The sequence below is a fragment of the Bacteroidota bacterium genome (genome assembly GCA_040388375.1).
Taxonomy (GTDB): Bacteria; Bacteroidota; Bacteroidia; order UKL13-3; family UKL13-3; genus JAAFJM01.
The window spans coordinates 173,014-230,684 of the sequence record JAZKBU010000004.1 but is presented as its reverse complement, the minus strand read 5'-3'; the positions used below and the strand labels follow the sequence as shown (position 1 = coordinate 230,684).

At 35.5% G+C, this 57,671-nt stretch carries 54 protein-coding genes (2 of these 54 only partly in view); 28 read left to right on the top strand and 26 right to left on the bottom strand.

All coding sequences use genetic code 11. The annotated features are described in order from the left end of the window. The 12 genes from mnmG to V4538_06675 form a co-directional block, all read left to right on the top strand. Positions 1 to 634, top strand: partial view of a tRNA uridine-5-carboxymethylaminomethyl(34) synthesis enzyme MnmG gene (gene mnmG, locus V4538_06730; GenBank protein ID MES2380716.1) — the final stretch only. The gene continues 1,232 nt to the left of window position 1, outside the view; the window shows 634 of its 1,866 coding nt (coding positions 1,233-1,866); its start codon lies beyond the left edge, outside the window; its stop codon occupies positions 632 to 634. A gap of 4 nt (positions 635 to 638) precedes the next feature. Continuing rightward, positions 639 to 1,529 (top strand): class I SAM-dependent methyltransferase, encoded by an 891-nt coding sequence (locus tag V4538_06725; GenBank protein ID MES2380715.1) that lies wholly within the window; start codon positions 639 to 641, stop codon positions 1,527 to 1,529. A gap of 57 nt (positions 1,530 to 1,586) precedes the next feature. Beyond that, complete coding sequence (locus tag V4538_06720; GenBank protein MES2380714.1) at positions 1,587 to 3,191, top strand: Ig-like domain-containing domain; 1,605 nt, start codon at positions 1,587 to 1,589, stop codon at positions 3,189 to 3,191. A gap of 401 nt (positions 3,192 to 3,592) precedes the next feature. Continuing rightward, the gene (locus tag V4538_06715) at positions 3,593 to 4,609 is read left to right on the top strand and encodes a phenylalanine--tRNA ligase subunit alpha (GenBank protein ID MES2380713.1); all 1,017 of its coding nucleotides are present in this window, start codon (positions 3,593 to 3,595) and stop codon (positions 4,607 to 4,609) included. A gap of 78 nt (positions 4,610 to 4,687) precedes the next feature. After that, a complete protein-coding gene (locus V4538_06710) occupies positions 4,688 to 5,407 on the top strand; it encodes an FAD-binding oxidoreductase (protein ID MES2380712.1) in 720 nt (239 codons plus the stop codon). A gap of 82 nt (positions 5,408 to 5,489) precedes the next feature. Beyond that, positions 5,490 to 6,929: a leucyl aminopeptidase gene (locus V4538_06705; protein ID MES2380711.1), complete on the top strand. Its 1,440-nt coding sequence runs from the start codon at positions 5,490 to 5,492 to the stop codon at positions 6,927 to 6,929. A 116-nt stretch (positions 6,930 to 7,045) separates the two neighbouring features. After that, the gene (locus V4538_06700; GenBank protein ID MES2380710.1) at positions 7,046 to 7,891 is read left to right on the top strand and encodes a transketolase; all 846 of its coding nucleotides are present in this window, start codon (positions 7,046 to 7,048) and stop codon (positions 7,889 to 7,891) included. A 14-nt stretch (positions 7,892 to 7,905) separates the two neighbouring features. After that, positions 7,906 to 9,321, top strand: coding sequence for a VWA domain-containing protein (locus V4538_06695; GenBank protein ID MES2380709.1), 1,416 nt, complete (start codon positions 7,906 to 7,908; stop codon positions 9,319 to 9,321). Positions 9,322 to 9,429: 108 nt separating this feature from the next. Then, positions 9,430 to 10,380: a hypothetical protein gene (locus V4538_06690; protein ID MES2380708.1), complete on the top strand. Its 951-nt coding sequence runs from the start codon at positions 9,430 to 9,432 to the stop codon at positions 10,378 to 10,380. A 159-nt stretch (positions 10,381 to 10,539) separates the two neighbouring features. Then, on the top strand, positions 10,540 to 11,496 hold the full coding sequence (locus V4538_06685) for a transketolase C-terminal domain-containing protein (protein MES2380707.1): 957 nt from the start codon (positions 10,540 to 10,542) through the stop codon (positions 11,494 to 11,496). A gap of 6 nt (positions 11,497 to 11,502) precedes the next feature. Next, a complete protein-coding gene (locus V4538_06680; GenBank protein MES2380706.1) occupies positions 11,503 to 12,744 on the top strand; it encodes an FIST N-terminal domain-containing protein in 1,242 nt (413 codons plus the stop codon). 3 nt (positions 12,745 to 12,747) lie between these two features. Further along, complete coding sequence (locus V4538_06675) at positions 12,748 to 15,054, top strand: response regulator (protein MES2380705.1); 2,307 nt, start codon at positions 12,748 to 12,750, stop codon at positions 15,052 to 15,054. On the opposite strand, the gene rsmA is transcribed toward V4538_06675, so the two are convergent. Continuing rightward, a complete protein-coding gene (gene rsmA / locus V4538_06670) occupies positions 15,051 to 15,851 on the bottom strand; it encodes a 16S rRNA (adenine(1518)-N(6)/adenine(1519)-N(6))-dimethyltransferase RsmA (GenBank protein ID MES2380704.1) in 801 nt (266 codons plus the stop codon). The genes V4538_06675 and rsmA overlap by 4 nt on opposite strands. A gap of 79 nt (positions 15,852 to 15,930) precedes the next feature. Between rsmA and V4538_06665 the strand changes: the two genes are divergently transcribed. From V4538_06665 to arfB, 3 genes are all read left to right on the top strand, one after another. Beyond that, positions 15,931 to 16,182 carry a hypothetical protein gene (locus tag V4538_06665; protein MES2380703.1) on the top strand — a complete coding sequence of 84 codons (252 nt, stop codon included), beginning with the start codon at positions 15,931 to 15,933 and terminating at the stop codon, positions 16,180 to 16,182. Between the two features lie 114 nt (positions 16,183 to 16,296). Continuing rightward, entirely contained in the window at positions 16,297 to 17,529 is a 1,233-nt protein-coding gene (gene clpX, locus V4538_06660; GenBank protein MES2380702.1) for an ATP-dependent Clp protease ATP-binding subunit ClpX, read from the top strand. 27 nt (positions 17,530 to 17,556) lie between these two features. Further along, positions 17,557 to 17,979, top strand: a complete 423-nt coding sequence (arfB, locus tag V4538_06655) for an alternative ribosome rescue aminoacyl-tRNA hydrolase ArfB (GenBank protein MES2380701.1) — start codon at positions 17,557 to 17,559, stop codon at positions 17,977 to 17,979. A gap of 79 nt (positions 17,980 to 18,058) precedes the next feature. Here arfB and V4538_06650 read toward each other — a convergent pair whose 3' ends face one another. After that, positions 18,059 to 18,847 (bottom strand): 2OG-Fe(II) oxygenase, encoded by a 789-nt coding sequence (locus V4538_06650; GenBank protein ID MES2380700.1) that lies wholly within the window; start codon positions 18,845 to 18,847, stop codon positions 18,059 to 18,061. A gap of 217 nt (positions 18,848 to 19,064) precedes the next feature. Between V4538_06650 and V4538_06645 the strand changes: the two genes are divergently transcribed. The 4 genes from V4538_06645 to V4538_06630 all read left to right on the top strand — a co-directional run bounded on the left by V4538_06645 (position 19,065) and on the right by V4538_06630 (position 23,497). Then, positions 19,065 to 20,399, top strand: a complete 1,335-nt coding sequence (locus V4538_06645; protein ID MES2380699.1) for an NAD(P)/FAD-dependent oxidoreductase — start codon at positions 19,065 to 19,067, stop codon at positions 20,397 to 20,399. Between the two features lie 106 nt (positions 20,400 to 20,505). Further along, positions 20,506 to 20,946: a DUF4440 domain-containing protein gene (locus V4538_06640; GenBank protein MES2380698.1), complete on the top strand. Its 441-nt coding sequence runs from the start codon at positions 20,506 to 20,508 to the stop codon at positions 20,944 to 20,946. 335 nt (positions 20,947 to 21,281) lie between these two features. Continuing rightward, positions 21,282 to 22,901 (top strand): carboxyl transferase domain-containing protein, encoded by a 1,620-nt coding sequence (locus V4538_06635; GenBank protein MES2380697.1) that lies wholly within the window; start codon positions 21,282 to 21,284, stop codon positions 22,899 to 22,901. Positions 22,902 to 23,140: 239 nt separating this feature from the next. Further along, on the top strand, positions 23,141 to 23,497 hold the full coding sequence (locus V4538_06630) for a hypothetical protein (GenBank protein ID MES2380696.1): 357 nt from the start codon (positions 23,141 to 23,143) through the stop codon (positions 23,495 to 23,497). 472 nt (positions 23,498 to 23,969) lie between these two features. Here the strand turns inward: V4538_06630 and V4538_06625 are convergent, their stop codons facing one another. After that, positions 23,970 to 24,716, bottom strand: a complete 747-nt coding sequence (locus V4538_06625; GenBank protein MES2380695.1) for a class I SAM-dependent methyltransferase — start codon at positions 24,714 to 24,716, stop codon at positions 23,970 to 23,972. A 1,009-nt stretch (positions 24,717 to 25,725) separates the two neighbouring features. Between V4538_06625 and V4538_06620 the strand changes: the two genes are divergently transcribed. Genes V4538_06620 through V4538_06610 form a run of 3 tightly spaced genes read left to right on the top strand, consistent with a single transcriptional unit; the run spans position 25,726 to position 28,766 of the window. Beyond that, positions 25,726 to 26,757 carry a hypothetical protein gene (locus tag V4538_06620; GenBank protein ID MES2380694.1) on the top strand — a complete coding sequence of 344 codons (1,032 nt, stop codon included), beginning with the start codon at positions 25,726 to 25,728 and terminating at the stop codon, positions 26,755 to 26,757. A 3-nt stretch (positions 26,758 to 26,760) separates the two neighbouring features. Then, complete coding sequence (locus tag V4538_06615; GenBank protein MES2380693.1) at positions 26,761 to 27,702, top strand: Gfo/Idh/MocA family oxidoreductase; 942 nt, start codon at positions 26,761 to 26,763, stop codon at positions 27,700 to 27,702. After that, positions 27,699 to 28,766, top strand: coding sequence for an NAD(P)-dependent oxidoreductase (locus V4538_06610; protein MES2380692.1), 1,068 nt, complete (start codon positions 27,699 to 27,701; stop codon positions 28,764 to 28,766). Before V4538_06615 ends, V4538_06610 begins: the two co-directional genes overlap by 4 nt. On the opposite strand, the gene V4538_06605 is transcribed toward V4538_06610, so the two are convergent. After that, a complete protein-coding gene (locus V4538_06605; GenBank protein MES2380691.1) occupies positions 28,744 to 30,222 on the bottom strand; it encodes an oligosaccharide flippase family protein in 1,479 nt (492 codons plus the stop codon). The two genes, V4538_06610 and V4538_06605, sit on opposite strands and share 23 nt — an antisense overlap. A 131-nt stretch (positions 30,223 to 30,353) precedes the next feature. On the opposite strand from V4538_06605, the gene V4538_06600 reads away from it, so the two are divergent. Beyond that, complete coding sequence (locus V4538_06600; protein ID MES2380690.1) at positions 30,354 to 31,142, top strand: galactosyltransferase-related protein; 789 nt, start codon at positions 30,354 to 30,356, stop codon at positions 31,140 to 31,142. Between the two features lie 77 nt (positions 31,143 to 31,219). Here V4538_06600 and V4538_06595 read toward each other — a convergent pair whose 3' ends face one another. Then, positions 31,220 to 33,088: a CHRD domain-containing protein gene (locus V4538_06595; GenBank protein MES2380689.1), complete on the bottom strand. Its 1,869-nt coding sequence runs from the start codon at positions 33,086 to 33,088 to the stop codon at positions 31,220 to 31,222. A 135-nt stretch (positions 33,089 to 33,223) separates the two neighbouring features. Between V4538_06595 and V4538_06590 the strand changes: the two genes are divergently transcribed. Next, positions 33,224 to 33,613, top strand: coding sequence for a hypothetical protein (locus tag V4538_06590; protein ID MES2380688.1), 390 nt, complete (start codon positions 33,224 to 33,226; stop codon positions 33,611 to 33,613). A 72-nt stretch (positions 33,614 to 33,685) separates the two neighbouring features. Here the strand turns inward: V4538_06590 and V4538_06585 are convergent, their stop codons facing one another. The 3 genes from V4538_06585 to V4538_06575 all read right to left on the bottom strand — a co-directional run bounded on the left by V4538_06585 (position 33,686) and on the right by V4538_06575 (position 37,945). Further along, the gene (locus V4538_06585; protein MES2380687.1) at positions 33,686 to 34,195 is read right to left on the bottom strand and encodes a peptidylprolyl isomerase; all 510 of its coding nucleotides are present in this window, start codon (positions 34,193 to 34,195) and stop codon (positions 33,686 to 33,688) included. Between the two features lie 86 nt (positions 34,196 to 34,281). Then, on the bottom strand, positions 34,282 to 34,926 hold the full coding sequence (locus tag V4538_06580; GenBank protein ID MES2380686.1) for a response regulator transcription factor: 645 nt from the start codon (positions 34,924 to 34,926) through the stop codon (positions 34,282 to 34,284). A 64-nt stretch (positions 34,927 to 34,990) separates the two neighbouring features. Then, positions 34,991 to 37,945: a triple tyrosine motif-containing protein gene (locus V4538_06575; protein MES2380685.1), complete on the bottom strand. Its 2,955-nt coding sequence runs from the start codon at positions 37,943 to 37,945 to the stop codon at positions 34,991 to 34,993. A gap of 88 nt (positions 37,946 to 38,033) precedes the next feature. On the opposite strand from V4538_06575, the gene V4538_06570 reads away from it, so the two are divergent. Genes V4538_06570 through V4538_06560 form a run of 3 tightly spaced genes read left to right on the top strand, consistent with a single transcriptional unit; the run spans position 38,034 to position 40,687 of the window. Further along, positions 38,034 to 39,551: a T9SS type A sorting domain-containing protein gene (locus V4538_06570; protein MES2380684.1), complete on the top strand. Its 1,518-nt coding sequence runs from the start codon at positions 38,034 to 38,036 to the stop codon at positions 39,549 to 39,551. Positions 39,552 to 39,572: 21 nt separating this feature from the next. Beyond that, positions 39,573 to 40,169, top strand: coding sequence for an outer membrane beta-barrel protein (locus V4538_06565; protein ID MES2380683.1), 597 nt, complete (start codon positions 39,573 to 39,575; stop codon positions 40,167 to 40,169). A 5-nt stretch (positions 40,170 to 40,174) separates the two neighbouring features. Beyond that, on the top strand, positions 40,175 to 40,687 hold the full coding sequence (locus V4538_06560; GenBank protein ID MES2380682.1) for a hypothetical protein: 513 nt from the start codon (positions 40,175 to 40,177) through the stop codon (positions 40,685 to 40,687). Positions 40,688 to 40,806: 119 nt separating this feature from the next. Here V4538_06560 and V4538_06555 read toward each other — a convergent pair whose 3' ends face one another. From V4538_06555 to V4538_06485, 15 genes are all read right to left on the bottom strand, one after another. Then, positions 40,807 to 42,162: a YHYH protein gene (locus V4538_06555; GenBank protein ID MES2380681.1), complete on the bottom strand. Its 1,356-nt coding sequence runs from the start codon at positions 42,160 to 42,162 to the stop codon at positions 40,807 to 40,809. Positions 42,163 to 42,252: 90 nt separating this feature from the next. After that, positions 42,253 to 43,275, bottom strand: coding sequence for a cytochrome c peroxidase (locus V4538_06550; GenBank protein ID MES2380680.1), 1,023 nt, complete (start codon positions 43,273 to 43,275; stop codon positions 42,253 to 42,255). Further along, entirely contained in the window at positions 43,272 to 44,003 is a 732-nt protein-coding gene (locus V4538_06545) for an MbnP family protein (GenBank protein MES2380679.1), read from the bottom strand. Before V4538_06545 ends, V4538_06550 begins: the two co-directional genes overlap by 4 nt. Then, positions 43,987 to 44,844, bottom strand: coding sequence for a S1/P1 nuclease (locus V4538_06540; protein MES2380678.1), 858 nt, complete (start codon positions 44,842 to 44,844; stop codon positions 43,987 to 43,989). Before V4538_06540 ends, V4538_06545 begins: the two co-directional genes overlap by 17 nt. Before the next feature lie 123 nt (positions 44,845 to 44,967). Beyond that, positions 44,968 to 45,678: an MlaD family protein gene (locus V4538_06535; GenBank protein MES2380677.1), complete on the bottom strand. Its 711-nt coding sequence runs from the start codon at positions 45,676 to 45,678 to the stop codon at positions 44,968 to 44,970. Positions 45,679 to 45,719: 41 nt separating this feature from the next. Further along, a complete protein-coding gene (locus V4538_06530) occupies positions 45,720 to 46,475 on the bottom strand; it encodes an ATP-binding cassette domain-containing protein (GenBank protein MES2380676.1) in 756 nt (251 codons plus the stop codon). 2 nt (positions 46,476 to 46,477) lie between these two features. Continuing rightward, positions 46,478 to 47,206, bottom strand: coding sequence for an ABC transporter permease (locus tag V4538_06525; GenBank protein ID MES2380675.1), 729 nt, complete (start codon positions 47,204 to 47,206; stop codon positions 46,478 to 46,480). A gap of 127 nt (positions 47,207 to 47,333) precedes the next feature. Next, positions 47,334 to 47,801, bottom strand: coding sequence for a DNA starvation/stationary phase protection protein (locus V4538_06520; GenBank protein ID MES2380674.1), 468 nt, complete (start codon positions 47,799 to 47,801; stop codon positions 47,334 to 47,336). Positions 47,802 to 47,939: 138 nt separating this feature from the next. Next, positions 47,940 to 48,689 (bottom strand): PPK2 family polyphosphate kinase, encoded by a 750-nt coding sequence (locus V4538_06515; GenBank protein MES2380673.1) that lies wholly within the window; start codon positions 48,687 to 48,689, stop codon positions 47,940 to 47,942. A gap of 24 nt (positions 48,690 to 48,713) precedes the next feature. Continuing rightward, the gene (locus tag V4538_06510; GenBank protein ID MES2380672.1) at positions 48,714 to 50,387 is read right to left on the bottom strand and encodes a hypothetical protein; all 1,674 of its coding nucleotides are present in this window, start codon (positions 50,385 to 50,387) and stop codon (positions 48,714 to 48,716) included. A gap of 199 nt (positions 50,388 to 50,586) precedes the next feature. Beyond that, entirely contained in the window at positions 50,587 to 50,976 is a 390-nt protein-coding gene (locus V4538_06505) for a hypothetical protein (GenBank protein ID MES2380671.1), read from the bottom strand. Between the two features lie 4 nt (positions 50,977 to 50,980). Beyond that, on the bottom strand, positions 50,981 to 51,325 hold the full coding sequence (locus V4538_06500; protein ID MES2380670.1) for a hypothetical protein: 345 nt from the start codon (positions 51,323 to 51,325) through the stop codon (positions 50,981 to 50,983). A gap of 69 nt (positions 51,326 to 51,394) precedes the next feature. Next, on the bottom strand, positions 51,395 to 51,622 hold the full coding sequence (locus V4538_06495; GenBank protein ID MES2380669.1) for a YtxH domain-containing protein: 228 nt from the start codon (positions 51,620 to 51,622) through the stop codon (positions 51,395 to 51,397). Between the two features lie 91 nt (positions 51,623 to 51,713). Beyond that, positions 51,714 to 52,280: a hypothetical protein gene (locus V4538_06490; protein MES2380668.1), complete on the bottom strand. Its 567-nt coding sequence runs from the start codon at positions 52,278 to 52,280 to the stop codon at positions 51,714 to 51,716. 143 nt (positions 52,281 to 52,423) lie between these two features. Further along, positions 52,424 to 53,524, bottom strand: a complete 1,101-nt coding sequence (locus V4538_06485) for an AI-2E family transporter (protein MES2380667.1) — start codon at positions 53,522 to 53,524, stop codon at positions 52,424 to 52,426. 347 nt (positions 53,525 to 53,871) lie between these two features. Between V4538_06485 and V4538_06480 the strand changes: the two genes are divergently transcribed. Continuing rightward, complete coding sequence (locus V4538_06480) at positions 53,872 to 55,521, top strand: OmpA family protein (GenBank protein MES2380666.1); 1,650 nt, start codon at positions 53,872 to 53,874, stop codon at positions 55,519 to 55,521. Between the two features lie 376 nt (positions 55,522 to 55,897). On the opposite strand, the gene V4538_06475 is transcribed toward V4538_06480, so the two are convergent. The 3 genes from V4538_06475 to V4538_06465 form a co-directional block, all read right to left on the bottom strand. Next, positions 55,898 to 56,266: a hypothetical protein gene (locus V4538_06475; GenBank protein ID MES2380665.1), complete on the bottom strand. Its 369-nt coding sequence runs from the start codon at positions 56,264 to 56,266 to the stop codon at positions 55,898 to 55,900. A gap of 223 nt (positions 56,267 to 56,489) precedes the next feature. After that, positions 56,490 to 57,032: a DUF4199 domain-containing protein gene (locus V4538_06470; protein ID MES2380664.1), complete on the bottom strand. Its 543-nt coding sequence runs from the start codon at positions 57,030 to 57,032 to the stop codon at positions 56,490 to 56,492. A 24-nt stretch (positions 57,033 to 57,056) separates the two neighbouring features. Then, on the bottom strand, positions 57,057 to 57,671 hold the 3' portion of the coding sequence (locus V4538_06465; GenBank protein MES2380663.1) for an NAD(P)H-dependent oxidoreductase. It continues 66 nt past the right edge of the window; 615 of the gene's 681 nt are visible here — the last part of the coding sequence; the start codon falls outside the window, past its right edge; it ends in the stop codon at positions 57,057 to 57,059.

The following is a 57,671-nucleotide window of genomic DNA, read 5'->3' as shown; positions in this document are numbered from 1 at the left end:
AATAGATGATTTGGTTAACAAAGGAACTGATGAACCATACAGAATGTTTACTTCCAGAGCAGAATACAGAATTATGTTACGTCAGGATAATGCTGATGTAAGATTAACTAAACTGGGCCATTCAATAGGTTTGGCCAGCGATGAAAGATTGAAAAATGTAGAATCGAAAATTGCTGAATCAAATAAAATTATAGACTTCTTTAAGAAAACATCCATTACGCCAAGCGAAGCAAATCCAATGCTTACAGCATTAAATACAGCTGAAATTCCACAAAATTATAAGCTAATACAGTTACTAAGTCGCCCACAAATTGATTTAGACACTATGATTAATTCATTACCTATTGTACAAAATTTCATGCAGGGTTTTAATCAGGAAGCTATGATACAAGCTGAAATATTAATGAAGTATGAAGGCTACCTGGAAAAAGAACAGTTGATGGTTGAAAAAATGAATAAGCTGGAAAATGTTTCTATTAACTCAGACTTTGATTTTAAAGCTATACACAACCTAAGTAGCGAGGCAAAAGAAAAACTAACAAAACAAAAACCTATGACTTTAGGACAGGCAGCACGCATAAGTGGTATTTCTCCTTCTGATATTTCCGTTTTAATGGTACATTTGGGCCGATAAATTTATGGAAAATATTACAACCTGTTTAATTTGTGGCAATAACAGCTTTACGAACCTTCATACTTGTAAAGACTTTGTGGCTACAGGTCAAAATTTTACTATACAACAATGCAGCAATTGCAGCTTTGTATTTACTAATCCACGACCTTCCGTTGATGAAATAGCTCCCTATTACCAATCAGATAAATATGTTTCCCATGCAGGAAAAAAAGAAGGCTTGGGTATCATGTACAAAATATACGATATAGTTAGAAATTTTAGTATCCAATCCAAACTAAACCTTATTAAAACATATAATTCCAACGGTAAACTAATGGATTTAGGATGTGGCTTAGGTTATTTTTTACATGGTGTTATCCAGGACAAAACTTTTGATGCCGTTGGTGTTGATGTAAGCGATGAAGCCATCAGTTATGTAAAAGAAAAATTTGGTTACAACGTAGTCAACGAAAATAAGTTAGATACATTTCCTAAGGAATCATTCGATGTAATTACACAATGGCATGTATTGGAACATGTTCATTTCTTAAATGAAAGAATGGTTGAATTGCATCATTTACTAAAACAAAACGGAACTATGTTTATTGCAGTACCAAACTCCAATAGTTGGGATAGCAAACATTACAAAGAATACTGGGATGGCTTTGATGTACCACGTCATTTATACCACTTCAATACAAAAAGTTTTAACCTGTTAATGCAAAAACACGGGTTTAAAATAGTAGCTAAAAAACCGTTGTGGTTTGATGCGCCATACATTTCCATGAGAAGTGAAATTCATAAAGGAAATAATATGTCAATGTTGAGAGGCTCAATTAGTGGATTAATCTCTAATACACGAGCTATTTTTAACAAAGAGTATTCAAGTATACTTTTTGTAGTAAAAAAGGTTTAAAACTAATTTAAACCCTAAAATATTGTTTTATAAACAAAAGCTTCAACCAAACTTTACATGAAATTATATTTAAAGATTACTCCCTTTCTATTACTTTTTATTTTTTCCTGTGCACAAATAGTAGCACCAACAGGTGGACCCAAAGACGAAATAGGGCCAAAAGTACTAGCCATAGAGCCTAAAAATAAAACAGTTAATTTTCCTACAAATCAACAAATTATTAAAATAAAATTTGATGAGTTTATACAACTGAAAGAGTCTGCACGTCAAATTGTTATGAGCCCACCACCCAATATTTCCCCGGCTTATGAAATATCAGGCAAAGAAATTACCGTTAAATTTAAAGAACCACTAAAGCCATTTACTACCTATACAATCAATTTCGGCAATGCAGTAACTGATAACCATGAAAGTAGCATATCGCAAAATTTAACCTATACATTTTCTACAGGGAACTATATTGATAGTAACTATGTGAGCGGTATAGTTAAAAATGCTTTTACAAATACCGTACAGGCAGATGTAATTGTAGCCCTTTACCAGGCTACAACATTTACCGATACTACCATCTATAAAACGAATCCGGTGTATTTTACCAAAACAAAAGCAGATGGTACTTTTAAAATTGAAAATATGCCTGCAGATGAATATAAGATTTATGCTTATAAAAAAGAAGGCACCGATATAAAGTACGCTTTAAACGATAGTGTCGCTATTGCGAAATCAACAATAGTATCAAGTACTAAACCTGTGAATACTGATTTATATCTGTTCAAACCTAATTTATATAAAATAAATAAACTGTTAGATACCTTATCAACTTCAAAAGGCGTATATAGTTTTGTGGTATATAAACCCACTAATTTTAATATAAGTAGTTCATTATCAAAATATTTATATAAAAAGGTAATTATTGGAAGCAATAATGTTGATACCATTAAAGTATTTACTAACCAATTAGATAGCTGTATATTTACAATAAATACACCTGATACCAACTATACGGTAAAACTAAAGAACAAAGCAAAATCGCCCATACCTGAATTTACTGTTTCAACAAAAACAGAATTAACCCCTAGCGATACCTTTAAAATAAAGCTAAGTAACCCTTACCAAAAAATAAATATTGATAGCATTGAATTTAAAGAAGATACAATAAAAATAAAACCATTATGGCTAAATATAAATGATACTAATAAAATGGAACTTAACCTGTTCCATAATTGGAAAGAAGGAACCAATTATTCCATAAAAATAAAAGATTCAACTCTAGTAGATATCTATGGAAACTTTAATAAAAACAACCAATCAACAGTAGTAATAAAACAAAATAAGGAATATGGCAACCTTATTTTAAATGTAAGTTTTACACCAAATAACAAAATTTACATACTCCAGCTCATTAATAAAAATTCCAATGAAGTGGTGAGAGAGTTTAAAATAACGAATTCAACACAACTTAAACTGGATTACTTAAACCCGGTAGAATTAAAAGTAAAAATTATTGAAGACTCAAATAATAACGGCATTTGGGACAATGGCGACATATCTAAAACTTTACTACCGGAAAGGGTTTTTAATTACAATCAGGTATTTAATATAAGAGCCTATTGGGACTTGGAACAAAACATTAACATTAACGATATAATTAATCAACAATAACGTAATAATTGGCCTTAAAAATGTTAATTAACGTAGATAGCTTTTATAAATAAGTGTTCATAAGTAATAAGTACCTACTTATACAGTTTACGCCCACAGAAAGCTAACATTTTAAGTGCGACATTTTATAAACACATTCATGTGAATGTCGCATTTAACATACTGTTAATAAAACCATAAACTACTAGTTTACAAATACTCCTACAAAACAAACTTGTTGAAAGTATTTTATAAATTAGAAAACAAGTTTTTTAAATAAATTTATCCTAACAATTCACAGCTATTATTATTATTACAATTTTATATATACATATTTAATTACTTTATAGACTGTGGGGAATAGCCCAATGCTAAATTTTATAATTTGAAATTGTATGTTTGTTCCGTTAAAAAAAGCTGCAATGAGAGAAAGGTTAGAAGATCTTCAACAAAAATTACATGAGATAAAAATAAATTCGAGCGAAGATTTAGAAAAATTTCGTTTAAAATATTTATCACGAAAAGGCATTTTAAGTGAATTATTTGAAGAATTTAAGCAAGTTCCTAATGAAATGAAGCGAGATTTAGGAAAATTGATGAATGTTGTAAAAAATAGCGCAGAAGAAAAACTAAAAGAAGCTACTGATAAATTTACTTCAAAAAAATCAAATTCGAAAGAAAGCAATACCGATTATACTTTACCGGCTGAGCAAGTAATTGTAGGTTCAAGGCATCCTTTAAATATAGTTGAAAATCAAATTGTCGCAATTTTTACCAAGCTGGGATTTACAATAGCTGAAGGCCCGGAAATTGAAGATGACTGGCATAATTTCAGTGCATTGAATTTTCCAATGAATCATCCGGCCAGAGATATGCAGGATACCTTTTTTATTGATAATGAAATTGCATTGCGTACCCACACCTCATCAGTTCAGGTAAGGTTAATGCAAGAAAAAAATCCGCCCTTACGGGCTATTATGCCTGGAAGAGTTTATAGAAATGAAGCCATATCAGCACGCGCCAATTGTTTTTTCCACCAGATAGAGGGAATTTATATAGATAAAAATGTAAGCTTTACGGATTTAAAACAAACCCTTTATGCATTTGTAAAAGATATGTTTGGTGAAGATGTAGAAGTACGTTTCAGACCAAGCTATTTTCCTTTTACTGAACCTAGTGCCGAAATGGATATTAGTTGCCAGATTTGTAAAGGAAAAGGCTGTAATATTTGCAAGTATAGTGGTTGGGTGGAAATATTAGGTTGCGGAATGATAGACCCAAATGTTTTAGTCAACTGTAATATAGACCCGGAAGAATATACCGGTTTTGCTTTCGGAATGGGAATAGAAAGAATAACCATGCTAAAATTTGATATCAAAGATTTGAGAACATTTTTTATCAATGATGTTCGTTTTCTGAAACAATTTACTGATGTGTAAAAATAAAAAACCGTGAAAACGGATTTGTTTAGATAAAATAATGTTAATTCACATAAACATAAGTGAGGATTTTATTTTATGAAACAAACCTTTTATGATGCTGAAATTGTTAAAATTATTGACGAAACAAATACTACCAAACGTTTCTTTTTTAAAGTTAATCATTTAAACCAATTTGAATTTAAAGCAGGCCAATTTGTAATGATTGACTTGCCCATAGATTCCAAAATAACTTACCGAAGCTACAGTATTGCATCAGCTCCTGATGGAACCAATGAGTTTGAATTACTCATTGTATTAAATCCGGATGGAAAGGGAACCCCTTACTTATGGGAAAATATAGTAGTAGGCTCCATCGTAAAAGTAGCTGGCCCTGTGGGTAAATTTACCTTACCCGAAGAATTAGATAGAGAAGTATGCTTTTTATGTACCGGTACCGGTATAGCGCCATTAAGAAGCATGCTACATGATATAATGAATAAAAACAAACTTCATTATCCTGTAAAAATAATTTTTGGCAGTAGAAAAAAAGAAGATTTGCTTTATTATGAAGAAATGGCGCAGTTGGCTGAACAGTACAGTCAATTTGAGTTTATACCGGTATTGAGTCGTGAAACAAGTGATGTTTGGTCTGGTAAAACAGGTTATGTACATGAAGTTTATGAATATATTTATGCTGATAAAAGACCTTGTTATTTTTACATATGCGGTTGGAGTGCAATGATTAAAGAAGCACGCGAAAGATTAGTTACCTTGGGTTATACCAAAAGTGATATAAAATTTGAACTGTACGATTAATACTACTAATTACAAATACTGTTATTTTTATTAAGTAGTTAATGCCCTTGTATAAAATATATTTGCCCAAAATATATTTACAATGAGCATTAAAATTAATTTAGTAAACAAAGCCAATACAGCCAACTCTACTTTAATAGTAACCAATAAAAAAGCAAAATGGGACGCTTTAGGTTTCAGCAAACAAGAAAGCCAATACATTAATAAAAAGATAAAAGCTGCCGATACCTTTATTACCATCAATCAATTTGACCGATTGGTATTTATACAGTTAAGCGAAGAATTTGAAAAGAAAAACAAATTTGCAGCCTTAGAATCATATAGGGCATTAGGCAATAAAGTTTGTGCGGCTGTTAACTCCCATAAATACAATACCATTCAAATAGCCGAAACCGGCATTACCGAAGAAAGCGTATTAGCTATAGCAGAAGGAATAGCTTTAAGCAATTACCAGTTTATTAAATACTTAAGCGATAAAAAAGAAAATACCCTACAAACCATTTCAATAGTTAGTACCAAATTCAATAAACAAGCTGTTGAGCAAATAAACATTCTGGTAGAATCTGTTTACCAGGCTCGTAATTTAGTTAATGAACCACAAAACATTATCAATGCGATTACATTGAGTAATGAATTTAAAAAACTTGGAAAAGCCGCCAATTTTAAAGTAGAAGTACTTAATAAAAAACAAATTGAGAGTTTGAAAATGGGCGGTTTATTAGCAGTAAATCTAGGAAGTAAAATACCACCTACTTTTACCATTATGGAATACAAGCCGGCTAAACCTAAAAACAAAAAACCGTTGGTTTTAGTAGGAAAAGGCGTAGTATACGATACAGGCGGATTAAGCTTAAAACCAACAGCCAACAGCATGGATACCATGAAATGTGATATGGCCGGTTCAGCCGCTGTAGCTTGTGCTATTTATGCCATCGCCAAAGCCAAATTAAATTACCACGTAATAGCATTGGTTCCGGCTACCGATAATCGCCCGGGAGAAAATGCCTATACTCCAGGAGATGTTATTACCATGTTTGATGGAAAAACAGTAGAAGTTTTAAATACCGATGCAGAAGGAAGATTAATATTAGCCGATGCTTTATCATATGCTAAAAAATATTCACCTGAGCTGGTTTTAGATTTTGCTACATTAACAGGAGCTGCCGCTGCCGCTATAGGTCAATACGGAATAGTTTGCATGGGAACCGCAGATGAAAAAGAAAAAAATGCCATGAAAGAAAGTGGTAATTATACACATGAGCGTTTAGTTGAGTTTCCTTTCTGGGATGATTACGGAAAATTAATTAAATCAGATATAGCCGATATGAAAAACATTGGTGGCCCCGTTGGCGGAGCCATTACTGCGGGTAAATTCTTAGAAAAATTTATTGATTACCCGTGGATGCACTTTGATATAGCCGGCCCAGCTTTTATTTCAGGAAACGACAGTTACAGAAGTAAAATGGCTACAGGCGTAGGAGTAAGGTTTATTTTTGATTTTGTTAAAAACCAGGCAAAATAAAAACCGTACCCCATTTGGGTAAAACAGGGTTTAAATTGTGTAAACAAAAATATGGCTAAACCAATTGGCTTAATTACCTTTGTGCGCATTAATTAACATAAAAACAAAAATTTTCAATGGCTACAATTGAGCAACTTCAAGCAATTTCAAGTCAAATGCGTAGAGATATTTTACGTATGGTACACGCAGTAAAATCAGGTCATCCGGGTGGATCATTAGGATGCGCTGATTTTTTTTCAGCTATGTATTTTCACATAATGAAACACAATCCTGCGTTTAACATGGATGGAATAAATGAAGATGTATTCTTTTTATCGAACGGACATATTTCACCCGTATTTTATAGTGCTTTGGCTCGTTCAGGTTATTTTGAAGTAAGTGAATTAAGCACTTTCCGTAAAATAGATAGCAGATTGCAAGGTCACCCTGCTACTGCAGAACATTTACCGGGTATTCGTATTGCGAGTGGTTCATTAGGGCAAGGTGTTTCCGTTGCAGCAGGAACAGCATTAACAAAAAAACTGAATAACGATAAGCATTTAGTTTATGTTTTAATGGGTGATGGTGAGATACAAGAAGGCCAGAATTGGGAAGCTTTTATGTTTGCTGCACACCATAAAATTGATAATTTAATAGTTACCATTGATTTTAACGGACAACAAATAGACGGCAGTACCGAAAAAGTAATGGGTATTGGAGCCGATATTGAAGACAAGCTGATTTCGTTTGGTTGGAAAGTATTGCATATGGATGGCCATAATTTTGAAAGCATTATTTCAGTAATGGAACAAGCAAAGGAGTTAAGCGGAAAAGGCCAGCCTATTTTTATTATGATGAAAACAGAAATGGGATACCCGGTTGACTATATGATGGGTAGCCATAAATGGCATGGTGTATCGCCTAACGATGAAGAATTAGCGAAAGCATTACAACAATTGCCCGAAACATTGGGCGATTACTAATTAACCAATATAATTTGAGTTTACACGGAATAGGATATAAACAAACAATGGGTTTGCGAAAGTATATACTTGTTTGTTTAGTATTAACAGGCACTTTATTCAATACGCTTTGGGCGCAACCTGTAATGCGCCCTACAAAGACACGTATTTTATTTTTGCTTGATGCAAGCGGAAGTATGTATGCCCGAATGGAAAAAGATTCCAGAATAAATGTAGCCAAACGTTTACTTTCAAACATTGTTGATAGCTTAGAAAAAGCAAAAAATGTGGAATTGGCCTTGCGTGTTTACGGACATACTTCACCACCCAATAAAAGAGACTGTAAAGATACCCGGTTAGAAGTTTCGTTTAGAAAAGACAACCATGCAGAACTAAAAAAACGCGTACAATCTATTTCGCCTAAAGGAACTACCCTAATAGCTTATTCATTACAACAGGCCGCATACGACTTTCCAAAAGAACCCAATACACGAAATGTTATAATTTTAATTACCGATGGTTTAGAAGAGTGCCAGGGAGACCCATGTGCAGTATCAGAAGCATTACAAAGCCAAGGTGTTATTTTAAAACCATTTATTATTGGATTAGGTAGTTCTCTTGATTTTCAAAAAGCATTTGAATGTGTGGGTAGGTATTATGATGCAAATACCGAAGAGCAATTTAACAATGTATTGAATATAGTTGTTTCGCAGGCATTGAATAATACCACAGCTCAGGTTAACTTACTCGATATATACAGCAGGGCTACAGAATCGAATGTAAACATGAGTTTTTATGATATGGACAATGGCCAGTTATTGTATAACTACATGCATACCATTAACGAAAGAGGTAATCCTGATACCGTGCAGTTAGATCCATTGTATAAATATAAACTGGTAGTACATACCATTCCGCAAGTAGTTAAAGAAAACATAATAGTAAGTGCGGGAAAACATACCATTATTGGGTTAGATGCTCCCCAGGGAGAGTTGTTGGTGAAAATAGATGGTGTTACCAATTACGAAGCACTTAAGTTTATTGTTAAACAGGCAAAAGAAAATAAAATTTTGCATGTACAAAATGCCAATGTAAAAGAGAAATACATAGTGGGTAAATACGATTTAGAAGTGTTGACTTTACCCCGTATGCATTTTAAAGATGTAGCTATAGACCAAAGTATGGTAACAACCATACAAATACCCCAACCGGGCAAATTAAATATAACCAACCAAATGCAAGCCTATTATATGGATATATACCAAATGATAAGAGGAGAACTAGTTTGGATTCATAAATTGCCTATAGATGTACAAAGACATAACATTACTTTACAACCGGGCGACTACAAATTAATTTACCGGGCAAAAGGTGCTACCAGAAGCAACAATACCTTTGCAAGAGATTTTAAAATAATTTCCGGGCAAGCCAATAATATTACAATAAACTAAAATACAGACAAATAAATAGATTTATTTATTGTTTATTTGTAGAGCGTATAAAACTGGCACAGTTTTTATATCGTAATAGGTACATAAAAATATAAAAAAAATATAGAAATGAAAAAGACAATCAAAACATTAATCATTGCAGCTTTTGCTACAACACTTGTAGTATCATCATGCAAGAAAGACGAAGGGACAACAACAGACACAGGTACAGGGCCAACTATTAGCTTAACAGACGATTTAGGTACAGGTACATTAGATACAACTAACTTTTTTGCTATACCTATTATAAAAATAAACGTAAACCCTGCTGCAGGTACAAGTCTTGATTCATCAAAAGTGGAGCTTAAAGTAGGTTCTACTATAGTTGGGTTTGGTTCTTATGATATAGTTGATTCTTCACGTAGAGGCGGTTTTATTGATTCAATTCCTGTTTCGCTTATCGTTTCGGGTTTAACATTACCTATCAATTCAACGTTTACTTTAACTGCTACGTTTAAAGATACCAAAGGCAAAACAACTTCTGCCAGCATTAGTTATACTATTGTTCACGACAACAAAGTAATGGTATCAAACGAAATAGAATTAGGTGCACAAAACAACACCAATATTGAATACAAGTTTTTAGGATTAGCCGATAACTTTAAAACCTATACTCCCGGATCAACCGGAACTGCACGTTTTAATTCAGATAAAATTGATTTTGTATACTACTACGGTACTGTTGATGAGAATGCTTTTGCAGCACCATTTAATGCAAATGGAGCTAAAGTAATCTGGGGTACCGAAATCAATACCTGGTCAAGACAAAACAATACTAAGTTCAAAACAACGACTTTAACTGCTGCTGATTTTGATAATATTAAAAACGGCACTAAAGTAGAAGATGCTTTTATAAATACCGATTTTACTTCAGGTTCAACTGATAAAGTAACCAACTTATCTGTTGGTTCAGTTTATGCATTTAAAACAGCTATGGGTGTAGTTGGATTGGCTAAATTTACGGCTATTTCAGCTAGCGCGACAGGTTCAACCAAAGTGGTGATTATTTGCCAAAACTAAAACCAAAGGGTTAAAACTATTAAAAGGCCGTTTCTTAGCAATAAGAAACGGCCTTTTGTTTTAATTGTGCATAATATTAGCAAATAAAAAAAGCTCGTTTTATTTTTACTATGTTTATTTTGCGAAGCAATTTATAAAAAAACAATACCATAAATTTATATGAAAACGTTTGACGTTCAAAACATAAAAGATACCAGAAGCGGATTTGGCGCGGGTTTACATGAGTTAGGAAAAAGCAATGAAAGCGTGGTTGCGCTTTGTGCAGATTTAATAGGCTCATTAAAAATGGATGCTTTTATAAAAGATTTTCCAACACGTTTTTTTCAAATAGGTATTGCAGAAGCCAATATGATGGGTGTAGCAGCAGGCTTAACAATTGGTGGTAAAATACCTTTTACAGGCACCTTTGCTAATTTTTCTACCGGCAGGGTTTATGACCAGATTCGTCAGTCAATTGCTTACTCCAATAAAAACGTAAAAATTTGTGCATCGCATGCAGGTTTAACCTTGGGAGAAGATGGTGCCACACACCAAATTTTAGAAGATATTGGTTTGATGAAAATGTTACCCAATATGGTTGTTATTAATCCGTGCGATTATAACCAAACCAAGGCGGCTACCATGGCTATAGCAGATTATGTGGGTCCTGTATATTTAAGATTCGGGCGTCCGGCTGTACCTAATTTTACACCCGAAAACCAAACATTTGAAATAGGTAAAGCCATTACTTTAAACGAAGGAAGCGATGTAAGTATTTTTGCAACAGGCCATATGGTTTGGAAAGCCATAGAAGCAGGCCATATATTGGCTGCAAAAGGAATTAACGCAGAAATAATAAATATACATACCATTAAACCACTTGATAACGCAGCGGTATTAGCCAGTGTTAAAAAAACAGGTTGTGTGGTAACAGCAGAAGAACACCAAATGAATGGTGGATTAGGCGATAGCATTTGCCAGTTGCTTGCATTAAACACACCGTTACCGGTTGAAATGGTTGCCGTTAACGATAGTTTTGGCGAAAGTGGTACACCAGATGAGTTAATGGTAAAATATGGTTTAACTGCCGATAAAATTGTAGAGAAGGCTTTAAAAGCGATTGCCCGAAAAGCATAATAAGAAATGAAAGAAAACGCGCTGATTGGCGCGTTTTTTATTAAAAAAGTAGGCTATTTCAATATATCAATAGTTTTTATACATTGCGAATACAATTATTTTATTATGAAAATTTCGCAACAAAAATTTATCAATGAATCATGGACTCATATAAATAAAGATGATGAATTTAATAATACTAAATGCCAGCTGGTATTGGCTTTTGGTTTACGCGAGCTGATTGCCAAAGCTGATATATATAATAAGCTTAAATCAGACTATCCTCAGGCAAATATCATATTATCATCAACGGCAGGCGAAATTATGGCCAATGAAGTACTAGATAACTCCATTGTTGTATCAGCCTTACAGTTTGAGAAAAATGCCGTTAAATGTATAAAAACAAATATAGGCGAACACGAAAATAGTTTTGAAGCAGGAGCCTTTTTGTTTAGAGCCTTACCCAAACAAGAACTACAGTCAGTACTTGTTTTTTCCGATGGGATGGTAATTAATGGTAGTGACTTAGTAGAAGGTTTGAATAATGAGAACCATAACAATATAGCCATTACGGGCGGTTTGGCTGGCGATGGCGCTAATTTTCAAAGCACAGTTACCGGTTTAAACGAAGTACCTAAAGCAGGCGAAATTATAGCCATTGGTTTTTATGGTACCACCTTAAAAATAGGGCATGGCTCAATAGGCGGATGGAATGAATTTGGAAACGAAAAAATCATTACCAAATCAGATAAAAATGTACTTTACGAAATAGATGGAAAAAATGCTTTAGACCTTTACAAAGAGTATTTAGGCGAATATAGCAAAGAGCTTCCCGGTTCCGCGTTGTTATTCCCCATGTCGTTAAAACTAAAAGACAGCGAAAAAACGCTGGTAAGAACAATCTTGAGCATTAACAATAACGAAAAGACAATGACCTTTGCCGGCAATATTCCGGAAGGAAGTAAAGTAAGGTTAATGAAGGCAAATTTTGATAAGCTGATAGACGGCTCGGCAGAGGCGGCTAAAAATACCTTTAACACTACTGAAGATGCACAACCCGAGTTTGCTTTATTAATAAGCTGCGTGGGTAGAAAATTAGTCTTACAAGATAGAACAGAAGAAGAGGTAGAGGCCTCCAATAGTATTTTTGGCGATAACACCCATGTTACAGGCTTTTATTCGTACGGAGAAATTTGCCCTTTTACCCGCTTTTCAAAATGCGAGCTGCACAACCAAACCATGACCATCACCACTTTTTCTGAGAATTAAGTTATGTATCACAAAGCTTTAGAAAAACAAATCAGTAAATTTCTAACATCGGAGCATTTAGGTGATCAAAATATTATTGCATTTTTAGATGCAGTAAGCAAATATTATAACACTTTTGAGCGCGATAAGAAGCTTTCAGAGCATGCGTTTGAAGTAAGTGAAAGAGAATATCAGAAAGTTGTTTTAGACCTTAAAAAACAAGATGATATCAATAAGCAATCTATTTTAAAAATTAAACAACTCATACGCTCGCTCGACTCGGGCAATACCAACATAAAGGACGGAGTAGATGAAGTTGATATTATATTAATTTTAGGCTTTTTAGAAAAACAGGTAGAGCGAAGCAAAATATTGGAAGAGGCTTTGATTAAAGCCAAAGAGCTGGCCGAAAACTCAGCCGAAGCCAAGAGCAATTTTTTATCAACCATGAGCCATGAAATAAGGACTCCTTTAAACGGGGTTATTGGTTTTACCGATTTGTTGATGAAAACCAAGCTGGACAGTACCCAACACCAATATATGTCAGCCGTTTTTCAATCGGCCAATTCATTATTGGATATAGTAAACGATATATTAGATTTTTCTAAAATAGATGCAGGAAAACTAGAGTTGGAGTCAGAAAAGATTGATTTATTAGAGGTAGGAAATCAGGTAGCTGATATTATTTCATATCAGGCACACCAAAAAAAATTAGAAGTTTTATTAAACATTGCACCCAATGTACCCCGTTTTGTATGGGCCGATGCGGTAAGGCTACGCCAAATTTTAGTAAACCTCTTAAGCAATGCCGTTAAATTTACCGAAGTAGGTGAAATAGAATTAAAGGTAAGTGTAATGTCCAAAGATGCAGATGGTGATACCGTTTTATGTTTTTCCGTACGCGATACCGGTATTGGTATTTTAGAAAAAAATAAACAAAAAATATTCGAAGCATTTGCCCAGGAAGATGCATCAACCACACGTAAATATGGTGGCACAGGTTTAGGTTTAGCTATATCCAATAAACTACTGGCTTTAATGAACAGTAAGCTATTGCTGAAAAGCGAAATAGGTAAAGGAAGTACCTTTTATTTTGATGTAAGCTTTAAAGCTTTAGAAGGCAGTGAGCCAAACCTTCAGAATTTTGACCACATAAAACAAGTGTTAATAGTAGATGACAATACCAACAATCGTTTAATATTAAAAGATATGCTGGCACTTAAAAAGATAAATGCCGACTTAGCCGAAGATGGTATAAAAGCAGTAGAAATGATAGGTGCAGGTAATTGTTACGATGTTATTTTAATGGATTACAATATGCCGGAAATGAATGGTATTGAAACCATCAGGCAGATTCGTGCCAATGCCAAAATAGGTATTACTAAACAACCAATAATACTGCTTTACAGCTCATCAGACGATGAATTGATAAACGAAGCATGTAAGGAGCTGGAAGTACGACAAAGGCTGGTTAAACCAATAAAAATGCAGCAACTGTTTAATGCATTGGCTAAGTTAAATGCTAATAATTTAGTAGTTGAAGAAGTAAAGGAAACAGAAAGTGTCCATATTATCAATGAGAGCCAGAACTTAAAAATACTTATTGCTGATGATAACCCGGTAAATATGTTTTTAGCCAAAATAATTGTAGGTGGTGTTTTACCCAATGCTACTATTTACGAAGCTATAAACGGAAAAGAAGCCATTGATATTTTTGAGCGCGAACAACCACATTTAATATTAATGGATGTGCAAATGCCGGAAGTAAATGGCTACGAAGCAGCAACGGCTATCAGAGGGTTAGAGAGGGCCGGACGCATCCCTATTATTGCTTTAACTGCCGGAACGGTTAAAGGAGAGAAAGACAGGTGCCTGCAAGCCGGAATGGACGACTATATTAGTAAACCCGTAGTAAAAGCAAACATTGAAGCCGTTATTGAAAGATGGCTTAAAGTAAACGACTCTTCATTAAAAAGCGAAAAAAGTAACACACCAAGCAATGAGGCAATAACTACCCATTTTAACAGACAGGATTTATTAAAAAACCTAGGTGGCGACACACAAATAGTAAGTAGTTTTATTGAAATAATAAAAAGCAGTTTTGATGAAATACTAAAAGACCTGAGAGATGGTTTAGCACAAAACAATTTAGAAAAAATAACCACTACGGCACATAAATTAAAAGGAGTAGCCTTATCGGGTTGTTTGCCTAAACTGGTTCAACACGCGGCTACATTAGAGTATCAAAACAATTTTGATAACTATATTATTTCCAATTTAATGGAGCACATTGAAAAGGAAGTAAACTATATTAAACAAATAATAGCCTAGTTCGCAAATAAGATATTGGTTAAGTTCACAAAGTCATCTACACTTAATTCTTCAGCCCTTTTATCAGCGTAATCAGCAATTTGCTCTTTATCTTTTACCATAGATTGAATAGCATTGCTTAATTTTTTTCTGCGTTGGTTAAAGGCCAATTTAACCACTTGTTTAAAAGCCTTCTCATCGCAGTTTAACTGTGATTCTTTTCTGGTTAATCTTACCACGCCTGATTTAACTTTTGGTGGTGGAATAAAAACATGTTCATCAACAGTAAACAAATACTCTACGTTAAAATAAGCCTGTGTCAGCACACTTAAAATACCATAACTTTTGGTACGGGTTTTAGCCGACAAACGTTCCGCTACTTCTTTTTGAAACATACCAACCATAAGTGGTATAATGGCCTTATTGTCAATTAAAGCAAAAACAATTTGCGAAGAAATATTGTAAGGAAAATTGCCTATTAAGCTAAAGTTACCTGGGAACGTTTTAGCAAAATGAAGTTTTAAAAAATCAGCCTCCAGTAACCTGTCTTCTAAGTTTGGGTAGTTATCTTTTAAATATATAATAGACTCTTTGTCTAATTCAATAGCCCATGTTTTAAACTTGGTTTGTTGCAGCAGGTATTTAGTAAGTACACCCATTCCCGGTCCAACTTCAAGCACATCAGGCGTAGTACAAAATTGAGTAAAGGCATCAACGATATTAAAGGCAATGTTTTCATCATTTAAAAAGTGTTGTCCTAAATGTTTTTTGGCTTTAACATCTGTCCTGTTATTTTCTTTTGTATAAAATTTTTTCATTTTTTGAGTTGGGCAAAGCTAAGGCTTATTTGTATTTAAGTGCACGAATAGTATTTTCGTAATAAAAAAAGTAACGGATATGAGAAACGTTTTATTAGCACTTATTTTTACAGTATTGGGTTACGTGCAACTAAATGCACAAACGGTATATGTAACAGAAACAGGTAAAAAATACCATGCAAAAAACTGTAACCTAGCCAAAACAGGCAAAAAGGGAATAGAACTAAAACAAGCTTTAAAAGAAAAATATACACCTTGTGCTAATTGCAAAGCTTCCGAAATAAAAGAAGAAAAAACAGAAGTGAAAAAGCCTGTTAAAAAGAAAAAATAAGAACCATTAAAAATAGCTAAAAGCATTTATCCGGCATAAAAGAACATTTATAGTGTATGATTGTTAGTATATTTGCAGGCTAAATTTTATTTAAAGTAGCTGTAAAAAAAATTCATGGCAAAGAAAAACGAAGACAAATGCTCTTTTTGCGGGCGAGGCAGAAGTGAAGTGCAATATTTAATTGCAGGTTTAGAGGGCTTAATATGCGAAGATTGTACTAAACAAGCGTATAGAATAATAAATGAGGATGAAGAAGTTAAAACATCAACCCCCATCAACAAATTAAATTTACTAAGACCGGCTCAAATAAAAGCGCACCTTGATGAATATGTAATTGGTCAGGATGATGCTAAAAAAGTACTGAGTGTGGCCGTATATAACCACTTTAAGCGCTTGTTACTAAAAAGTAAAAAGAACGACATTGAAATTGAAAAAAGCAATGTAATGTTAGTAGGCGAAACAGGAACGGGCAAAACATTATTGGCAAAAACATTGGCCAAGGTTTTAGATGTTCCGTTTTGTATTGCCGATGCTACCGTAATTACCGAAGCTGGTTATGTGGGCGAGGATGTAGAGAGTATTTTAAGCAGGTTATTACAAGCAGCCGATTACAATGTAGAGGCAGCCGAAAGAGGAATTGTATATATTGACGAAATAGATAAAATAAGCCGTAAAAGCGATAACCCAAGCATTACACGCGATGTAAGCGGGGAAGGAGTGCAACAAGCCTTGTTAAAAATTTTAGAAGGCACAACCGCCAATGTACCACCACAAGGAGGCCGTAAACACCCTGATCAGAAAATGATTCAGATAAACACCTCAAACATTTTATTTATTTGCGGTGGAGCCTTTGATGGTATTGACAGGCATATTGCCCGCAGATTACAAACACAAGCCATTGGTTTTAAAAACGAAGAAGATTTAAGCAAAGTAAACAGCACTAATTTATTGCAATACATTAGTCCTGCCGATTTACGCAGCTTTGGGTTAATTCCTGAAATTATTGGTCGTTTACCTGTATTGTGTCATTTAAACCCACTGGATAAAGAAGCCTTACGCAACATATTGACCGAGCCTAAAAATGCGCTGGCCAAACAATACAAATACCTTTTTGATTTAGAAAAAATTGATTTGAGTTTTACCGATGAGGTAATAGATTTAATTGTAGATACAGCTTTCGATTTTAAATTAGGTGCACGCGGTTTAAGAAGTATCTGCGAATCAATTATGCTTGATTTAATGTACGAAGCGCCTGATATGGTTACTAAAGGTAAAATAGAAATAAGCCTGGCTTATGCCAAACAAAAAATAGAAGCATTGAAATACAAAACATTTCAAGCCGCTTAATTTCTCCCTGTTTTTTTATTACTTACTATGACACGTTTTAGTCCTCCTTACCTGAATGCCGAGTTTGTTTACAAAACAAGCAGGAGCGGAGGTAAAGGGGGCCAAAACGTAAATAAAATTGCCAGCAAAGTTCAACTGGATTTTGATATAGCCAATTCACTTATTTTAACTGCGCAGGATAAAACAATTATTCAGGAAAAGTTAGCCAATAAAATAAGTGCTGATGGTTTAATACAGGTTGTTTGCCAAACAGAAAGAACCCAACTGGCCAATAAATTGATTGCTATCAAAAAGATTTATGCGCTCATCAATAAATGTTTCATCGTAAAAAAACTACGCAAGACAACCAAGCCCAGTAAAGGAAGCGTAGAAAAGCGTTTAACCACAAAAAAAACAAAGGCGCAAACAAAGAAACTACGCGCAAAACCGGTTTTTGATAAAGGAGACTAATAAAAAAACCCTTTTCAGATTAATATATTTATACAATACATAATTTAAAAAGGGTTAATAACAAGGTATAAGTATAAACTTAAAGCGTAATGCCGAGTTTTCGTAATTGGCGTTTAATAAAGTTTTTTGCACCCTCTTTTATAGGTGTTAAAGCTTTTTTAGCTGCACTATCAGTGGGTCTTGCTTTAAATACAGTATCATGGTATTTAGCCGCATCTTCCCTTAAAGTAGTGTAGTAGTATGCGTAAAACGACTTACGGGTTACACCTTCAGGTAATTTTATTTTATCGTAACCATGGTAGCTTATTTCGTTGGTTTCAAATATTACACAACGGTTCATAGCCGGAAACACCTTTTTATCAAGGTTAGTCATATCAGCATTCCACAATTCAGTATGCCCGCCATATTCTTCTTTCCAGTCCTTGTTAAAAAATATCAATAAATTTATCCTGCGGTGAATGCCCCTGTCAGCATGAATATTAAAGTCTATATGAATATCCAAGAAGCTCCCATTACCACCTTGGTGTAATCCGCCACCCAATGCATCAGGTACCGAAAATAAGCCATCAATACCCGTAATTTTACTCATTATTTCGCACCACTCCCTGCTGTGTAACTCCTCACGCATTTGAGTAAATACTTCAGGGAAATCTTCAAAGTTTGAGCCTTCAGCTTTAAACTCGTTAACACCTTTGTATTTTTTGTTAAACACATCTTCCTTAGGAAAATTATTAAACATAAATTCTGCGGTGTCAGCATCTAAAAAATTATCAATAACCAAATGGCGGTAAGGTTTTGCGTGGTCAAACTCTTCGGCCATTTTAGCTATACTTTCCGGGGTAAACAGGCTGCTGTTAACTAATTTCATATAGTAGTATTTTAAAGCAAATGTATGAGTTGTTTAGAATTTTTCTAAATAGAAAAGCAATCCGTAAAAATAATTTAACAAAGCCCAATATAATTTGGCTGAATACGAATGTCAAAAGCGTAACCAGCACTGATTATTAGGCATAGTATTTTTGATAATTATCAACTAAACTGCAACAGTTTTTAGGTATTTTTACCAACTCATATATTCAAATACAATGGCAGAAAAAATTACAATTATTGGCGGAGGTCTTTCAGGGTCTTTATTATCCATTTACATGGCTAAGCGTGGTTTTGAAGTAAATTTATTTGAACGCAGGCCCGATATGAGGAAAAACAAAATCTATGCGGGCAAATCAATCAATTTAGCCTTGTCAACCCGCGGATTAAATGCCCTATCAAAAATTGGTTTAGATGCAGAAGTTTTAAACGATGCCATCCCAATGTTTGGCCGTATGATGCATAGTGTAAAAGGAGAAATTACCTATCAGCCATATGGTAAAGAAGGCCAGGCTATTAATTCAGTTTCGCGTGGCCGCTTAAATACCAAGTTGGTTGAATTGGCCGATGAATTTTCCAATATAAATATACATTTCAATGCCAAATGTATTGATGTAAATATAGCCAAAGGCTATAGTGTTTTCGAATTAGAAGATGGTACTACCAAAGAAGTTTACAGCGATAGAATAATTGGTACCGATGGTGCTTTTGCAGCCACCAGGGCTAAAATGCAGGTAAGCGACAGGTTTAATTACTCGCAAAGTTATTTGCACGTAGGTTATAAAGAATTAATTATACCAGCCGGTCCCGATGCCTCCTTTTTAATGCATAAAGAAGCATTGCATATTTGGCCAAGAGGCTCTTATATGATGATAGCTTTGCCTAATCCAACAGGCGATTTTACCTGTACTTTATTTATGCCTTTTGAAGGCGAATATGGATTCAGCCAGTTTGATACCAAAGAAAAAGTAGTTAGTTTCTTTAATACCAATTTTCCGGATGCAGTAGCCTTGATGCCAACCTTGGCCGAAGACTTTTTTGTAAACCCGACCTCAAGTCTGGTTACGGTTAAATGTTTTCCGTGGGTAAAAGAAGATAAGCTAGCTTTAATGGGCGATGCTGCACATGCCATTGTTCCGTTTTACGGACAGGGAATGAATTGCAGTTTTGAAGATGTAGTAGTGTTTGATGAATGTGTAGAAAAGTATTATCCCAACTGGACAAAAATATTTGATGAATACCAAAACCTGCGTAAGCCTAATGCAGATGCCATAGCTGATTTAGCCGTTCAAAATTATTATGAAATGGCCGATAAAGTAGGCGATAAACATTTCCTGCATAAAAAACATATAGAGCATGATTTAAGCGATTTATATCCTGATAAATTTAAATCGCAATACGAATTGACCACCTTTAGTCTTTCATCATACAGTTATGCTTTAAGCCAGGGCAAAAAGAACGATATATTATTAGAGAAAATTATTGCCGATGGTGCAGAAGATAAAATAAAAGATGCAGCCTATATGGAACAATTGTGGCCCATTATTGCTTAATATAAAAGTAGTATAAAAGCGACTACTTTACTTTCAGCATGTGAATAGCGAGCATGCAGAAACCATATTGACTTTTATATTTGTATAGAACAAAAAGTATATAAGTATGAAAGCATTTTTTTTTATCCTATCGTTTGTAGGTATAGCAACAAGCCACTTGTTTGCACAAACCTATACAGCCGAAAAACTAAGCATCAGCCAGATTTTAATTAAGCAACAAACCGAATGGAATAAAGGGCATATAGAAGGGTTTATGGCTTCGTACTGGAAAAGTGATAGCCTCGAGTTTGTAGGCAAAAAAGGATTGACCAAAGGCTGGAAAAATACATTGAACATGTATAAAAAATCGTACCCCAATACTGCGGCTATGGGTATGCTTAATTTTGAAATCATTAAAATAGATGTGTTAACAGGCGATGCGGCTTATGTAGTAGGTCGCTGGCAACTAACACGCGATAAAGACAAAGGAAACCTAGGAGGATATTTTACACTCCTATTTAAAAAAATAGATGGAGAATGGGTTATTGTATCCGATCACTCATCGTAAGGGCATAAAAAAAGGCAGACTTACTGCATCGCACCGCTACAACTTTACGCCCTTGCTTCGATCAAGACCTGGGGGATTAAAAGGAGCTGGTCGTACAGAGCCTGCCGCTGCGAAAGTAAGTTTTTCTTTATAACAAGCAAATCTTTATTTTAAATAACACCCTGTTCCAATTTTTACCATTGATTTTTAGCCATAAATGATTCATTTAAAATATAGGATACATAAATTTTGATATTAGTTTTTGAATGATAGTTTTGCGAAAAAGATATTAAGCCCATTACAATTATTATAAACCCAATAAGCTTTTAACTAATGGTTATTAGCCACAATAAAACATGCAAAATTTAATAGTACAATTAAACGAACGCTTAGAAAAAATTTACGAAGGTGGTGGAAAAAAAGCGGCTGCCAAACAAAAGGAAAAAGGAAAAATGCTTGCCCGCGAGCGGGTAGATTATTTGTTTGATAAAGACAAACCGCGTATAGAAATTGGTGCATTGGCGGGTTATGAAATGTATGAAGAACATGGTGGTTGCCCGGGAGCAGGAGTGGTTGTAGAAATGGGTTACGTAAGTGGAAAACAATGTATTGTAGTAGCCAACGATGCTACCGTTAAAGCAGGTGCATGGTTTCCCATAACAGGTAAAAAGAATTTACGTGCGCAGGAAATTTCAATGGAAAACAAACTGCCTATTATTTATTTAGTAGATAGTGCAGGCGTTTACTTACCCATGCAGGATGAAATATTTCCCGATAAAGAACACTTTGGTCGTATTTTCAGGAACAATGCCGTAATGAGCAGCATGGGCATTACCCAGATTGCCGCAGTAATGGGTAGTTGTGTAGCAGGTGGAGCTTATTTGCCTATTATGAGCGATGAAGCCATGATAGTAGATAAAACAGGCTCCATATTTTTAGCAGGAAGTTATTTGGTAAAAGCAGCCATTGGCGAAGATGTAGATAATGAGACCTTAGGTGGCGCAAGCACCCATTGCGAAATTAGTGGAGTTACCGATTATAAATTTGAAAACGATGCAGCTTGTTTAGACAGGATAAAACGCATTATGGATAAAATTGGCGATTTTGACAAAGCAGGTTTTAACCATGCTACACCGGTTGAGCCGGCCAAATCAATGGACGATGTGTACGAAGCCGTAGCCAATTTTACCAAACCATTTGATGTAATGGAAATTATAGAACGTTTGGTTGATGCAGGTAGTTTTGATCCGTACAAAGAACTGTATGGAAAAACTATTACTTGTGGTTATGCCCGTGTTGATGGCTGGGCAGTAGGTATAGTAGCCAATAACCGCCAGGTGGTAAAAGCCAAAAAGCCAAAACAAAGTGCTGCCGACAATCCGGTGGAGATGCAGATAGGAGGCGTTATTTACAGTGATAGCGCTGATAAAGCAGCCCATTTTATAATGAACTGTAACCAAAAGAAAATACCATTGGTTTTTTTACAAGATGTTACAGGCTTTATGGTAGGTAGTCGTAGCGAGCATGGCGGTATTATAAAAGATGGAGCCAAGCTGGTAAATGCACAAGCCAACTCAGTAGTGCCTAAGTTTACCATTATAACAGGTAACAGCTATGGAGCCGGTAATTATGCCATGTGTGGCAAAGCTTACGACCCACGATTAATAGCAGCCTGGCCCAATGCTAACATTGCCGTAATGGGTGGAGCGCAGGCAGCCAAAGTTTTATTGCAGATAGAAGAAGCCAGCTTAAAAGCAAAGGGGCAAACTATTACGGATGAAAACAAAGCAGAATTACTAAAAACAATAACCGACAGGTATACCAAACAAACATCACCCTATTATGCAGCAGCACGTTTATGGGTTGATGCTATTATTGATCCGAAAGAAACACGCAAATGGATCAGTATGGGTATAGAAGCAGCTAACCATGCTAAAATAGAAAAAGAATTCAGGCCGGGCGTTATCAGAGCCTAGGTAAGAAATAAGTTACTAATAAAAAAGCCACATTGTTTTTTCAATGTGGCTTTTTTGTGAATACCCAACTGTCGTAGCTAGTGTGAGTGTCCGCAAGTGGCGTGTAATTGTTAAGTAGTTTATAACAACAATTTCCAAGGACGACCTAAAATCAAAAGAGCGTTTACGGGTTGTAAACAAGTCAACCATCTAACAATCCAACAATTGCCATTAGGCAATTGTTCCCTATTATTGCAACATTGAAAGGAAATAAACACATACTACGCACAAGCATAGCTTTGATAGCGCTATTTGTTTTGTATTGGGGGCAGCCCAAATTACAAAACAGTGCTATTCCCAAAACACAAACCCCTCCACAGCTTAGTACAAGTGTATTAAAAACATCCGCTTTCGAACACAGCACAGGCGTTCAGTTACAGCGACCGTTTAGCACACAAAGCAGTAGTCAATCCAAACCCGAACAATCGTTTATTTACCACCATTCAAAAGCCATTTTCTCCTTATGCCGGTATGGTTTTTTACAACTGTACAATGGTAAAATAAAAGCCTATATCCATTTTCCCGAACGTATTTTTTTCTGTGTTTACAGGCTGTAGGAATATAAGTTGATATTCAGGCTAAAAAGCTTGTATACTTATTTTTTATCCATTCACATTTTAATAAACATACTTATGACCGATGATAAAAGACAGTCACGAGGTAATATGATTATGGCCATTGTATTTGGTACCATATTAGCCATCGGGCTCATTATAAACTTTATGTTTTAAATATAAAAGGCTTGCCATACGGCAGGCCTTTTATATAACTATTTTTTGAACAGCAGCAATCGCTCGTGTCCCGTGAGTGAGCATATAGTAAAGCCTCCGGCTGCAACAAATTACAAAGCGCGAGCGTCCGCTCGTGTTATAATTGAACACCAACAACAGCTAAAAATCAAAAGGGCATTTACTACCTGTCAACAAATTAACCATTCAACCAATTTTCAACCAAAACTGATATAAAACAACATAAGAAAGCAGGATGGATTTTACAAAAGGGGCATAAATAATATGATTTATATAAAAGTTAGAAGTTTCGAAAAAAATCATAGTTAGGCTCCTTGTTAGATTGCTTTCTAAGCATTACTAGTCCACTAGAGTTATTCCAGTATAATTTCCAGTATAATGGCTGTAATAGTAAATAAGGATTCCTAATTATACGCCTTAAGAAGAAAACTTTACAACGAAGAAACTTTTCTTCTTTTACTCTTTCCGACCAAAGTAATGTATAATCTCGGTACCGTAATAAGTATTTAATACTTTTAATCGTTGATGGAAAATGTCCATCATGTAGAGCCATAATTCCACCAGATTTTAAAACTTTGTCAAAAAGAAAAACATCAGCAATTTTATAATCTACAGTGTGCCACCCATCAATGAAAGCAAGGTCAATTTGTATATTTTTATTCAACAGATAATTAACAACACCAGAATAAGAAGGTTCAGGCACAAATTTTAGTGGAGTATTTAAATTTGTTTCTTCTACTAGTTTTAGCCCAGCATCGTCAAACGCAGTTGTTTGCATTGGGTCAAAAGAGAAATGGGTACCATTTGTTTTATTATCAATATGAGCTTGGCAGAAGGCAACAGTAGAAGCACCACATGCAAGACCAGCTTCTGCGGTTATTTGTGCTTTTTCAGATATGGTTTTTTGGTATAGAAAACGCGCTTCCTCAAGCATAATTGAACCTGAGGTGGGAATTTCTCTGCCTGTTTTTCCATTTGTGTTTTGGCTCTCATATAAGGCATAAAGTTGTTGAGGTAGCTTTTTCATAAATTACAAAAATAGGTTAATTGGGTAGAATACTAACTAAATAATCCAATAATTTTATTATTGGCATACTTATTTGTCATTAATCTATTTATTTGAAAAGGCACACAATCCTTGTTTATAACTATTGATAAAATTATTGCTTGCGATTCGCAAGTGAGGGTGAATTCTCGTATCCATGGTTTGCTTTACTCGTTCGCCCTTGTTGGTGTTCTTCACCACCAACCGCTAAAGTTACATTCAGATGTTCGCGTTTTACCAGTGAGTATATAGAGCAAAAGGCATTTGTCTCCGCCAATCCGAACCTGAAAAGAAAAGTGTTGTTTTAGCGTGCTAATTTTATGTTTATTTGAAAATGGCGATGTGGCTTCGTGAGGAAGAAATTAAGTACAAATAATTTGTTGGTGAAGAACACCAACAAAGGCTGAATATGATTATGGCCATTGTATTTGGCAGCATATTAGCTATAGGACTCATTATAAACTTTATGTTTTAAATATAAAAGGCTTGCCACATGGCAAGCCTTTTTTCTGTGGCCTGGCTATATACTGGTCGTAGCAGTAGCGAGACGCGAGCATATAGATAAAAAGTACAAATGATTTGTTGGTGTTCTTCACCAACAAAGGCTAAACCCAATCGCATCCGTTCGCGTTTCTTAGCTGGCGCGAGCATCCGTTCTTGCTATAATAAAATACAGAAACAATGACCTTGAAAAGGTCAAATATCAATAACAAAATAAAGCAACGAATTTATGCGACCACATTAGGGGTCGAATGTTTTAAAAGAACGAACAGCCCGAAGCCAATGCATAACCATTGCCTTTAGCTAGTGCAAGCATCCGCTCGTGCTAATACATCAATGTCTAAACAACAATACAACCATTTAGCAATTCGCCAACAAATCAATCCATAAACCAATCAACAATACCACAACCAATCAACCTTTTTTTGCTAAACCCGCAGGGAGAAGTATATTGCATATAACATTTCAAATTCACTCAACCTCGTAAACGATGAAAAGAAACATCCTCTTAGTCCTTATAAGCGTTTTTTTAGGACTGAATAATAGCTATGCACAAACCTATAAGTTAAATAAAAAGCTAACCATTTATACACCTAAACTAAAAGAATCGAAAGAAGCATTAGATGTATTTATTGCACGTAATGCCACCAAATTAATACGCAGCGAGCAAAACGAATATTTGGTTTTAGGCGAGTTTGAGTTAGATAAAACCAAGCTGTCTGCCTTAGACTCATTAGGTAAAAAAATAGGCTATATTACCGAGAACAATTTCAATGCAGAAAATACCCGTGATAAAAAAGTATTGATAGAAGATGAGCTGGCCGAAGAAGAAGAAGCACTCAAAGAAAACAAAGCGAAATTAGAAAATGCTACCTTGGAGAAAAAAGAAACCAGCTATTACCAATCAAGAGCGCAGGAAGCAGAGCGCAACATAAAAAGGTTAAAAAAATTGCTGAGAGAGTTTTCAAACAACGATTCAACAGTTGGGGTGAGTGTGCGCATATACGATGAAATAAGTACCCCCAGCTCATCAGGCAGAATATCATTTGTAAACATGCCCGGTTTCGAAATGGGTTATTTGTTTGTAGAAAATCCGAAGGCAGGCCAAAGCAGCAGCATGTACCGGAGTTTTGCCTGTAAGTATTTATTTACCCGCGGCAAAAGCTATTTTACTTTAGGCGTGTATAAAGATGAAAAAACCAACGACATTGATACAGGCCGCATACGCGAAATGTTCTTTTTAAATTTCGGGCAAGACTTTTACCCCAAACATTTCGGGCGTGGCAAAAGAAAATACTTAAACCTATACACCGGCTACCAAATAGGCGGATTTATAAGCAATACCAATGGCGATAAAACCAGTAACTTTATTCCCAATGCCAATATCAGTTTAGGCTTAGAGCTATTCAAATCAAAACATGTTTTAATAGATAACAAGGCAAGTTATTTTATGCCCTTAAATGAACTGAACCGAAACCTGAGAGGTTTGGTGTACAATGTTTCCTTTAACTTTGTGTTTTAAAGCATGAGTAAAACAGTTGGTTTAGTAGGTGCGGGTAGCATAGTAGCCATGTTCTATATCAGAGTATTAAAGTCATTGGGTTTTACATCCATACTGCTTTACGATATAGATACCGCGCATGCCCAACAAGTAGCTAACCAATACCAGGTACAGCAAGTAGATTGGGCAGCTATTGCAGAAAAAACAAGCATCATAATAATTGCCACACCACCGCATACCCATTTCGATTTATTGCAGCAACTCATTACAAAAGGCAAAACCATTATTTGCGAAAAGCCCTTTGTTTATTTGCGTGAGCATGCCGAAGCTTTGGTAAAACAAGCCGAGCAGCAGGAAGCCAAATTATACGTAGCCCATATACGCAGGTTTTTCCCCGGTATAGCATTAGCCAAAGAATACATTGCCAACAATGAAACAGGTAAGCTATTAAAAGCAACACTATGCGAAGGCGGACGCTTTAGCTATAAAACACATTCAGGTTACGTATTTCAAAACCCATACGGTGGTGTGTTGTTAGATACTGGCTCCCATGTATTAGATAGTTTTTTATACGTAACAGGCTTGACCAAAACGCCCATCAACTGTACCGTACAACAAGCTGTTAAAGACAAAGCAGAACCCGCCCACGAAGTAGCCTATACTTTTGATGTGAACGATATACCTGTATCATTAAAGCTATCACGCTTAGAGCCATTGGCCAATAAAATAACGCTGTATTACGAGTTTGGCATCATAGAAGTACCCTTAGGCATAAAACCCAATATAAGCATTACCACCCCAAACGGACATTTTGTGGTATCAGCCGCACATAGCTGTATCAGCTACATGAGCGAAGCTTTTAAACAAGAATTAGATAGTATATTGGTAAAACAGGAAGCCAACTTTTTAGAAGCAGCCGATTTTATAAACCTGAGTATGATACTCGAAACATTGTATAAAGCATGAAAACAATAGCCATTATAGGAGCTAACGGTTATGTGGGGCGGCATTTGGTTAAAGCATTGGCGCCCCATTACCAAGTAACCGCTTTGTACAGAGGTGCTGCTATACTTACCCCTCCTGTTGCCGGAGTTGTTTACATGCCATTAAACGATTGCAACCATACCTTTGATGTAGTTATTAATACAGCCTATAACCTGTCAGATACACACCAAAAAATAGCCACAGACAACAGCGCCCTATTGACACTGATACATAAGCTTTCCAATACACACACGCAAATAATCCATTTAAGCAGTATAGCCGTATTTGGTTTTGGTTTAGATAAACCCATCAAACCCACAGCCATTAAAACAGGTCCCGATTATAACTACGTGTTTTCAAAAGTAGATATGGAAAACAAATTGGTAAACGCCTTTCCCTCACAGCAACTATCCATTATCCGTTTAGGCAATGTTTGGGGAGCAGGAAACAACTCCTGGACACAACCCATAGCCGATGCCATTACGTGGAGCTTACCCGTATTAAGCCCCGAAAAAAGTTATTCCAATATTACCTTTATTGATAATATTACTGCCTACATTCAATACATTATAGAAAGCGAAAAGCAACAATTGTTTCACCATTTGGCAGAGTTTAACAACATAAGTTGGCAACAGGTAATTAGTGAATTAAGTAGCTGTTTAGGCAAAGTACCCATACCCATAAAAGAAGTTTCCTTTTACCCCAAAAGTATAAGCGAAGAATTAGATAATGTTTTTTCAGGGAACCTATTAACAAGCATAAAAAAGCTGAAGACAGGCCGCTTTACTGCCAGTTATTTTCCGCAGCGTTTATTTGTTTTTATACAACAACAGCTAGCTAAAAGAAAAGGAGGCACAAGCCACAGCAAACCATTACCACCTTACCAAGCCGATGCTACCTTTTATTGGGTATTAACCACCAATAAAAAGTTTGAGTTACAGGTGTTAGCAGGTTGGGAAGCACCCCACAGTTGGGAAACGTGTATGCAGCAAACCAAACATTGGTTACAACTTGCCGGTTATATTAACGAGCCAATAGCCCCGTAAAAGCCTTTTTGCTGCGATTTAAAGTATTCTTTATCAAGGTTTTGTCTATGAGGTGCAGGTACCACGATAACGCAAAATACAGCGCAAATAACAAAGCCCCCTTACCAAACAAAAACAAAATACTGTTTTCCAATATACCTTGAAAAGGAGCAATCAATAAAAAAGTAAGCGCTAAAGCTTTGAGCAAGGACAGGTAAGGAACTTTAAACCCTAAGCGAAACGAAGTATACCAAAGACCCAAACTTACCGATAGCAAAACAACAATAGACTTAGCCCAGGCTGCACCCGTTAAGCCATTGTTTTGTATACCTAAATACAAGCCAATTAAAAACAGCAAAGCACAAACAATATCCTGCGCCAGTAAAAACCTTGACTTACCCAAACCTACATGCATATTCATAACCACATAGCTGCAAGTACCCGGCACCATACCCACCAATAATATTTTTAAATACAAGGCCGACTCCACATACTTATAAGTGTAAATAAGCGTAACAATTTGCTCCGCATTAAAGTAAATAAACACCCCAATAAATATAACCAGCCAGCTAAAGTGTTTAAAGAATTTTTCAAACGTTAAAGAAGCTTGTTCCTTGTGGTGGGCAATACCCGCAAAATAATAAAGCAAAGAACCCGTAGCCAGTTTTAAAGGCTCCATAAATAACGACAATACAGAGAAAGCAATGGTATAAACAGCCAGCTCGCTGTAATCAATATATTCTTTTAGAATACTCAACTCAAACCGTTGCCAAACAATAGTAGCCAGTATAGCCGATACACCAAAATACAAAGACATTTTATAAATAGCTTTACTAGAAGGCAATTCAAAATGGCTTGCTTTAGGTAAAACCGTAGTAGTTTTTACAGCCATAAAAACAGTGCTGCCATAACCCAAACAAAGTAAGCCATTAACCAATAAGTAAGTATATATATAAGCCCCAGCACCATAAAGCGGAAGGCTCATCATTAAAAAAGAAATGCCAACAACAGCCACAATAACATTGATGATAAAAACCTTTTTATACGCATACACACTTTGCACCAGTACCTGCAAATAGCTTAACAGTATTTGCGAACAACCAAGTATAATAATGATACCCATATTGGTTACAGCTAAATTATTTAAAAACAAGAAAAGCAATACCCCAATGCTGATGACTAAAGTAATACCCATAGCTAACACTGCATACCGAACCAGTTTAAGCAAACCCTTTACATGATGGTTTAAAAAAGCCTGTGCAAAATTTCTACCCAATACATTCGGGAAGCCTAAGTTTAAAAACAACCACGACAAATTAATAATAAGCATGATGTATTGAATTTCACCAAAGGCCGCTTTACTGAGGCTGCGCGAAGTAAAATAGCTGGTAAAAAATATAAACAAGTAAAACACTATTTTACCTAAAGTATTAAATACAGTAGTATTAAATAAAGTGGGTTTAACAGTATTGCTCATGGGCTAAATAAATACCTTTATAGCTTGCTTATGCTTAATAGGATGATTTTACAAGTATATCAAATCAAAGTTGATAAATAAAGAGAGGCAAATTTTTAAAACACCGAAGACTCCTTTACTTTGCGCATAATATGGTTGTTAAAAAGCTGAAAAGTAAAATACCCACGTTTATTAGTTTTCCTTTTTGGTATGTTTTTAAAGCACCACAACGTAAAGTAAGCTGGTTTACTTTGTATGCAGATATACAAGGCATCCTTATCTTTTTATACAGGCAACTGGTACCTAAAAAGCCATTACAACCCGTTTCCATTTGCACCGGTATATACAACCGTTCCGATAATTATTTAAACAACCTGTTAGCCAGTTTAAATAAGGCTGCCAACAAGGAATTAATAGAGTTATCTGTTTTTGATTGTAACTCAAACGATATAGAAAATTTACAGGCGGCTATCAGGCAGCAATGGAAAGGCAAGCTGGTTTTCAATAGCGAAAACAGAGCTTTCAGCCGCTCCTATAGTTTTAACAAAGCAGTAGCGCAGGCAAACTCGCCTATTGTTTTTATTTGCGATGCCGATTTATCATTACCCCAAAACATAGTGAGTTTATGCAATAACTACACAGGTAAAAAAACAGTTTGGTTTCCTATTTATTTTTTCCTGTTTAAAAATAAGCCCGTTAAAGTGGCCAAAGAAAATGGCGTATGGGAACAGTATGGAAGTAAAGGCATGTTTGCCTGTACCAAAAAAGCGTACGAACAAATAGGTGGACTAAACGAACAATATATCACTTGGGGTTATGAAGACACCGAACTGTGGTTGAGGTTTCATCAAGAAAAATATACCATTATCCGTAACCAACAGGCCAGTTTTTTTCACCATTGGCATACCACACACAATCCTAAGTATGCCCATTTAAACTAGTATTTGAAGTATAAAAAAGAGGCGAGTTGAAATTTTCAACTCGCCTCTTTTATGGTTTAGCTTATTTTATTGATAAACTAGTTTTTCATTAATTTATGGTTGCTTACCGACTCACCATTGATAGATAAACTGATAAAATAAATGCCATTGTTTAAGTTACTTAAATCAATAGAATAATTGTTATTACCCGCTTGTACCGCTTGAGTAAGTGTTAACACTTTAGCACCTGTAATTGAGTAAAGTACTACAGTAGCGGAGCCACTTACTTTACTGTCAAAAGTTATTTGCGTTTGTGCAGCAGCAGGGTTAGGATATACATTTAACGAAGATTTGTTTACTAATTTTTCATTCACACCCGTACTTGTGGTAGTATCAGTAGTAGCTGATGAAATGCGGTAGTAACGCATTAACTGACCTCTTATTTCTCCATTGGCAAATGAGGAGGTGTGTATGTTAACATAAGAACTATCGTTTCTTCTCATGGCTATAGAAGTAGTATTGTTAAAGTTGTTATTGGCTTTTAAATACAAGTAGCTTCCGTTATTGGTAAACGGATCCAAATCCATAGCTACTGCACCCGCTTGTCCGGCTTTACCAAAGTGAATATGCCCCGCAGTAACAGTACCTTGTAATCCGTCAAATGCAACCATGCTGTGTAAATTAGTACGGTCGCGGTCGTAACTGGCTACAGCCGTTCCTTGTGCGCCACTTGGTGTGCTTGCTTGCATGCCGTTTAATTCAGCTATAAAGCCTTCTCTCGCTAAACGGTAAACCTGTCCGCGTATTTCACCACCCGGGTTGCTGTCAGTATGTACTACAAAGTAAAGGCTACCTTTTAATAATTCGCTTAATAACATAGGCGTTAAAGGATTGGTAGCATCCGTTTTGGTCCACATACCCGAAATCATATTACCACCCACCACAGTTACTTCTTTTACTACACCACCACTCATATTGGCTTCGGCATTGTGAAAATGAGCAGCATTAGCCGGACTGGTTAAGCCCGTAAAAAACACATGGTATTGTAAAGTATCCATGCTGTTGTTTAACCACAAAGTAGATACACCATAACCCATAGATGGTTTAGCTAAAGTGCCACCACCCGCAGTAATAGCTGCACTGTTTAACCAAGCATCAAAACGTAAGTTTTTAGAGCTTCTTAACTGGCCGCGTATTTCACCACCTGGGTTAGCAGCCGTATGTAAGTTTAAATAAATACTGTCAGCCATTAACGAAGCCAATAAAGGAGTCCAGTCAGCAGCAGCTATGGATACACCACCAACAAGCGATATACTATCAGCCATTATTAAATCTTCTAAATGCAAGGCAACAGCACCACTTTGTCCCATTTTACCAAAGTGTAAATGTACACCGTTTATTTTATTGCTTAAGTTGGTAGCTACTCGTATGGTAGCGGTATCGCCTTTCATACCAAAATTAATAGCAGCATGGCCAATAGCTGTTGAACCAGTACCCGCTTGCGTTCCGTCTAAAGAAGCAGCAAAACCCCAGTCAGACTCTAATTTAACAAAGCCTAAAATTTCAACAGCAGGATTAATGGTAGTATGCACTGCTACATATAAGTTACCTTGAATAAAGTCGTTTAATAAACCACTTAATTGTGTACCAGTTAAAAAACTACCAACAGTATTACCTAATACCTTTCCGTCAAAATCAATAATAACATTGCCACCCGTACGGTTGTTGTGAATATGGTAACCCGTTATAGCGCTGCTTAGTTTAGCGGCACTAATAGTAAAATAAAGCGTATCGCGGGTGGAGTTAAGCATAAATGCGGCAACGCCATTTCCAGTAGAAGTTAAACCCGGAGCAGGTTGTAAGCGGGCAGAAAAAGTTAATCGGTCAGCCAAATGATCGGCTTTGCTTGCGTTAACACCTATAGTTAGGCAGGCAAGCGTAACAAGGGAGTGTACTATTTTTTTCATATATGTATTTTTTAATGTTGTGAATGCATATACGGGAACAATACAAGTTTGGATTTTTACATTTAAAAAAGAAGCTGTTGTAGGAAGAAAGTCAAAGCATTAAAACCATAAACACAATTTATACGTACCTATAGCATGAAAGTTTTTTTACTGATAATATTAACAATGTTGTTATTTGCCTGCAAACACGATGCAATGAAGAATGTAGTGATTGAAAAACCATTGCCTAATGATAGTTTAATGTGCGATACCGCAATGGTTACCTATAGTATTACCATTAAAAATGTATTGACTGAAAATTGTTCACGCTGTCATGGTAGCAGTGTTTATACTACCAAAGGCAGCGGATATAATTTGGAGGATTATACCGTTTTAAAAGCTGAAGTTGACAACGGACATGTGGCAAAAGCCATTAACCATAGCCCGGGTGCAGTACCTATGCCATTGGATCAAACACAAAAAATGAGCGATTGTAATATTAGAAAAATAATGATTTGGATAGCCAATGGAGCTCCCCAAAACTAATGTCACAATATAAAAAGAGGCAGGTTGAATTTTTCAACCTGCCTCTTTTTTTCAGTATTTATAATAACCTAATTAGTGGTCGTGGTGTCCGTCTGCTCCATGTGCATGGCCATGGCTTAATTCTTCTTGTGTGGCTTCGCGTATATTCAATATTTTGCCTTCAAACTTTAAATCAATACCGGCTAACGGGTGGTTAAAATCCATTTCAACGTATTCGTCAGTAATGTCTACAACTACACCTTGTAATTGGTTTCCGTCCTGGTCCGTCATAGGTACCAAAGCACCCACGTACACGTATTCTTCTTCCAGTTTACCGTCTTCATTAAAAAATGAATCAACAGGAATTTTACCAATTTCTTGTGGCTGGTGATTTCCATAAGCATTTTCAGCATCGATGGAGAACTCAAACGTATCGCCTACGTTTTTACCTTGTATATTTATTTCAAACTCAGGAATAAGTCCGCCCGAACCAAATAAAAATACCATTGGATTATCAGCAGAAGTTTCTTCAATTTGTACTCCTGTTTTATTGTCTGATAGCTTGTAACTAAGCGTTACTACTTTGTTTGCTTCTATTGCCATGTTATTGATAATGTAAAAAATAAAGGGCGAAAGGTAAGTATTATTGCTATGCTAACCTAAGAATTATTCCGAAAGCAATTTACCTGTTAAAACCACCTGTTTTTAACGGCTAAGTTAACAGCTTGTATTTTACTGTTTACATGCAGCTTTTGGTATATTTTGGTAATATGTGTTCTAACGGTATGCGGACTGATAAATAGTTTTTCTGCCACACTTTTATAATCCAAACCATCTACCAAACCCTTTAATATATCCATTTCGCGTGGTGATAAAACAGTTTCTTCTACTTGTTTCTTTTCTATTTTGGCACCCATTAACAACTGTAATGCTTTACGGGCTATACGCGGGCTCATGGGCGAACCTCCATATTCAACAATTTGCCAAAGGGCATCTATTATTTTATCTACGTTTTCATCTTTTAGCAAATAGCCAATGGCTCCGGCTTTAATGGCTTCAAATATTTTGTCATCATCATCAAAAACAGTGAGCATCAAAAACTTGGTATCAGGGTATAAGCCGGTAGCAATATTTACGGCTTCTATGCCGTTCATGAGGGGCATGTCTATATCCATTAACACTACATCAATGGTTTGTTTTTGTGCTTTTATCTGGTTTAAAAAGTCTTCGCCATTAGCGGCTAAAAAAACAACGTTTATGTCTTTCAGAAAACTTAGTTTTTCTTGTAACGATACCCTATTGGGTTGTTTATCATCAACAATAGCAATGTGCATGATTTTATTTTTTTTGCTATCAAAAGTCTCCATATGGTTGTAATTCATCAATACAGCAAATGCACTATTTTAGTTGTAAAATAAGGGTAGTTCCTTTTCCTTTTTCAGCCTTAATAATAAGTTCAGCCTCCGTTTCCTTTGCCCGAGCCTGCATATTAATAAGGCCGTAATGTCCTTTTTGGTTAGCCTCATCCCAATTAAAACCAACTCCATTATCGTTAATGGTAAAAGTAAATACAAAATCGCTGTTACTATCAAATTGAATATTAATCACGGTGCACCGGGCATGTTTTAAACAATTGTTAAATGCCTCCTGGCAAATACGAAACATATTTAGTGCTACCGCAGGCGATAGTGTTTTGGTATGCATAAAATGCTCTTGAAAATGTACTTGTACGCCAGTATTAAATTCAATCATTTTCAATGCAAATTGCTTAAACCTGTCGGCAAAATCTTCTACCGTTAATTCAGTATGGCTAATGGCCCAAATAGTTTGCCGCAAGGTAAGAATAGCGTTACGTCCGGCTTCGCTCAATGATTGTAAGCGAAGCTGCTCCTCTTCTTTGTTTATTCTGTCGGGGTGTTGTAACATCCACTCTACATTGGTAATAAGGTAACTAAGTTGTGCTCCTACATTGTCGTGCAAATCGCGCGAAATACGTGAGCGCTCTTGTTCCAGTTTATGTTGTACTTCTAACTCACGTTTTAACTTAATTTTTTGGCGGTTTATGTAAACCAGTATAATGCTTCCAATACCTGCAATACTTAATAAAAACAGCAGTGCATAAAACCATGTTCGTTGCCAAAACGGAGGAATAATATTGATAAACAATTCACGGGCTTGTGGGTTCCAGTGCCCATCGCCATTGGAAGCCAGTATTTTAAATATATAATTGCCGGGAGGTAAATTGGCATAACGGGCAAAATGTCTGGTGCCACTTTCAATCCACTTTTCATCTATACCTTCCATTTTATATTGGTAAGTATTGTCTTCGGGTTGGCTAAATTCCAAAGCAGAAAAATCAAACGACAAAGTATTTTCTAAGTAAGAAAGGGTAAGAATATTAATTTCATTATAGGCCGTATCACTTTTATAAGGCATATCACCTAACAATATTTCATTGATGGCAATTTGAGGGACTTTTTTGTTTTCAGTTAAAATGGTTGGATCAATTACATTTATTCCGTTTACACCTCCAAAATAAAGTAACCCCTTTTCATCTTTATAATAGGCGCCTGTATTAAACTCGTTGCTTTGCAAACCATCGTTTACACCATAATGTTTAAAAGCAGCAGTTTGAGGATTGAATACGCTTATACCTCGGTTATGACTAAACCAAATTTTACCATTATTATCCTCCAGTGCACCATAAATGAAATTGTTTTTTAGTCCATTGTTGGAGGAGTAATGGGCTTCAATTGCTCCATTTATGTTTAACACATACAAACCAACAATCGTGCTAACGTATATTTTATTGTTGGTAGTAATCAGTATTGACTTAACAAAATCCCGCACTTTTGTAGGGCTAGTTTTTTTTGTATTTAAATTATACAAAAGCAATCCCTTTGTGGTACCCAATAAAACACTGTTTTGATTTAACTTAATATGGCAGTTAATATTATTATTTTGAATACTAAGTATTTTTTTGTCGGTAAATACATTGAAAATAGCCGCATCATCACTGTTATTTCTGTTTAGCCAAAGTTGATTGCCTACTTTTTGGAAGTAAGGGTAGTTAATAGCGTAAAACTCCTTATCAAAAGGTATACTTTTATAACTCCTTGTTTTAATATTGTATTTATAAATACTGTTGAAATGCGTAAGTAGCAACTCATTTTCTGACAATTTATACAGACCGTGAACGGTGGCATTAGGAGCCATTACTTCAGGCTTAAATGTTTCATAATAGCCATTGGAATCAAAAATAGTAAAACCTTCAGCATGACAACCCGCAAATATTTTCCCATCGTTGGTAGTAGTAATTGATTTGAATAAGCTTTTCTTGGGAGAGTTGTTTGTATAATGTTTAAACTTGTTTTTGTAGGGTGAATAAATATGTAGCCCTCCTCCATTGCTGCATATATATAAATTGCCATTGTCATCTTTTTTTACTGTTTGAACATAAGGATAGGCGTCATTTTGTTTGTATTCAAAAGAGCTAATGTGTTCCTCATAGTTTAAGGTTTTTGCATCAAATACAAATAATCCTGCTTGGCCTCCAACGTATAATTTATGATTATAAACAATACCTCCACTAAAACGGTAATAGGCCGTATCTGCATTCGCATATTCCTTTACGCTTATTATTGCAGAGTCATTTACAACAGTAAAAATAGCGGCCTTATTACCTAAAAATGAGCAAAACATATTTTCGCTTAATGAATGAATGGTAGAATTGATTGGAAAAGGGGTTGAATAGAGTTGGAATGATAAAGAATGAGGTTTAAATTGAAGGATAGTATTTCTTGAAAAACCAATAAAAAAGGAAGACCCTATTTTTACGCTTGCAATAAGAGCCCCGTATGAATTATGCCAGTATTGGTTTGCAAAAACGGTATGTTTTAATTGAAAGGTTTTTAGGTCAAATCCGTAAATGTATTTGGCAGCAGATACTGCCCATAGTATTCCATCATTATCTATCCCCATAATGCTTATTCCATTTGGGTTTTTAAAAATGTTATTGAAGGTATTATTCACCCGGTTATAAATGCTTAAACCCCTGTCGTGCCCAACCCATAAATTGTTTAAAGAGTCTTCGTAAAAATTAAACCCGGTAGTACCATAAATAGAATTGCTATCATTTGTTTCATGGCGGTAATGGTGCATTTTATATCCATCAAAACGGTTCAGTCCATCGGCAGTTCCAATCCATAAAAAACCTTTATAATCATGGGTAGCATCCCATACCGTATTTTGAGCCAAACCATTGTCTACATTATAGGTGGTATAGTTGCGCTGTAATTGCGCAAACAATATCTGGTTGAATAATGAAATAATAATGACGAGTACTTTTTTCATTGGCTGCTATAAAAATACAGCATATGCTGTATTTACCAAATTTTAATAAGGTTAGATTTTTGTTCCGTACAAATCAAACAAAATCATCATGAAAAAACTATTACTGATTATTGGAACATTATTGCCTTTTTTAAGCTTTAGCCAGGATGGCTTATTAGACCAAACTTTTGGAACCAATGGCATTGCATTGGCTGAAGGAAATTACGCTGCTAAGGGTGTAAGTATACAAACCGATGGAAAAATTGTAACAGCGGGCTCCAAGAGCGATGCCAGTGGCACCGATTTTTGTATAGTGCGCCTTAATAGCGATGGAAAATTAGATAATACTTTTGGCACCGATGGAGTTGTAGTTGTTGACTTTAGTACCAAAACAGACAATGCATTGGATATGGCTATACAAGCAGATGGAAAAATGATAGTAGTTGGCTCGGCTATTATAAGCAACCATACCGACATTGCTTTGATTCGCTTAAACACCAATGGTAGTCTTGATAATACTTTTGGAACAAATGGAAAAGTAACAACCAATATTCAGGGCACATCAAATGATGTGGCCAGTAAAGTGGTTATTCAGGCAGATGGAAAAATAGTAATTATTGGTTCAGGAGGAACAGATATGTTTAATGCCAATGTAGTAGCCAGATACAATACAGATGGCAGTTTAGATAATACCTTTGATACAGATGGCAAACTGCTTGGTGTTTCTTTTGCACCCGTATCGCTCAATACTTTAAGCGATATAAAAATACTGGCTGATGGTAAATTTATTATCAGTGGTTATTCAAGTAACCAACCCGCTATTGGAAAATTAAATGCTGATGGCAGTTTTGATGTAGCTTTTAATACGACAGGTAAATTAGTTATTAGTGAGACAATTTTTGGCGGAAATGTATGTCTTGTTGCTGTTCAGGCAGATGGCAAAGTAGTTATGAGTTATGGCTCAGGTACTACTTCTGAATTAAAATTATTGCGCCTTCAAACCAATGGCAGTTTAGATACAGACTTTGGAACAGCAGGAAAAGCAAGTATAAATATAGGCGCTAATAATGATTATGCGATGGCTATAAAAACACTAAGCAATGGAAAAATTATTGTTTCAGGTTCAACATACGTAAACAGTTCTGCAACCGATTTTTTTATTGCCCGGTTAAATAGCAATGGGTCACTTGACAATACTTTTGGTACAAATGGCTTTACCACTACTTCCGTAACTACAGCCGATGGTGACAGGGCTGAGGCAATGGCTGTACAAAGCAATGGTAAAATAATTGTAGCGGGAAACAAATGCACTGGTAGTTGCAATTATGTGGTGCTAAGGTATAATAATACAAGTGGTGGTGGTACAAACACCCCAAGTATAAATGAAGCTGTTAAAGCCAGTATTTTCCCCAATCCGGCTAACTTGGAAACAACCATAAAACTAAGCGAACAAGCTCATGAAATGAAGGTAATAATTACCGATAAATTAGGAAAAGAAATGATAAGAAGGGAGTCTGTAAATACCAGTGAAATGAATATAACATTGGGTGAATTAACAAAAGGTATTTATATGGTGCAGGTAATAGCGGATGGCGTTGTTTCTACTCAAAAATTATTGATTCATTAAAAAGCAAAAAAGTAATCAGCAATGAAAAAGATATTTTATATAGTATGTTTATTAGCAATAAACGCAGTAAATACTTTTGCTCAGAATGAGCATGCAGAAAGTGCTATTTCTTGTCAAATAGGATTGAGTTACGGTAGTGATTATATGACCGAGGATTTTAATTATCAATTGCCAACCAAGGTTTCAGGAACCAATACACCCTCTATCATGTTTACTTGGGATTATGCTATTATGAGCTGGATGAGTATAGGTGGTACCTTTTCATACAACAATTCAAAGTTAGAGGTGACCAAAGGAAACGGTTCAGGCGAGAAGATTAACTGGAACGGAGATGGTTATGGGGTAGGCAGTCGGGTACTTGTTCATTTTTTAGGAAATAGCAGCGATAAAATAGATGTTTATGCGGGAGCAGGACTTCACATGGTAGCATGGTCGTATGAAGCAGATCCGGATAATTATGCAAATACAGCAGCGGCTTATGATGCAACAAAACTATATATTGGTTTACCCTTAACTTTAGGTGGCCGGTATTATTTTTCAGAAAACTTTGGTGTTACAGCAGAAGCGAGTACCAATAAAATCAGCAGGCTAAATGCAGGCATAACACTTAAATTTTAAGCAACATGAAAAGTGTATACATACTAATTATATTTTTCGGGTTTACTGCTTGCACACAAACCAATAATGACGAAGCGGAGCCACAAAGAAATGTACCTGATTTAAACGGGGAATGGATTGAGGTGTATAGAGCTTATGACAATACACCCAATGATACTTTTTTTAGTTGGTTTTATAGTCAGGTTCCATTGATTCGATTTACGAAATGTATTGATAATTGTGGTTTTGACAGGTATAATAGCTCCATTGGTTATGTTGATTTTAGTTTTAATGAAGGAACCTCACCAAAAGACTCTGTGGGCAAACAAATTTTAACAGAAGTTACTAATCCAATAACGTGGACCAGCCAAGATAATTCTTCTAGTTTTTATTGTAGAGCGGAGAATAAAGAGATTATTACCACGATAGAATCAATACGTAAGTTTTCTGATGTTCATAAGATTACCAGGATAGATGAAAACAACCTTTGGATAGATTGGAAAAATGCTTTCGTATCGCATTATATACGCAAAAAATAAACAGGACTGTTTAAGGTTTTCTACTGTGTTGGGGGCTATAAAAATAGAAAAGCGTAAGAAATACAAACCAATTAAAACTACATAAGCCCCGAGCAAAACCCGGAGCCTATGTTGCAAGTTTATTTAGTAAGTATTATTTTTTTGTTTACAACCTTATTGCCATCTATAATTTTGATGATGTATTGTCCTTCGTAAAGCGTACGTGTATCAAAATGTACAATGGTGCTGCCTTGGTATAAAGTATTTGTTTGTAATAATTTTCCTGCTAAGTCATATAACTCAACTGTAATATTATTGGTAGTTAAATGGTTTAGCTGAATAGCTACTGCATCGCTTGCCGGGTTTGGATATACATTTATTTTTGACGCATCAATTATATTTTTAACGGAGGTACTGCTTGGTGTATAAGTAGTAACTGTTTCAGTAATGCTTGTCACTTTTGCGGCCGCTTTTACCCCATAAAAAGTAGGTCCCACTACGTATGGATAAGCAGAATTCCAATTCTCATCAACCGTAGCAAAATAGCAGTAAATACCATTGGGGTATTCGGGTGTTACACAAAAACGGCCATTGTGTTCATCTAAATAATCAGGTGTTGTGGCACTGGTCGCATTGTATAGGTAATCTTCCCTGAATAATCCAAGCGGATAGGTTGTATTTACATCAGGTCCTGCGGTTACAGTTGTTCCGTTTGAATAAGTAGTTCTTGTCGTAATATTTCTTAAGCTATAGCTTGCTTTCATTCTTACAATGCCACCCGTTCCGTCTACATTTTTATATGCATAAGCACCATAAATAGGAAAACCATCGTAGGCAAAACCTATTAAAGGAGAATGTTTGGTAGAGTCGATGGCATACAAACCATCAGCTGCATATAAGTTACAAACCGTTGAAATAACTTTTAAATCTAAGCTAAAAGCACTTGGGTTTTGGTGGTGATGGTAATTACCCATAGCAGGATGTGCTTTGGCACAATCAAAGCCGGCACGTTCCGCTACAATGGCATCTCTGTTCCAAACACCGTCACCCATTCCGCCCAAAGGGCCACCTTTAAGCGCCTGGCTTGCATTGCTCCACGAAACGCCATCCCTATAATCGAACAAAGCAACACCATTAATAAATAAACCAATATTACCACCGGTTGTAGCCGTTGGCGTACCTGTGTTTTGAACAGGCGTTAACGGCAGTTTAAAAATAGCATTTTGTGCAGTAGCCAGTGATGGATTATTGTCTAAGAAAGGGCCTGTAATATAAGTGGGGATACCATTGGTAGCTACATACACTGAAGTAGCGGAGTATTTTATACTTTGACAGTTAGCCAACGCAGCATCTGAAATAGGAGTGGAGTTACCAGCCACATAATGACGGCCTGTAGTGGTATTGTTTTGCAGCCAGTTTAAAATAGCCGGATTGGTTTGTGCTTGTAGCATGCTACCAATTAACAAAAGGGAAAGTGCAGTAAAAGTTTTTTTCATAGGTTTTTTTTCTTTTACGAAAATACTTTTTATACAATGAATACTTGTTATAAATTTTTAATAATATTCGGATTACTAAACTTTTGTTGCTTACTTATTCAGTGCCTCTTTAGGGTAAGCAAATGCCGGATTGAATAAAAAACTTTTATCGCTTAAAGTAAGCAGGAATGCAATTAAATCAACCTTTTGATTGGTGTTTAACAGTATAGGTTTTTGTAATGGTTTAGCCAATGTCCTCGTTTGATGAATACCTTGTGTGTAGTGGTTTAATACTTCCTGTAAGCGTTTAAACCTACCATCGTGCATGTAGGGGAACGAAAACTCAATATTGCGCAAGGTAGGTACTTTAAACTTGCACGAATCTTTTGTTAGTTTACTTATTCGCATGCGGCCTAAATCATTTAAAGTAGTATCAATGGGCAGTCCGTTATTTTCAAATTGTAAATTGGTAAACAGCGGTTCGGTATGGCAGGCAGCGCAATGTTGTTTAAACAGCACATAGCCATTGTTTTCCTGAACAGTAAAGCTGTCTTCTTTGCGCATTACTTTATCGTATTTAGTATTGGCACATACAAGGGTAAGCATAAACTGTGAAAGGGCTTTTAAAGTCCTTTCACCGGTAACCATACTATCGGCAAAGGCGTTATAAAAAAGCGTTTTGTATTTGCTTTGTTGTTGTAATTTATTGACAGCTTTGACAAAGTTTTCATCCATTTCGGTATGGCTGCTAATGGGTGCCAGTGCCTGCATATCTAAATGGTTAATAGCACCATCCCACATAAATGATGGGTGCCAGGCTAAGTTCATTAAAGCGGGACTGTTGCGGGTACCAATCCTGTCATCTATGCCATGGCTTAGTGCATGGTCTACATGCGTAAAGGCATTATATGGCGAGTGGCAGTTAGCGCACGAAACGGTATTGTTACGCGATAAAATCGGGTCGTAAAAAAGTACACGGCCTAATAGAATTTTTTCGGCTGTCAGTTTATTTTTAGCAAAATTATAATAGGGCTTCGGCCAGCTTTTAGGTATTTCAAACAATGCTTTTTCCTTAGCAGTAAAGGCAAACAGAAACAGGCATAAACCAATAAAAATAAATACTTTATTTTTCATTTTTGTGGAATGCTGAATAAGGTAACTAGTTTGTTTGCCAGCAGAACAGCTTCCTGGCCGGGTGACATCACATGGTTTTGTTTGCTTAAATCAATACCATCAAACCATTTTGTTATATCAATATTTAAATCAACAGTGTTTGTGTTGTTACAAGGAATATTAACTGTTTGCAATGCATTGTCCGGAAACAGGTAACCGCCTATATGAAAAGTAAATTCATTGTATCGGGTATTGCATTGCGTGCTTTTACCTTCCAGCTTACAATTGATGTATCCGTTTTGCCAGGTCCAGTACATACCTTTTGTGGGATCCAAATCGCCTCCTTGTGCTCCGGCATAATTGGTGACACTGTCTATACCAATATGAAAGCGGATACTGGTAAAGGGTATGTTAGCAGGAGTTGAAAGTTGTATACGTAATGAGTTAGAATCGTCAGCCGATAGTAAATGGTAGCTGTTGGGTTCTTGCCATACTATTTTACCATTGTTCAACAGTTCTATTTTTGATAAATAAAACTGCACATTGGTAAGCATGATGCTATCAGTATGCGGGCTATTATAAAGCCATTGGTTTAGCTTTAAAACTTGTTTAGCATACAATAATTTACTTTGTATGCTAATGCTTTGTTGCTGCGCTGCACTATTAAATGAGCTTATAAGCCATACAATAAAGCAGCAGTATTTTAATTTAAGCAGATTGATAGCAGCGGTATTATTTAAAGAGTTCATTCATTACATAAGCTGCGCGGAAACCTGCGGCTCCTAAGCGTTGTTCAACAGGGCTTATAAAATCATGTATGTATTGGTAGGATAATACAGGTAGTTCGGTTTTCTTGTCAATACTGGCAGCATACAGGGCTGTATAAATTTTATTGCGCACCAATATTGATTCTGTTGCCCATAAGGTAACCGGGTCTTTCTCGCAAATCTTTTTATTGGGCATCTGATCTTTGTTTACAAAGGCAGCAAACTCGCTAAAGCTTAGTTGTTGTTGTTCAATAATGCCTCCATCCCAAACGGAATGTAAATTGGTTTTGTCGGAAAAGAATAAAACACTGATGGTATTGCCGCCTAAGTCGCTGGTTTTACCTACGTGCATAGGTTGGTGAATGTCGCCAATAAAGTGAACCAAGAAAGCCAATGCTGTAGCTTTAATGGAGTTTGATAACAGCGATGCTTGGTTTTTATCAACTAAGTCTTGTAAGTATTTGGTAGCTGCAGCATCGTTTTTTAAAATGCGTTTCATTAAATCAATGGCTTCAATTACATTGTCTACACCGGCTATTTTTTCAGTAGAGTCAAGTACCTGTTGTACTGTTCTGCCTGAATCAACACTTATGTAATGCCATGATTTGGTAAAATCCCATTGTTTTTCCGAACGGATAAAATCGGGCCAGGTAGCTATTTGAGTCAGGTAGTCGTTACCGAGTATTTTCTTAATTTCTGCCCGGGCGTTTTTGCTTAAGTTATCGGTACAAACTTGTGCTACAATGCGGTGCCCGTTAGGTCCCCAGGCCAGCAAAAGTGTAGTAGTAAAAAATAAGGATAGGGTCAATAAAATGTGCTTCATAGGTTTCATAAATTTTGATTGTTTTAGGGTAAACACAAACGTAGCAGAAATAATTTATTAAACAATAAACCTATCGGCTACGTATGTTATGCCTTCATCAAGTTTAAAAAACCAAAACAGGTTTTATTTTTTCTTTTCTGTTTCCGGTTTCTCTGTTTCCTTTTCCTGTTTTTCTTTTTTCTTAAAGAACCCGCGTAGTAAGAAACTGTTTTTAGCAGCATCCATATTTTGCTTAAAGCCTTTGGTTCCTTGTTTTACGTTTACAATAGTTTTATCTAGGTTTTCAGCAAATACAGTATCCATAAACAGCTTACCAATGGTTCCTTTACCTGAACGTATATTGCCTATAACAGCAGCCAAATCACTGGTAATAAGTGCTGCATTATCGCTGGTGGTTTTAAGTTTCGCCAATAAATCATCCATACTTACAGGAATAGTTGTACCTATAATATCATTGTTTTCAATTAAAGGCTTACCGGTTGTTCCTGCTGATATGTTCATTATTTTATTGCCCATTAATCCATCAGAACCTATAATGGCTTTGGCATCTTTTTTTATAAACTTTTGTGTTTTTGTATCTACAATCATATCTACCTGTACGGTAGAGTCGGTTATAATTTCAATGTTTTCAATAGTACCTACATTGATACCTGCAAAACGCACGTTATTGCCTACCTGTAGTCCGTTTACATCTTTAAACCTAGCACTTATTCTAAAGGTAGAACTAAATATTTTTTTGGTTTCACCTATAAAGTAAATACCCACAAGGAATAATACTATACCGATGGTAATGAATATTCCTAATTTTATCTTATTAACGGATTGTTTTTGCACGGTTTGTATATTTTAAAGGTTATATTTTAATAGTATTTTTTTTATTCAAAGAAAGAACGTATCCATTCATCTTCTGATTTTTCGAGCTCTTCATAGGTGCCTTCTGCGGCTATTTCCCCTTCTTTAAAAACTACTATACGGTTGGCTGTTATTTTAGCACAAGGCATATCGTGTGTTATAATTATAGAAGAGGTATTGTTTTGCTTTTGTACTTTTATTATTAGCTCGCTTATTTCTTTGGAGGTAATAGGGTCAAGTCCTGTAGTTGGCTCATCGTATAACATGATGTCGGGTTTAAGAATGAGTGTGCGCGCCAAACCCAGACGTTTACGCATACCGCCTGATAGCTCAGCAGGCGATTTATCAATAGATTCAGAAAGGCCTACATTGGCCAAGGCTTCTTCTATTAATTTGGTTATATCTTCTTTGCTTAAATCTTTTGCATCGCGTAAAGGAAAAGCTAAATTCTCACGCACTGACATAGAATCGTATAATGCGCCACTTTGAAACAGGAAGCCAATTTTTTTCCGCATGGCATTTAATTCCTTGTTATCAAGCTCCATCATATTTTTATCAAATACGATCAGCTTACCATCATCAGGCTCTATAAGCCCTACCAGACATTTAATCAATACTGATTTTCCGCTACCTGATTTACCTAATACAACTACGTTTTCACCTTTCTTAATGTTTAAATTAATATCAACCAATACATGGTTGGTACCAAACGATTTTTTTAAATGCTCTATTTGTACAACAGTTTCACCAGCGTTTGTTTCTTTCTTTTCAGCTTTCATAGTTAGTTTATAAAAAGGCTGGTAATTTGAACAGCTACTATATCTATAACAAAAACCATTAACGAAGTAAGCACTACTGACGAGTTAGCGGCCAGTCCAACACCTTCGGTTCCTTTGTTGGCATTGTAACCTTTATAGCAAGCTATTAAACCAATGCTTAAACCAAAGAAAATGGTTTTAATTAACGAAGGAAAAACATCGGTAAAGCTCAGTTGTGCAAAGGCTTGTGCAAAGTATAAGTAAAAGCTTACACTGCCTTTTATGTTTACACCGGCAAATGAACCCAGCATAGAAATTACATCGTTAAAAATGGTTAAGATAGGAAGCATTAAAGTAGTAGCCAATACACGTGTTACAATAACGTATTTAAAAGGGTTGATACCTGAAACTTCCATGGCATCAATTTGTTCGGTTACACGCATAGAGGCTAATTCAGCACCAATGCTTGAACCCACTTTACCGGCACAAATTAAAGCGGTAATAACAGGGCCTATTTCACGTACTATAGAAACTGATATCATAGCCGGAAGCCATGATTCAGCACCAAACTCGGCTAAGGTTGGCCGCGATTGAATGGTTAAAACCAAGCCCATAATAAAGCCGGTAGTGCCCACCAGTGAAAGCGATTTGTATCCAATTAAATAGGATTGTTTAGCTATTTCATTTATCTCGTATGGTGGTTGAACCATTTCTTTAAAGAAACGACCCATAAACATAAAAAACGTAGCCATATCAATAAAAAAGGTCTGGATAAAATTATTGTTTATAACGGCTTGCACCGTTTTTGCACCCAGTCTTTTTTTTGTGCCGGCAGCTTTTGTTGCCGGCTCTGTTGTTGTATTATTCATGGATATACGTTTAGTTTAAGTAACGTCTAAGCACCCAGGCAGTGGTTTCGTGTTGCTCCATAACTCCGGTTAAAAAATCAATGGTAACAACATCTTTGTCTTTGCTTTTGTCTATATCCTTACGTATTTCAACTATCAGTTTTTCGTAATCAGCCAATAGTTCTTTTAACATTTCTTTTTGTGAAGGGTATTTATTGGGCGACTCTTTTAGTCTGGTTAATTTACTAAACTCATTCATGGTGCCAATGGTTTTACCTCCCAGTTTGCTTATGCGTTCAGCAATGGAGTCAATGAGCTGTTCTAACGACTCATACTGGCGTTGGAATAACTGGTGTAATTCCATAAAACTTTCACCTGATACATTCCAATGAAATTTTCTTGTTTTTACATATAGAATCATTTCATCAGCTAAAATGGTTGAAAGCATATCAATGCTTATCTTTAAGTCTTTTTCTGCAATGCCTATTTGTGGTTTCATTATTTTATTGGGTTTAAGTGCGGATTGATATTTATTATAATTTAACTTTATATAATCTGTTAAAGATATAATAGTTAAATTATTTCTGGTGTAAAGTAATCAATTTCTTTTTTGTTTACTGTTACATAAGTTTTGTTTTTACTTTTTTATTTTGGGGTAGTCAATATCGTAAAGCGATAGTGTTTTTACTATCTGTTGTAAAATAGCATAGTTCTTATACCATTTTTTATCGGCCGGTATAACATGCCAGTTTACTGCATTATCGCAGTTTTCAAAAATAAACTCATAAGCATTTTTAAAGTGCTTATGCATAGCTATGTCCTTCACATCACCTTTCTGGTACTTCCATTGCTTACGTGGATTGGTTTTTCTTTCTGCCAGTCGTTCCTCTTGTTCCTCGTGCGAAATGTGAAGAAAGAACTTGATGATAATGGTATTGTTTTTTACCAAGCCTTTTTCAAATGTATTTATTTCGTGGCAACGGTCTTCTAATTCTTTTTTGCTTAGTAATTTGTTAACCATTGGTACCAAAACATCTTCGTAATGCGAACGATTAAATATTTTTATCATTCCTTTGGGTGGGCATTCTTTACTGATGCGCCATAAAAAGTGATGAGCACTTTCTTCCTCAGTAGGTGCTTTAAATGATTTTACATTGCACCCTGCCGGATTTACACCTGAAAAAACATGTTTAACAGCACTGTCTTTTCCGGCAGTATCCATACCTTGTAACACAATCAATACGGCATATTTGTTTTGCGCATATAACTTATCTTGTATATCGGTGAGCTGTTCAGTGAGCTTAACCATTTCAATGTCTGCCTCCGCTTTGTTTATTTTTTTATCAGGTAGCGTTGACATTTTATCTAAATCAATATGTTTTTTCATAACAGAGTTATTTATTAAGATTGCTTATTTATAAGAAACCAAATCGGGTTTGGTAATAAAGTAATCATTGGCTTTTATATTGTAACTGCCAATGGGGTTACCTTTTAAAGTATAGTCAGCGTTGCCCGGCATATATGGGTAAAGACCAATAGAAATTTCGAAAGTATTACTCACTAAATATTCGTTTCGAATTAATACACCCAAGGCAAAAGCCTGGTAAAATGTATTGCTAAACATACTGCCGAAATTATCGCCTAGGCCTGCAAAACCATAAAACAGAACAGGAGCAAACTGAAAGCCTATGAATTTGTAAGGTGCATACATTACAAACTCCAGATTAATTATCATTTTGCTCTTGGCATTTAATCGGTCGCTTGAAAAGCCATACATCTGCGAGCCATTTATATTTAAACTTTCATAGTTTTCGCGGTCAATGCCTTCTATAAGTTTAAAGCGTGCAAACTGCCGGAAGTACCACCTATTTTTTTTAATTAAATCAGTAAAGTAAAACGACTCTATATTGACGACTCCTGTACCAATATAATTCGCATTATAGAAAGTGCCATAACCGGCACCAAATGAAATGTAACCAAAGTCGTAAATATGTTTACCTGTTCCGTATTTTATACCGGAGTAATACCGGAGGTCTGCTCTTTCCTTCTGCAGGGCGCCCACTACTATTTCAAAAACATTTCCTTGCGGAATATCTTCATTGGCACCATACCTGAAAAGGTACCTGTCGCGGTAATACTTTCTTTGCGAGAATCCAAAATTGGCTAAGTATAAGGATTGGTCCCTGTTTACCTGGTCGGTATCAATGGTAAACAAAGGCCTTTCAAAATACTCCGTTTTAAAATAGCGTGCACCTACTATATAGTTGCTGCTTCTTTTGTCAATGGCTGCATCTTTATTTTGTACCAAAGGAAAACTTTTGGCTGCCCAAAAATCGAGTGTATTATAGTTTAAAGTATATGTATTGGTAATATCGGGCTCATAATAAAATTGCTTATAAACAGTATTGTTTTTTATAAGGCTTAAACCTCCGGCCCATTTGGTTAAGGGCGAGAAAAAGAGCCGTTCAACGCTAACACCAACCTGATTATGGTCTTTGGTAGTTGCATAGAAAATGGCTGTACTGATAAATGTTTTTTTGATATTGAAAATAGAGTAACGACCTGATGTGGTAATCATCTGGTCGTTAAAATTCCAGGCTAAACCTTGTTCATATTGATGGCCAAAACCAAGTATATTTTTATCAGTTAAAATAATATCAGGAGCACTTAAATCAAAAGTGCTGGTAGCAGTGGCGGTCCACCTGTCTTGTGTTATTACTAAAATATCAATACTATCACTGCTTTTGGCTAATGTTTTTTGAATATAAATCCTGGCATCGAAGGTATAAGGCGACAAACGCAATAACCTTTCTGATTCACTTAACTCCAATACATCAACCGGTTTGTTGGGTCTAAACAATAATAAATTTCTTACTATCTGTTCCTTGGTTGTAATGTGGTATTTATTCCCCAGTTTTTCTATGTAATCGGGATTTTTCCCATAAAAATCGTTTACGGAATAACCAAAAGGATCAAGTACTATAATATCTATTTTCCTGATGATTTTCCCTTTGTACTTAAGAAAAGGGTTGACAGTTTTTTTCTTTTTAAATTCAGTAGGAACAATGGAGTCGTTGGTGTTCATGTCTTCAAAAACCACATCGTATATCCAACTTGTTAGCTTGTGTTTATCTGCTCTTTTCTCTAGTCTGTTATAAAAGTGAGCAGTGTCTTTTTTAGGTGTTTGTGCACTGACACCTATTGAGTTAATGGTAAACAGGAAGTATAGTAAAAATGGAACAAGCCATTTTTTATTACTGATAACAAAAGATATGACTGTATTTTTATTCAGAAGGTTCTTTTTTACTGGTCAATTTTTTAATAAGAAGCATAATGGTTGATTTAATGCCATCGGCATTTTTAGAAACCAGACTTGTTATAGCTACTTGTAAAAGCATGCCTAATACTTGTTTAATAGGATTGTGGCTATTACCCACCGCTAGTTTTTTTGAAATATATCCTGAGGCTATACCCATAGCTGCACTTAATAAGTCGTCTTTAAAATCAGGCTCCTGGCTTAATTCACGAAAAGTGTTTTTTATTAAATTGGCTGGTTTTAATGCATCAAAGGAGGTTTTAAACTGCTCTTTTAATAATCTTTCATCATTGGCTTGTTGTATTGTTAATAGCGCAATGCGTTGTTTTAATTGTTCAATTGAATCTATTTTAGCCATTGGTTCAGTCATTAAGCATTTGTGAAATAATAACCTGGTTAACTTTGCGCTGTATATACTTACCCATAAAAGCATATAAAATAATTATAACCAAAGCATAAAACCCGGCTACACAGAAAAACCCGTAATACGATTTACCGAGTATATCGCCAAGCCAAAGAGCTACGCCTATATTAGCAGTAAGTAAAAACAATATAAAAAAAAGAATAACAACAGCACGTGCAATAAGTATTGCGGCTACTGAGGCTGTTTTATCTAATGTTTTTAGTTTAAATAATTCAAAACTACTTTTCCCATAGGCTTCTACTTTTTCAAATAGTGGGTCTATAAAAGATGTTTTTTCTTCCATTGCTATCGTGTTACGTTAAAGGTTATTTTTATGTTTTAGGTGTTACTCATTGCTTACTTAACATCTTTTCTAGCTCTTTTCGCTTTCAAAAATATCTATCGGTTCGTCTTCCTGAAGGGCTTCAAATTGGTCCATTATCTCGTTTAATTTTTCTTTTAAATCATCGAGTGAGTCTTCGCCCTTCTTCACTATTTTTTTCCTGGTTTCCGAGCCTTTATCCGGAGCAAATAATATGCCTAAAATAACACCAGCAGCAACACCAGCCAGCACACCTAAAATTACTTTACCTGAATTCATGTTGTTTTGTTTATTAATTTGTTTTCAAATTACCAGCCTTGGCCGGTGTTTACTGTGTATAAAATAGAAAGGCTATGCCCTTACTTATAATTTATTTGGTGTGAATAGCTAAACCTAGAGTAGATACTCCGCTTGATAAGTCGAGGAAAGCACCCAACTTATTGTTGAAATGATATTCTGTACCAATGTGTAAGTCTAAGAATAGTGAACTTCCTCCATGATAATAATTTTTATCACCATTGTATCCATTATCCCATGATTGATTGATGATAGCAAAACCTAATGAGCCGGCCAGATAAAAGTCCCATTTTTTATTTGCCTTTAACAAATCGTCAAAATAGTATGAGCCTTTTACACCAATAGGAATAATAGTTTCGCGGTAAGTATAGTATCGGTATGGGTTATTGTTGTTGCCCCAGTAGTAATCGTTGGTGAACGATGAGAAACTGATAAAAGGAGCTAATGTAAAATTCTTGGTTACATCAAACTCGTAGTTTAAATGCAATACCGGCAATGAGCGTGATGCATAGCCATAATAGCCGTATCTTCCTCCAATGCCTAAACCTAAATTAAGTGTATTTCCGAATTTTTCTTGGGCAAATGCACCAAAAGGAAAAATACTTAAAAACAGAATGCTTTTTTTTAATAATTGTTTCATAATAGTATGTATTAATAATGTGTATGTTTAATAGTATGGTTTTTAAAAGTATTTATAAACTGACTTAAGTGTAATTAACTTTAACTTTAAAATTCTCCATATGTTTTGTGCAGTCATATTTCTTTGATGCAATTTAATGGTTTTTATTCTAATTCATGGCTTGATTCCTCAAATTTTGGTTCTGTTGTTGTAATGGGTAAAGCATCGCCTAATAGCGCCCCCCAAGGCTTTAATGATTGTATGTTATCGCAAATAACTTTAATAATAGCGGTAAGTGGTATAGAAAGAAACATGCCCGTAATACCCCACAGTTGCCCACCTATTATTACTGCCACAATAGAAATGAGCGCATTGATTTTAACACGCGATGCAACCAGTTTAGGAAGCAGGTAATTGTTATCTATAAACTGAATAATAAGATAAGCAATAAGTATATAAAGAGCATAACTAAAAGAGTCTTTAGTAGCAATGGCTATCATAATAGGAAGGGCAGTTGCTATTATACCACCTATATATGGAATAGCATTTAAAATAGCCCCGATTATACCTAGAATAATAGCATAGTCAATACCTATAATTAAAAGGCCTAAGCTGTTAAGTACGGCTATAACTGCTGCTTCCAGTAAAAGTGCAATTAAATACCGTTGAACAATTTTTTTGGTTGCCGTAAGTATTTCGTTTACCTCATGTTGGTTACTTTCGCCAAATATATTGCGTATAAATTCAAGTAGCAATGGTTTATAGTATAATATCATAAATACATAAACAGGTACTAATAATAAGGTAAACAACATACTTCCCATAGAGGTTATTGTTGTCCCAATAAGCGAACGGGTACTTCCCAGTATTTCTACTTTGGTATCCTTTATAAAATTATTTATGTTTTTAGTGCTAATGTTAAAGTTGCTGGCAACCCATGCTGTGGTGTTATCTAAAGCATTATAAAACTTATCTATTAACAACGGAAAAGATTCAGTAAACACACTTATTTGTGATGATAATAATAACACACAACCAATAACACTTATACAAGTAAGTGCAATAACAATAGAAATGCTCAGTATGGTGTTTAATTTTTTCTTTACTAAAAAATCAACCAGCGGGCTTAGTACAATGGCTATAATAGCGGAGCCAAGAAGAGGAACAATAATATCCTGTGTTATATAAAGTACATTAATAAAAGCATACAAACCTATTATTATCAGGGTTGCTTTGGCATAAAAAGGAACTTTTATATTATTCATATTTTATAAGTGTAATAATTGTTTTTTTAGTAAGGAGTGCTATTACTGAGATTAAGAGCTAAACCGTATGCTCAAAGATATTTAATTCTTGGTAAGATTTTAACTATAGGTATTTCATTGTGCCAGTCTTTAATGTTTATTTTATTCATTTATGGGTTACCAGAAAAGCGTAAACCGGCTTTAAAGTCAAGGTTAACTTATGATTATATATTTATAAGCCATCAGGGTAGATGATAAAGAATGTGTGAATGATGTAATTTTAACTCAAACATGTGTAAGCACCCTAGCTACACTTAAAAATATCTTTGTTATGATTAAAAAACAACAATTTAAAAAATTATAACAATATGAAACGTTTACTAATTTCTTCACTGATTTTATTCAGTGCGTTTGGTGCCATGGCACAAACAGAAGAGCGCAAATGGAATATAGGCCTTATGGGTGGTACAAGCGAGTATGCTGGCGATTTAGGCAACCGCTTTTTATATTTTAACAATAAAACTATTGATAATATTGATAAGACATATACACTCGGTTTAAGCTTAACGCGTTATTTAACTCCTTCTTTTGATTTAGGTGGAATGGGAACTTACGGTTCTTGGAGCTATTATGAACCCAATCAAGCGGGTTTCAGAGCTGATATGTTGCACTTAAACTTACATATAAAATATAAATTTAATAATGGGTATATGTTGGAAGAAAACAGCATTTTTCAACCTTATTTGTTAACGGGTGTAGGCTTGTCAAGATTTCAAGGTACAGGTACTGTAGAAGGTAAAGACTTTTCACTAATGGTGGGAGGTGGACTTAACGTAAGACTAAGTGGTGTAGTAGGTATCAATTACCAAGCTACTTATGGTTATTTAGTTACCAGTGATGAACGCGATTTACAACCTGTTAGTAGTATGAATGATGCATTCTTATTACACACCATTGGTTTAAACTTTAATTTAGGAAAAGCATATGACGAAGATGGTGATGGTGTAAATGATAAAAAAGACAAATGCCCGGCTACTCCAAAAACTGCTAAAGTTGACAGAGACGGATGTCCTGTTGATTCAGACAAAGATGGTGTGGCTGATTATTTAGATTTATGCCCTACTGAAGTAGGAACCGCAAAAGGTTGCCCTGATACAGATAAAGATGGTGTGGCTGATAAAGAAGATCAGTGCCCTGACGTAGCCGGTATATTAGCCTTAGGCGGATGTCCTGATACAGACAATGATGGTATAATTGACAGCAAAGATAAATGTCCTAATGTTAAAGGTACATTAGCCTTTGAAGGATGTCCTGATACTGATGGTGATGGTGTAAAAGATGATGAAGATGCATGTCCTGATGTAAAAGGTTCTGTTTCGTTAAAAGGTTGCCCTGATGCTGATAATGATGGTATTGAAGATTCAAAAGATCAGTGTCCGAATGCAAAAGGCCCTGCAAGTACTAACGGATGCCCTGATACTGATAATGATGGTGTAAATGATGGTATTGATAAATGTATTACAGTTGCAGGTAGCCCGGCTCACGCAGGTTGTCCTGATACTGATAACGATGGTGTATTTGATGATATTGACAGATGTATAACTTTACCTGGAACATTTGCTAACAAAGGTTGTCCTGAAGTTTCTAGAGCAGTAACGCAATTATTCCAAAAAGCATTACAAGGAATACAGTTTGAAACAGGCAAAGCAGTTATTAAACCGGTTTCATACCCTATATTAGATGCTATTGTTAAAGTAATGAAAGAAAATCCTTCTTATAAATTAATGATAGGCGGCCATACTGATGATGTAGGTGACGATGCAATGAATATGACTCTTTCACAAGATCGTGCCACTTCAGTTTCCAACTATTTAATTACTAAAGGTGTTGATCCACTACGTTTAACCGCAACAGGCTATGGTGAAACAATGCCGGTAGACACTAACAAATCAGCAAAAGGAAGAACACGCAACAGACGCGTAGAGTTTAAAGTGGAATTCTTAGAAGTAGTAAAGTAGTTAAATATAATTTTATAGTTAATTAGTTTTAGGCAAACAGGGCTCGTTCTTCATTGAACGAGCCTTTTTGTTGTTATTATTTTCTGATGATTTTATTTACCTCATCATCTGTTTTTAGTTTGTATAAGAGGTAAGTTATAAAGTAACAATATTTTAAAGTAATACATAGCGTTTAAATGCTGTTTTGGTGTGGCGTGTTAGCTCATTTAATAATTGTCAATGGGAAAGTGTAGTTGAAATAAATATAAAGCTGTAAGCTTACCTTAAAATGAGTTACACATAAATGAGCATAAAAAAAACCTTAGCAAATTTGCTAAGGTTTTTATGTATAGAGTGTTATGCTCTGAAAGAATTGAATAATAGATTGTGGTATTAATTAGTTCTCATCTAAATCGGTGTGATTATCACCACCAAGGCTATAATAATTATTCTCTTCGTCTTCGCTACCAATTTCTTCCTGTTGGTCATCAAGTTCACTGGCCGGTACATCTAAGTCATTGCCCGACATGTCTTCATGAAAGCTTTTTTCATTTCCTTTACCCGGTTTTTCATCTCTTTGTTTTAAATGAGAAGGGTCTTCCGGATCAATATTGCTTTCTTTTTTAAACTGGTTATATATGTCGTCCTTGGGGGCGTATACAAATGGATCTTCTCCATTTTTTTCTTCTTCTCCTATCGTACGCTCAAAATTTTTGGTGTTTTTTGACGGTAATGATGAAGGATTTTTTTTATCGTTTAGTTTCATTTTATTGTTTTATAAAAAAACCACCAAATAATGGTGGTTATGGGTTAAAAAATTATTTACCCTCGATCAGAAAAATGAGCAAGGGCACAGCAACCAGCCATACAATAACAATGCAAAACATAATTATAATGGTACCATTGTTATTTGTAGCTTTATTAGAACCGCTTACCTTTTTTTCAAAAAAATGCGAGCGTGAATAAGGCAGAGTTTCTTTCATTTTATATTAAAATTTAGAGATATCGTTGTTCCTTTCCTGGCGTGTTTTGTAAAATCCTGATTTATAATACTGCATAATTATAAAGGAAGTAATGCCTCCTATACACAAGCCTTCAACTATACTGCTCAATGCTGCTGCAGAAGCAGTTAATGAGTGACCCATCATAATAGTATTACCTTCAAGTTCTTGTAGTGCTGGGCTATCAACAAAATGGAAATAGATAAATATAAAAATACCGAAAGCAGCACAACTAAGTAAGGTAGTTAACATACCCAGCCATAAGCCTTCTAAATAGGCAATGTTTAAAATGTTTGTTTTGCTACGGTAATATATAAAAGTGAAAATAAGGCCAATAACTAAAATAAAAATATTGGCAAAGCGAAGGGCGGGAAAATGAATAACCTGAAAGTATTTCATTATCAGAAAAGATAAAGTTAACAATAGGTATATGATAAAACCTGCTATTAAAGCAACTTTTGGTATTGATACTTCTGTTTCTTCTATTGTTTTTTTTATCAATGGATCATTGTTATTAACTGTTTCTATCATGGTCGTAAAATTTTAATGGTTGTTTCAAATATTGTTATTTATGCTGTTGATATGGGTAGCAGTAAAGCCTATTTCGGCCTGTAGTGTTATAAAAATATCTTCTTTAGCTCTACGTACTTTAGGTAATTTTACAAGCAGGTCATGCTCCTCATCGCGGTAGCCAATGGCCATGAGAGCAGCGCTGCGTAAACCTCTTTCTTTAAGTTGCAATAGCTCGTCAAGCATTGCGTTTTTAAAGCCCTCCATAGGTGTTGTATCTATTTTGTTTAGAGCTGCTGCAGTTAAGCCCATTCCAAGCGCTATATAAGCTTGTTTTGATGCCCACTTAAAATTATCTTCAGCAGTGTTTTTAAGCAGCTCTTCCATCTCCTCTTTATCCGGCTTTAAATCATCTTCGGTAACATTTCTGGTAGTTGCTACCAATGTTATATAATCGTTTATTCTTTCCTGGGTTACATTGTCCCAGGCAGCAAATACAAGTAAAGCTGAAGCTTCGGTTATTTGTGGTTGACTATTGGCAATGGGTTGCACTTTTTTAAGCAGCTCCATATTTTCAATAACAATAATTGAATAAGGCTGTAATCCGAATGAGGAAGGAGCTAACCGTATAGCCTCTAAAATACAGGCTAAATCCTCTTT

Bases quoted from the DNA above. Each gene is read 5' to 3' on its own strand.
- V4538_06725 (MES2380715.1), top strand. From the start codon at position 639: ATGGAAAATATTACAACCTGTTTAATTTGTGGCAATAACAGCTTTACG.
- V4538_06720 (MES2380714.1), top strand. From the start codon at position 1,587: ATGAAATTATATTTAAAGATTACTCCCTTTCTATTACTTTTTATTTTT.
- V4538_06715 (MES2380713.1), top strand. From the start codon at position 3,593: ATGAGAGAAAGGTTAGAAGATCTTCAACAAAAATTACATGAGATAAAA.
- V4538_06710 (MES2380712.1), top strand. From the start codon at position 4,688: ATGAAACAAACCTTTTATGATGCTGAAATTGTTAAAATTATTGACGAA.
- V4538_06705 (MES2380711.1), top strand. From the start codon at position 5,490: ATGAGCATTAAAATTAATTTAGTAAACAAAGCCAATACAGCCAACTCT.
- V4538_06700 (MES2380710.1), top strand. From the start codon at position 7,046: ATGGCTACAATTGAGCAACTTCAAGCAATTTCAAGTCAAATGCGTAGA.
- V4538_06690 (MES2380708.1), top strand. From the start codon at position 9,430: ATGAAAAAGACAATCAAAACATTAATCATTGCAGCTTTTGCTACAACA.
- V4538_06685 (MES2380707.1), top strand. From the start codon at position 10,540: ATGAAAACGTTTGACGTTCAAAACATAAAAGATACCAGAAGCGGATTT.
- V4538_06680 (MES2380706.1), top strand. From the start codon at position 11,503: ATGAAAGAAAACGCGCTGATTGGCGCGTTTTTTATTAAAAAAGTAGGC.
- V4538_06675 (MES2380705.1), top strand. From the start codon at position 12,748: ATGTATCACAAAGCTTTAGAAAAACAAATCAGTAAATTTCTAACATCG.
- rsmA (MES2380704.1), bottom strand. From the start codon at position 15,851: ATGAAAAAATTTTATACAAAAGAAAATAACAGGACAGATGTTAAAGCC.
- V4538_06665 (MES2380703.1), top strand. From the start codon at position 15,931: ATGAGAAACGTTTTATTAGCACTTATTTTTACAGTATTGGGTTACGTG.
- clpX (MES2380702.1), top strand. From the start codon at position 16,297: ATGGCAAAGAAAAACGAAGACAAATGCTCTTTTTGCGGGCGAGGCAGA.
- arfB (MES2380701.1), top strand. From the start codon at position 17,557: ATGACACGTTTTAGTCCTCCTTACCTGAATGCCGAGTTTGTTTACAAA.
- V4538_06650 (MES2380700.1), bottom strand. From the start codon at position 18,847: ATGAAATTAGTTAACAGCAGCCTGTTTACCCCGGAAAGTATAGCTAAA.
- V4538_06645 (MES2380699.1), top strand. From the start codon at position 19,065: ATGGCAGAAAAAATTACAATTATTGGCGGAGGTCTTTCAGGGTCTTTA.
- V4538_06640 (MES2380698.1), top strand. From the start codon at position 20,506: ATGAAAGCATTTTTTTTTATCCTATCGTTTGTAGGTATAGCAACAAGC.
- V4538_06635 (MES2380697.1), top strand. From the start codon at position 21,282: ATGCAAAATTTAATAGTACAATTAAACGAACGCTTAGAAAAAATTTAC.
- V4538_06625 (MES2380695.1), bottom strand. From the start codon at position 24,716: ATGAAAAAGCTACCTCAACAACTTTATGCCTTATATGAGAGCCAAAAC.
- V4538_06620 (MES2380694.1), top strand. From the start codon at position 25,726: ATGAAAAGAAACATCCTCTTAGTCCTTATAAGCGTTTTTTTAGGACTG.
- V4538_06615 (MES2380693.1), top strand. From the start codon at position 26,761: ATGAGTAAAACAGTTGGTTTAGTAGGTGCGGGTAGCATAGTAGCCATG.
- V4538_06610 (MES2380692.1), top strand. From the start codon at position 27,699: ATGAAAACAATAGCCATTATAGGAGCTAACGGTTATGTGGGGCGGCAT.
- V4538_06605 (MES2380691.1), bottom strand. From the start codon at position 30,222: ATGAGCAATACTGTTAAACCCACTTTATTTAATACTACTGTATTTAAT.
- V4538_06600 (MES2380690.1), top strand. From the start codon at position 30,354: ATGGTTGTTAAAAAGCTGAAAAGTAAAATACCCACGTTTATTAGTTTT.
- V4538_06595 (MES2380689.1), bottom strand. From the start codon at position 33,088: ATGAAAAAAATAGTACACTCCCTTGTTACGCTTGCCTGCCTAACTATA.
- V4538_06590 (MES2380688.1), top strand. From the start codon at position 33,224: ATGAAAGTTTTTTTACTGATAATATTAACAATGTTGTTATTTGCCTGC.
- V4538_06585 (MES2380687.1), bottom strand. From the start codon at position 34,195: ATGGCAATAGAAGCAAACAAAGTAGTAACGCTTAGTTACAAGCTATCA.
- V4538_06580 (MES2380686.1), bottom strand. From the start codon at position 34,926: ATGCACATTGCTATTGTTGATGATAAACAACCCAATAGGGTATCGTTA.
- V4538_06575 (MES2380685.1), bottom strand. From the start codon at position 37,945: ATGAAAAAAGTACTCGTCATTATTATTTCATTATTCAACCAGATATTG.
- V4538_06570 (MES2380684.1), top strand. From the start codon at position 38,034: ATGAAAAAACTATTACTGATTATTGGAACATTATTGCCTTTTTTAAGC.
- V4538_06565 (MES2380683.1), top strand. From the start codon at position 39,573: ATGAAAAAGATATTTTATATAGTATGTTTATTAGCAATAAACGCAGTA.
- V4538_06560 (MES2380682.1), top strand. From the start codon at position 40,175: ATGAAAAGTGTATACATACTAATTATATTTTTCGGGTTTACTGCTTGC.
- V4538_06555 (MES2380681.1), bottom strand. From the start codon at position 42,162: ATGAAAAAAACTTTTACTGCACTTTCCCTTTTGTTAATTGGTAGCATG.
- V4538_06550 (MES2380680.1), bottom strand. From the start codon at position 43,275: ATGAAAAATAAAGTATTTATTTTTATTGGTTTATGCCTGTTTCTGTTT.
- V4538_06545 (MES2380679.1), bottom strand. From the start codon at position 44,003: ATGAACTCTTTAAATAATACCGCTGCTATCAATCTGCTTAAATTAAAA.
- V4538_06540 (MES2380678.1), bottom strand. From the start codon at position 44,844: ATGAAGCACATTTTATTGACCCTATCCTTATTTTTTACTACTACACTT.
- V4538_06530 (MES2380676.1), bottom strand. From the start codon at position 46,475: ATGAAAGCTGAAAAGAAAGAAACAAACGCTGGTGAAACTGTTGTACAA.
- V4538_06525 (MES2380675.1), bottom strand. From the start codon at position 47,206: ATGGCTACGTTTTTTATGTTTATGGGTCGTTTCTTTAAAGAAATGGTT.
- V4538_06520 (MES2380674.1), bottom strand. From the start codon at position 47,801: ATGAAACCACAAATAGGCATTGCAGAAAAAGACTTAAAGATAAGCATT.
- V4538_06515 (MES2380673.1), bottom strand. From the start codon at position 48,689: ATGAAAAAACATATTGATTTAGATAAAATGTCAACGCTACCTGATAAA.
- V4538_06510 (MES2380672.1), bottom strand. From the start codon at position 50,387: ATGAACACCAACGACTCCATTGTTCCTACTGAATTTAAAAAGAAAAAA.
- V4538_06505 (MES2380671.1), bottom strand. From the start codon at position 50,976: ATGGCTAAAATAGATTCAATTGAACAATTAAAACAACGCATTGCGCTA.
- V4538_06500 (MES2380670.1), bottom strand. From the start codon at position 51,325: ATGGAAGAAAAAACATCTTTTATAGACCCACTATTTGAAAAAGTAGAA.
- V4538_06495 (MES2380669.1), bottom strand. From the start codon at position 51,622: ATGAATTCAGGTAAAGTAATTTTAGGTGTGCTGGCTGGTGTTGCTGCT.
- V4538_06490 (MES2380668.1), bottom strand. From the start codon at position 52,280: ATGAAACAATTATTAAAAAAAAGCATTCTGTTTTTAAGTATTTTTCCT.
- V4538_06485 (MES2380667.1), bottom strand. From the start codon at position 53,524: ATGAATAATATAAAAGTTCCTTTTTATGCCAAAGCAACCCTGATAATA.
- V4538_06480 (MES2380666.1), top strand. From the start codon at position 53,872: ATGAAACGTTTACTAATTTCTTCACTGATTTTATTCAGTGCGTTTGGT.
- V4538_06475 (MES2380665.1), bottom strand. From the start codon at position 56,266: ATGAAACTAAACGATAAAAAAAATCCTTCATCATTACCGTCAAAAAAC.
- V4538_06470 (MES2380664.1), bottom strand. From the start codon at position 57,032: ATGATAGAAACAGTTAATAACAATGATCCATTGATAAAAAAAACAATA.